Source organism: Corynebacterium sp. UMB0012 (genome assembly GCF_030216265.1).
Taxonomy (GTDB): domain Bacteria; phylum Actinomycetota; class Actinomycetes; order Mycobacteriales; family Mycobacteriaceae; genus Corynebacterium.
In genome coordinates this window covers 1-57,185 of record NZ_JASOKQ010000016.1, presented here as the reverse complement: position 1 = coordinate 57,185, position 57,185 = coordinate 1, and the positions used below count along the sequence as shown (strand labels likewise).

Genomic DNA, 57,185 nt, shown 5'->3' with positions numbered 1-57,185 from the left:
GATGCAATATCGAAATCAGACCCTTGAAGCCCTAACCGCCTAGAATTAAACCAGTCCAACTTTCGGGGGCCAGTTCAAAGAGGTCCGGGAGGGGGCGGCGTGGCCCGCTAGAGCCCAAGAGTCCGAAGGCCCTAGCTTGTGAAAACTTTAGCGGCCGTAGTTCTGGACAGCGTAGAGCTTGCCTTCAGGGTTGATGGCAACGCCAACGCCGATGGTCTTGGCGCGTGGGTCGAGCATGATCTTGCGGTGACCCGGGGATTCGTACCAAAGCTTGACTAGGAGGGCATCGGAGTAGTCGCTCCATGCCTGTAGTACGTTCTCGCCGCCGGCCGGGATGTTGGAAGGGTAGTAGTTCCAGTGCTGCGGGCGGTGGCTGAGCTTATCGGCGCGAACCAGCTGGTTGGCCCAATCTTGAGCCAGTGCATTGAGTGCACCGTTGGCGCGAACCGGGCGCAGGCCGTGTGCCTGGCGGTAGGTGTTGGTGTGGTTGATGATGCTCTGGACCCGGTTGGAAGCTGGGGCAACTGGCTTCGCAGCGGCAGCTGGGGCGACAGGCTGGCTGGCGGACGGTACCGGAAGCTTTACACCACCGAGGCTACTCAAGGAGCTGGAGGCCTCTGCTGGAGCTGCGCCAACGCTGAGGGCGACGGCTGCTGCAAGTGCAGGAGCGAAGAACTTCTTGGCGGAGAAGTGAATTTTGGGGGTAAACATGAGCGGCACCTTTCTGCTGGGACCTAGCGGAAATCAAGAGGGCGGGAATCCCGGAGTGTTAACCGCTAACTTCCGTTCTCCTTCACTTAAAAGTTAATCAATTCCGCTCGGGTAAAATCCAGCTGACCAGCAAATATTAGGATTTATGAAGTTGATGTCGCGTAAAACTAATTGCCTCTTAGTTATTTCTCGATTTGAGCTAGGAAACCCCTAAATTTCCTCAGTGATGCCGCTCAGTCCCCGCCCTCACGGGGGTAGATTTCAACCAGTATCTCAGGTTCCCCGAGAAGTGAGGTTCTTTTTAGATATGCAGCCTTAGTTTTAAGTCCGCCTCTGGTAAAGCTGGCCATTTTCTTGAAAGAGCCTATGAGAAACCTTGTGTATTTCTGGCTGTCTAAGGAGTGTAAGAGAGTATCAGGGTGATGCCGGGTCTCGTTTGAACCCGCCGCGCTACCGCTGCTCCTCCCGCGAAACCGCCCCATTCCTGCGCGGTGTTGGCATAAGAAAAGCGCCCAGCGGGGATAACCGCTGAGCGCTAGTAGCTGCAAGACAATTTAGGCCTGGGAGGTTGCGGCTGCGTTGTCAGTCGATGGTGCAGGGGAGAGCACCTGTGAAATGATGTCGGCGGCTTCCTTGCGCGTCTTCGCACCATGGAGCTGGGCTCGGAAGTCCTCTTTCATGATGCTGCGGGCTAGCTTGGAGAGCAGCTTGAGGTGCTGCTTTCCGGCGTTATCCGGAACGGCAATAAGGAAGGCCAAGGTGGTCGGGTCCTCACCCGCGGCCCACGTGACGCCCTGGGGCAGGCGCGCGAAGGCGAGAGTTGGTACCTTCACCCCCGCAGATCGAGCGTGCGGAATGGCCACTCCGTGGCCCACTCCAGTGGAACGGGTGGATTCGCGCTTCAACGCGGCGCTGGCGACCGCTTCTGCATCGGACATTCGCGAAGAGGTGAGCTTTACCATGGAGCGAATGACCTCTTCGCTGGAAGAACCCAGGTCTTTATCGAGGCTAATCGTATCGACAGCAACAAGCGGCTTATCCTTGCGCTGCGTCAATCCCACTAGCAGGAGAATAAGGCCAGCACAGACAGCGATGCCGGCAAGCATGGCGATAAAGAAACCAACGACGTTATCTACCGCGCCGAGCACCGCGACGATCGGGCCGCCGTGCATGACGTGGTCTTGTACACCAAATAGACCGGCGAGCGCACCAGCTACGGCGCCACCGGCAACGTTGGCAGGGATAACCTGTAGCGGGCGTGCGGCCGCGAGCGGGATGGCGCCCTCAGTAATGCCGAAGAATCCCATGAACAATGCGGCGATGCCCGCATCATTTTCAGCCTTGGTAAACCACCGGCGGCGCAGGAGCGTAGCTACACCAACGGCGAGAGGCGGTACGGCAATCGCGCATGCTGCCATGCCCATGGGTGCCGCATTGCCGGCCGCGATCATGCCGCCGCCAAAGAGGAAGGCTGTTTTATTAAAGGGACCACCCATATCGAAGGCGATCATGGCGCCCAGGATAAGGCCCAGCACGATGACGGAGGAGCCCTGCATGCCAGCGAGATAGTCGGTCATTGCCTCGAACGCGGCCGAAACTGGTGCGCCAATGAGCAAGATGAAGATGAGCCCCACGATCAGCGTGGTGAAAATCGGGATGACGATGATGGGCCAAATCGGTGCAATGAACTTGTGTACCGGAATCTTCTTAATGGCAAGAGCCACATAACCGGACAAAATACCGGTGACAATGCCGCCCAAGAAACCGGCGCCCGCCTCAGAACCGTAAAGCGAGCCGGTGGTGGCGATGAGGCCAGTAATAAGGCCAGGGGCAAGGCCCGGCCGGTCCGCGATGCCCACCGCAATATAGCCAGAGAGCACCGGGACCATCAGCGAAAACGCCAGCGCGCCAAGCTCATTGACCGTATTCCAGAAGCTATCTTCCGGAATCGCCATGCCCTCCGGTGTGGGCGTGCCGCCGATGGAGAGGGCGACCGCGATGAGCAGACCACCGGTCACTACGAACGGGATCATGTGCGAGACGCCGTTCATCAGTGCCTTGTACAAGGTTTGACCAACGCTATTTTTGCGAGGCGTCTCTTCCTCTGTCTTCTCGGAAGAGCCCTCCCAGCGCGAGGCGCTCAAGGCTCTGCTGAGCAGTTCCTTCGGGTGTTTGATGGCCTCGTCCACACCGGTGGCCTCGAGGCGTTTGCCATGGAAGCGGTCTTTGGAAATTACAGTATCGGCACCGATGACAATGGCATCAGCGTCTTCGATATCTTGCTTGCTAAAGGTTCCTTCGACGCCGATGGAACCGTGAGTTTCAATCTTGATGCGGTAGCCCAATTCTTGGGCTGCGGCCTCGAGGTTTTCGGCCGCCATGTAGGTATGTGCGATGCCCGTCGGACACGCCGTGATGGCGAGGATGAGGGGCGATGACTCTGAAGTGCTCATGACTCTCATTAAACGGCAAACGTTTGCGCTGGCACAAGAGGCAGTGATCCACTTCTTGGACTGTACGCTGGAAGCACTCCACTACAGAAAGGGAACGCTCGCCTGTGAGTAAAGCATCGCCGGATAATATCTTGCTCTACCTGCCGCAAAAGCAGGAGGAACAGGTGCGCGAAATCTTTGCCGGCCTTGCAGAGCGCGGCTTTCCCGTCCAGCAGCAACGCCCGCACATTACTGTGACCTTTTCGCCGCATATGCAGCCGGAGGTCGTGGATTTAGCAGCGCAGCTGTTGCCGGCCGTCATACCGGCAGATTTCCGGCGGGTAGGAAACGTCATTTTCGGCACCAAGCGCAAGCAGACGGTGGCTTGGCTCCTTGAAACGACCAACGAGTTAGAAATTGCCGCGCGAAAAATTAGTGCCGCTAATCCGGATGGGCGCGGGCCGCGGTGGACCCCGCATTTGACCATGGGGTTGCGCCTGCCGCGTGAGGAGGTTCCTGGCTATATCCAAGCAATGGATGAGCTCACCTCATCGCACTTCAAGGAGCTTAGCGCCGTAGAAGCCGCCTATTGGCGGCCGCGCACGCAGGAAAAGACAGTGCTGGCCGAGGCCTAGAGCAGGGCCTGCAGAGCGCGGGCGACGCGCAGCACGGTCAGGTCCTCGCCCGGCTTGCCGACGACCTGCACCGCATCACCCACACCTTCTTCCTCTTCGCCGCGCAGCGGCACCGTAATCGCCGGCCATCCGAGCACGTTGAAAGGCTCGGTCCAGCGCCGCAGGCTCGCGGCCGATTCCGCAGTATTTTCCGCGGTGATATCGGACCACTTGAGGGGGCCGGAATCGAGGGTAGGGGTGAGGATAATGGGGGCGTCGCCAAGCAGGGCAAGCGCTTTCTCGCGCAGCTCTTTCACGCCCTGTGCGGCCGCGTCATAATTTTCTTGGCTGATATTTTCCCCGCCCAGTACACGCTGCAGGATCACGTCCTGGTACTTATCGCGTTGGTCCAGCAACGGCCGGTGGACGTCATAGACCTCCTTCAAGCGCATCGGCTCGTAGAGCTCGGCCGTGGCGGCGATGGTGTCTTCCAAATCCACGCTCTCGGTGAGCTCAAAGTCCGAGTGCTCCAGCGCCGCCAAAAGATCCGCGAAGCGCTCTCCCTTGGCCTTAAGGGCCGTGACATCGACAGCAGAAACGTCTTGCGCTGCGGCCGGTTCCTCATCTGCAGTGGCGATAAAAGCCTGCTCAATCAGGTCGATTGAGCTGGCAAAGAATCCAACGCAGTCAAAGCTCGGGGCGAAGGGAAAGACGCCTTCTACCGGAATGAGACCGAAGGTGGGTTTGAAACCCAGCACGCCCTGGCATGCGGCAGGCACACGCACCGAGCCGGCGCTATCGGAACCCACCGTAAGCTGCAGCGCGCCGCAAGCTACCAGTGCCGCCGAACCGGAACTCGATCCACCGCCGCACACTTCGGGATCCCGCGGATTGATAACTCGTCCATACGCGGAGGCATCGCCCAAAATGCCATAGGAAAATTCCTGCAGGTTCGCCTTCGCCACCGGCAGCGCACCCTTCGCCGTCAAGCGCTGCACCACTGGCGCATCCTTGACCGGTGCGCGGCCAACATTGACCTTGGTGCCGCAGGTAGTAGCCACACACGCCACATCAACGATGTCCTTGAATGCCACCGGTTGTCCCATGAGCGTGGGCGATTCATCCACCGCGTGCTCATCAAACGGGATGATGGTGATCACCGCGTTAAAATCCTGCTGGGCTCGGTGCAGGCGATCAGAAACTGTAGGCATAACGGAAGCTAAGTCCTTTCAACGTCGGCGTCCTTTGCTGCTGACGATGTAGTAGAAGGGTGCAGATGTTACTACCGTACATCAGGAATCGGTGAACAATTTCCCGTTTCCAGGCAAAGCACCGCCTGCGCGGTGTTACTTAGCAAAGATTCCCAGCGCATCCCATGCAAGCCAGCCGCCTTCGCGCAGGGTGAAGACCAGCTGGTTCTCTCCTTCCTTCAGGGTATCTTCGGCGAGATCAAACTCGATTGCTGCGGGGCGCAGCGGGGTCGGGTCCCCGCTGGCATCGCCTTGGCGCGAACCTTGCGTTGCGCCCTGTGGGAGCTCTATTTGTTTATGAAAATCATTAATCGTGATATCGAGAACACCGCCGAGCTTGGTGGTATCAATGAGCCACAATGCCAGCGCCGCTTTTGAAGCAGGCTTATCCAATTTCACCGTCCACTTCAGCGTGTAGGACTTGCTGCCCGCCCACTTGTCGCCGGGGCCGGGGAGGAGATAGGGGACCTCGGCAGGCGTAGCATCCGGTCCAACAGTGATTGTCTGGTCTGGGTGCGCGGTGACGATCTTCTTATAGTCCTTTGGTGAGTACTGAAATTCCGTGCCCTTTCGGTCAAAGGAACCAATCGTGGCTAGCGCTTTGCCGGCAGTGACCGAAGGCAGGGAGGTAGACGTCGCTTTGCCAGAAGGAGAGGACTCAGCACCGGCAGCATCAACCACCTTGACATAATATGACCATTTTTCACCGGCAACATCGCGCCGTGAGTGGTGGAAGAAAGGGAAGATGGTCTTGCCCAGCAGCACGTCTACACCATTAGGATCGGTGCCGATGACTCGGTAGTGATCCAAAACGACGTTCCAAGAAACATGTTCCCAGGTGATGTAGTTTTCCATGAGCTGCGGCTCTGCCTGAATGCCGGTTACGACCGGCGGAGCAGCACTCGCGGTAGGAGCTGGAGCAGAGGAACCCTGGTCAGAGGAATGTTTGCGGGAAGAACCGTGGCGAGAGGAAGAAGAGGAAAGCGAGCTAAAAAGTCCCATGATGAATTGTCCTTTCGGGGCTTAGAGGGAGCGCAGCGTGTGCTCGCCGGCATTGGTACGGAAGGAGAAAGCAGTCTCACGCGGGGCGGTATCATCGCGCTCGATCCAGGGCACGACAACGAATTCGGAATCGAGGTGCTCGCGGGTAGCGCGCACTTTGATGTAGCCACGGCGCTTATCCATGGCCTTCACATACGGCTTTTCCAGCCACTCGGTGCTCTTGGAACCAGCGAAGCCATCGCCATCGGAAGCAATGGAGGTAGCGACCAATTCCACGCCGACGGGCTGGCCGGATTCGGATTGGATTTCGGCAGCGCAGTGTTGGTGAATATCGCCGGTGAAGACAACGGGATCGCTGACCTTGGAGAGGGACTCGATAAGGCGGCGGCGGGCTGCTGGGAAGCCGTCCCACTGGTCGGTGCTATCGGCGATCGGTACGACGACCACGCTATTGACCACCACGTTCCACTGTGCCGGGGAGGTGGTGAGTTTATCGTTGAGCCACTGCTCTTGCTCCGCGCCCAAGATGCTGGCATCCTCCGCGGATTCTTCGCGGTATTGGCGGGTATCGACTAGATTGAAACGCATTAGCGTGCCCACGTCGAAAGAATCATAGATGCGGTTATTGGGGCCTTCGGGAAGCGCCGGCGGGGCCACCGGAAGATTCTCATAAAAGGCACGGTAGGCAGCCGCGCGCTGGTACAGGAAGTGCTCGGCCGTGGTGCCAATCTCGGACCAACTACCGGCGTAGTTATTTTCTACTTCGTGGTCATCCCACACAATCGCCATCGCGGCGCGTGCGTGCGCGGCCTGCAGGTGCTTATCAGATTTGAAGAGCGAGTAGCGCAGGCGATACTGCTCCAGAGTCTCCACCTTTGCCTTGAAAACGTCGGGCACGCTTGCGCCTTGGCGCCAGAGATTATCGCCTTCCAAAATGCCGTACTCGTAGATGTAGTCGCCCACGAAAATCGTCATATCCAGGTCCGGTTCCTGCGCAATGTGTTTCCACGGGGTGAAATAGCCGTGGTACCACGCCTGGCAGGAAGCCACGGTGAAGGTGAAATTATCCACCTTTGCGTCGGGCGTGGGCAGAGTCTTAAACCGACCTACCGGGCTCACCTTGCCATCCGCGCGGAAGCGGTAAAAATACTCAGTGGCGGGCTCCAGCCCAGTCACCTGCGGGTGCACCGAGTGCGCCAGCTCGCGTTGGGCTAGTGCTTCGCCTTGCTTGACGACGTCCCCAAAACCCTCATCCTTCGCAACTTCCCAACCCACGCGAACATCGCCGCCGGTCATGCCACCGTGGCCATCCTCGGCCAGCGGTTCAGGGGCCAGGCGCGTCCACAAGATCATCGAATCGTGCCGCGGCGTGCCCGCCGCTACACCTAGGCCAAAAAGATCAGAATCCTGCGGAGGATCCCCACCTTGCGACGATCCCCATGAACTCAGACTCGACTGTGCACTCGCCTTGGTCGGTGCATTAATTCCCGCGGCCACTGCTGCTGCAGAAACACCAGCAATCTGCAGGAAATTACGACGATTAAAAGAAGGACGACTATTTGAATCAGACATACAAAGCTCCGTTAAAAGGTCTATAAGGAACTTTTCCAGCCTAAGTAGCCGCAGTGAATCGCTGGTTAATTCTGCGGCAATAGTAAGAGAACGTCAGTAACCACCTCGCTGCCATGGATCGTTCTCTCGGCAGTACTCCGGGGAGTTTGCGTTCACGCAATCCGCCCACCATTTATGTGCTCGCATGTGCTCTTCTTCCACCTCGCCGGTTCGTGTCATCGCTGCGGGCAAATCCGAATCTGAACCCCCGTTCCCGCTGCCCGCCGGGGAGGAACACTGAGATGGATCGGAGACGTAGTGATCCGTTTGCGGGCACCGGTAGGGGTACTTTGACATCTGCTCGTCGTGGAGGTTCTGACATTCTTGCGCCCAACGGATAGTTCCATCGCTGTACCAACCATTGGTGGTCCAGCTACCGCCGCCATAGACGCACTCGGTAAGGGTGGGTTCTGCGGTGGATTCGGCGGTGTTCGTTAGGGGAGCGTCGGCAAGCGAAGGCTCAGTTTCCGATGTCGGCTGTGGCTCCGAAGAGGTCGTTTCCGGGGCAGAGCTTGTGGAACTAGAGCTGATAGTAGAACTATCGGCCGTGCTTGAGGTGCTAGGCGTCGTCGTTTCTTCCGGCTGTGACTCCGGAGAGGAACAGGAAGCTAAAGAAAGTATCACCGTTGCGACAGCGGCGATGTAGGAGAGAATCTTCATAATCTATGGATAGTAGACAATGAGAAAATAGCTGGTGGCGCTAAGTGGGGTGTCCTGCGCAACACCAAGGAAGTTGAGGCATGCTTCCCACTATGGAGCGGAGGATTCATCAACTACATTTAAAGCCATGACTTCCACCACCTCCGAGCCGCCAAAGCTCCAGCCCAGCTCCTATATTCCATTGATGTTCGCACTGCTTACGGCAGTGTTTGCCTTCCAGCTCAATGCGTCGATGCTCTCGCCTGCCTTGGCAACGATGGAGGATGAGCTGAGTGCCACCACCGCACAGATTGGCCTAACACAGACAGCCTTCTTTACGGCCGCGGCATTGTTCTCGCTCTTCCTACCGCGCTGGGGCGATCTTATCGGCCGCAGGAAGGTCCTCGTCGGCATGATGGCGGTTGCTGCGCTGGGCTGCGTGGCTTCCGCCGTTGCGCCAAACGTCGCAGTGCTGCTTATCGGCCGCATCATCCAGGGCGTGGCTGGGCCGACCGTCCCTCTCTGCCTCATCATGCTGCGCCAGCAGGTACTCAATGAGAAGCAGTATGCGCTGCTGTTGGGCATTGTGACCTCGGTAAACGGTGGTATCGCAGGTGTGGATGCCCTGGCCGGCGGCTGGCTGGCGGGTAACTTCGGCTACCGCTCGGTCTTTTGGACCATGGCAGTACTGTGCGCCATCGCGGTTGTAGCGGTCCAGGTATTTACCAAGGAGTCCACGGCCACCGAAACCCCGCGCATGGACTGGGCGGGAGTTGTGCCCCTGGCCGTGGCGCTGGGTTGCGTTCTCACCGCGTTCAACGAGGCCGGCAAGCTTGCCCAGGCCAATTGGTTCCTCGTCATTATCCTTCTCCTTATCGGTGCCGCTGGCTTCTGGGCCTTCTGGAACGTGGAGAAGAAGGTCGCTGACCCGCTTGTGCCGGTGGCTTATCTCAAGCAGCGCCGCACGTGGGCACTGCTTTCCACCACGCTTCTCACCATGACTGGTGTCTTCGCCGTGATGAATGGCCTCATCCCTAACCTTGGCCAGGATGCGGAAGCCGGCGCCGGTATTTCTGCCAGCACCATTTCTTGGGTCACCCTTACCCCGTATGCCCTCGCTGGCCTAGTCTTCGGCCCGATTGCCGGTTGGATGGCCTCCAAGCTGGGCTATAAGTACGTCCTGCAAACCGGCCTCATTGGCACCGTCGTTGGCCTGATTATTGCCATCTTCGTGGTCGGCGTCCCGAACGCATGGACCCTGCTCTTCGTTTCCATTTTCTTAGGCGTGACCTATGCCGGCATTGCCAATATCATGCTCAATGGCTTAGGGATCGTGCTCTCGCCGGCCGATAACCAGGGCTACCTACCCGGCATGAACGCCGGCGCCTTCAACCTCGGCGCGGGCCTGTCTTTCGCCGTGCTGTTTGCGGTTTCCGGTTCCTTCGAGCACGGCTACCGCGCGGGCATGATCGCCGGCGTCATTATTCTGCTCGCGGCCCTTGCCCTGTCCTTCCTCATTCCTCGCCCCGAGTCCATCGATGACACCGTGGCGGCCGTCAACGCCCGAAAGTAGGCTCGTGGCATGACGCGAAAACTCATTCTGGACTGCGACCCCGGCCACGATGACGCGGTGGCCCTGCTCCTAGCTTTGGGCAACCCCACCATTGATTTGCTGGGCATTACCACCGTCGGCGGCAATCAGACCTTGGATAAGGTCTCTCACAATGCCCTGGTGGTCAAGGAAATCGCCGGGCACCCGGACGTTCCGGTCTTTGCCGGCTGCGATCGCCCACTCGTGCACCCCGTCGAGGTTGCCGAGGCCATCCACGGCTCCACCGGCATGGACGTCGAGGGCGTCCAACTTCCGGAGCCAAGCACCGCGCTTGCCGACGCCCACGCCGTCGACTTCATCATCGACACCGTCATGTCCCATGAGCCCGGCACCATCACCCTGGTGCCCACTGGCCCGCTGACCAATATCGCGATGGCCGCGCGAAAGGAGCCGCGCATCGTCGAGCGTGTCAAGGAAGTCGTCCTCATGGGCGGTGGCTACCACGAGGGTAATTGGTCCCCGGTTGCCGAGTTCAATATCAAGATCGATCCCGAGGCCGCCCATATCGTCTTCGAAGAGCCTTGGCCCGTGACCATGGTGGGTCTCGATCTCACCCACCAAGCGCTTGCTACCCCAGAGGTCGAAGCCGAGATTAAGGCTCTGGGTACCCCAGTCTCAGAATTCGTCGTCGGTCTCTTCGGTTTCTTCCGCAAGGCATACCAGGCCAACCAGGGCTTTGATAACCCACCGGTCCACGACCCGTGCACCATCGCCTACCTCATCGATCCGGACATCGTCCAGACCCGCAAGGCCCCCGTCCACGTCGAGCTTGCCGGTGCACTGACCACCGGCATGACCGTCACCGACCTGCGCGAGCCTGCCGACGCCTCCTGCCACACCCAAGTCGCCACCACTCTCGACCACGCTGGCTTCTGGCGGCTCGTCACCGATGCCCTCAAAAACCTCGCCTAAGACACCCGCCGCGAGCCGCCCAACTTTCAGCCACGTTCTAGCCTTCCAATGCTCGGATTGATGCCAGAACGTGGCTGCTTTATAACCTATCGGAGTAAGAACCCCTAGCTCTCCTTACCGTTTAATTGGACTGCGTTACTACCAAGAAGTTCATTTGCTGCCTTTTGGTAGTCCGCCTCAGTGGGCTTGTTAGCTTTTATGACTTTATCTTCATCAAGAGACTTGAGGTTCTTCAAGGTGAGTGAAGAATTTTGACCACTGAGTTGGTAAACGCTTTTCTTCAAATCCGATACGCCATCTCCTCCCGCTTTCAATACGGCTTGCCTAAACATGGCGGTTTTTGCTGCGGAGCCTCGTGCTATGACCACCGTCCGTTCAGAGGCCTTGGAGTTTATTTCGGAGCGTACCTGGGATAGTACCGTTACGAGATAGTCGAATATAGGAATTTGGGAAGGGATCAGGTGGTCTTCGGGATTAGTCCAAGGAGTTGGATCCTCTTCCAACTGTTCCAGTGCTTCTGGAGCCAATTTCTTAACATCACTGCCCTTCGGGGATTGATAAGGAAACAGCTCCACCTGTGCGATTCCATCGGAACGATTACTTCCAGAATCTGATTGAACGTAATTTCTTAGGTGGTTTGCATTGTCAGCTGACTTAGCAAAATAGTCGCAGTGCCAATTTCCTCGCACCCAAGGTAATGCGTTGGCACCGTGGAGATTCAGCGGAGACGGGAGTATGAAATCACCTTCCCAAGGAACGAATGGGGCTTGGCTGTCTTTTGTGTCCGTGATATCGGAGGGCACTTTCAATTCCGTGATAGCGGAGAGTAGCTTTTCTTGTTCGGCAATCCATGAGCGTTTGGCTCGTTCGCACTGGGCATTGATTGCTTCGAGATCGAAATCGTTGTCAGTGGTATACCCCATGCGTGAGAAGAACATCATTAGTTTTTCTTTGGCCGATTTTTCATTTTTGGCTGTTTTTCCATTTTTGACTTCTTTTTCAACAGTGCTCCACAAAGCGTCTACGCTCTTGTAGGGACCGCCCAGAACCCAGTCGACGAATTCGTGAAAGCCTGGATTGAACGTAACTACTACGACCTTGGGATTGCTGAGATCACCCATAAAGGGTTGTGGAACGTTGGGGAAAAGGCGCGACTTTTCTTTCAGGGCTTTAGTATGGCCATTCGCATATCGAGCAGCAATTTTCCTTTGTTTGTCGCTCCAATGGGCCCAGTCCTCACTGTGAATGAGCGCTCGTTTAAGTTTTTCTCTTAAAGACTTTTTCGTTTTTTCTTCTCTTGAAGGATTGCCCGTTTTATCTACTTTTGAAGGATCCTCCGTTTCAGGGTCAAGGCTTTCGATTAGAGCTTGATAGCTTGAGATTCCCCCTGGAAAGACAAGGTTTTCATTCCAATCCTTATAGATGCTTCTTGCTGCATCCTCGGTAGGAGAGCTGTTGCTATTAGAACTGTTGGTCATCGGAGGTCCTCAGGATAGAAGGGAATAAGATGGGGCATTCACCATCAATGGTTTGCATGAATGATGGTAAGTGATTTTTCTGTACTTCACAGGGCGCTAAATGAAGAACAGTCAAGGGCCGAGGAGCTCGGCGAACGGAATAGTATTGAACTTGGTAGTTCGTGCTTGAAATCAACTATGAGAACCCAACCCAAGGAGCCACCATGAACCAGCACAGTTTTCGCCACGTCGTTGTCATGGGAGTATCCGGCTCAGGCAAGACGACGGTAGGGGAGGCCCTGTCTCCACTGGTGGGGCTGGAGTATCGCGATGGCGATGATATGCACCCGCAGGCCAATATCGACAAGATGGCGGCGGGAACGCCGCTCAATGATGCGGACCGGGAACCGTGGCTAAAACAGATTGGTCAGTGGCTGGCGAATAGGCCAGACGGCGCGATGGTGGGGTGCAGTGCGCTGAAGCGGAAGTACCGGGATCTGATTCGCCAGTACTGCCCGGCCGTGGTGTTCATTCACGTGCACGGGGACTTTGATGTTCTGTATGAGCGCATGCAGCATCGGCCGGGGCACTTCATGCCGGCGTCGCTATTGCAATCCCAGTTCGATACTTTGGAACCGCTGGAAGAAGACGAAACTGGCCGCGTCTTTGATGTGACGCGGCCAGTCGAGGAGATTGCCCAAAAGGCTGCTGCTTGGATTAAGACTGGGGCCTAAAAGAGCGCTGCTACTGCGTAGAGCACCAAGACTAGGGCAAAGCCGATGACGGAAATCAGAATTTGGTTGACCGTCCAGGTCTTCAGTGTGGTGACCGTATCCATGCCCATCAGGCGGCCGACGAGCCAGAAACCGGAGTCGTTGACGTGGGAGCCGAAGACAGAACCGGCGGCGGTGGCCACCACGATAAGCGCGAGCTGTAGCTCATTGAATCCGCCGGCTTCCACGGCGGGAACCATGAGGGCGGCGGCCGTTGTTAGTGCCACGGTGGCGGATCCTTGGGCTAAGCGCAGCGCCACGGCGATGAGGTAGCAGGCCAGGATAACGGGGATGCCGAGACCGGAGAGGGAATCGGCCAGGGCGTCGCCAATGCCAGAAGTGCGCAGTACTCCGCCGAACATGCCGCCGGCACCGGTAATGAGCACGACGGAACAGATGGGGCCAAGCGAGGAATCGACGAGCTTTTCCAGCGCGGTCTTTTCCACGCCGCGGCGCAGGCCCAAGACCACGAGTGCAATGAGGACGGTAATCAGCAGGGCAATGGGGGTTTGGCCCAGCATGACAAAGAACCGTACCCACGCGGCGTCGGCGTCAATGGTGCCATAGGAGACCAAAGCATTGAGGCCGGTGTTGAAGAAGATGAGCACCATGGGAATCAGCAGGATGGAGATCACCGTGGCGGCAGAGGCAGGTTTATGGGGCTGCTCGTTTTCGGCAAGGAGGGGACCCGCGATGGCATCAGTAACCTTCAGTGGGAATTTCTTACCGGAAAGCAGACCGAAGCGGTAGCCGGAGATATACCAGGTAGGCAGTGCCAGCAGCAGGCCGACGAGCAGGACGAGACCGAGGTCGGCCCCGTAGAATTCGCTCGCCGCGACGGGGCCCGGGTGCGGCGGCAGGTAGACGTGCATGACCGAAAACGCGCCGGCTGCCGGCAGGCCAAAGGCCAGGACCGGACCGTCCAAGCGGCGAGCAACGGCGAATATAACCGGCAGCATCACAATCAGGCCGGCGTCGAAGAAGATAGGAAAGCCCATGATCAGCGAAGCCAGGCCGAGCGCAAGGGGCGCTTTGGATTCGCCGAAGCGGCGGACCATGGCGTCGGCAAGCGACTTAGCGCCACCGGAAGCTTCCACCAACCGGCCAATCATGGCACCCAGCCCCACCAACAATGCCACCGAACCAAGGGTGGAGCTAAAGCTTTCAGTCATGGTGGGCACGATTCCCTCGAGGGGAATGCCCGCAGCTAGCGCCGTGAGCGCCGAGACCACCAGCAGCGTGAGGAAGGCGTGAAGCTTGAAGTAGATGATCAGCACCAAGATTACGGCGATGGCGGCCACCGCAATGCCCAGCAGCGGGCCGGTGGATAGTGTAGGTTCCCACGTTTCCATAGAGAGTTCCTTTTCCTTTGCAAACCTTTGAATAAAGGAAACGTTAGCAGTGGTCCTGTGCGCTGCCTAAAGTAATCGGCTAAATGCGACCTACCCAACACGTAGCCAGGTGAAGACAGAAAAATCCCCTAGGCACCGTACTGGGCCTAGGGGAAAGGAGGCGTCAGGCGATTTAGTCGAACTGGCCCTGGATGATAGCCGCCGCATCCAGCGGGGTCACGTGGTAGGAGATGGGATTCTGGTTGGCGCCGGCCATGAGCGCGCCGGCGCAAGAGTGACCTGCGCCCATCATGTGGCCCAGCTCGTGGGCGATGGTGCCCTGGACTGCCTCTGGGTACTGGGCATTAGGAATCTTGATGAAGACCATCTTGTGATCTGGGTAGGCAGCGCCCTGGACGTAGCCGTTTGGGTCGGGCTTGAAGATGATGGTGATGGTGTCATCATCAGCCTCGGAAGGCTTAACCTCCTTCAGGGAAGCCTTGCCCTTGAGGGCCTTGTTCCACTCGGCAACCGCGGCATCCAGCTGCTTGCGGTACGGGAAGTTTTCGACCACCTTGTACTCCAAAACGCCATCTTTGAAGTACGGCTTTACGGAGTCCTCATCGTGGAGGATGGAAGGATCCGGAACCGGCTTGCCATCGTTAGCCAGTTTGGTGATGGTTTTGCATGTGCCCGGGGAGATGAGGGAGCGAACCGGATCGCTCTTGGCGCTAGCGGCCGGTGCGGCGACGGTGCCGAGGATGGCGGAAGCGGCTAGGGTGGCGGCAGAAAGCTTCTTGAAAGAAGGCATAGGCAGTGAGTTACCTTTCGGTTGATTTTAAGGTTCGCAGGGTGCGTATTTCCCAGCAATATTCGTGGTAAACGGCATTGTATGGGTGTCTTATGCGTGCGAGCATATATCAGTTTCTTATTGTCTGCAAAGGGAAAAATAAGAAACTGAGGAACTTACTGCCTCTTTACCGCCTTCTAGTTCAATCGCTCCCCAGTGGTGGTGCTAAACAAATGCACGCGGTCTGGGTCGGGAGAAACGTAGAAAGTATCGCCCACCGCATAACGACCGCGGGCATCGACCAGGATGCCGGTCTGGCCGCCCATCCGGGTCGAGGACTTGAGGACGCCGTCGGCGGAGCTGTTGCCGGTGGCGTCGTCAAGCTCACCATAGACATAGGTCTGGTTGCCCAGCTCTTCGACGTGCGCGACGGTGAACTTTGCCCCGCCGTTGCCGGTATCGCTTAGCTGCCAGTCCTCCGGGCGGATGCCCACCGTGACGGTCTCAACGCCCTCAAAGTTGTAGTTGGCCAGATTGATGCGGGTAGAGCCGATGGTGAGCCCAGAGGAGTTATGGGTGAGGTCGTAGATATTCATCGCCGGGGAGCCAATGAAACCGGCGACGAAGACGTTCTGCGGGCGGTCATAAATGGTGCGGGTGGTATCCACCTGCTGCAAGACGCCGGCATTGAGAACGGCGACGCGGTCCCCCATGGTCATCGCCTCGGTCTGGTCGTGGGTGACATATACGGTGGTGGTACCAAGACGGCGCTGCAGGTTAGAGATCTGCGCGCGGGTGGAAACGCGCAACTTGGCATCCAGGTTGGACAGCGGCTCGTCCATGCAGAATACGGCTGGTTCGCGAACGATGGCGCGGCCCATGGCCACGCGCTGGCGCTGGCCGCCGGAGAGATTTGCTGGCTTGCGGTCCAGAAGGTCTTCCATCTGCAGGATTTCCGCGGCCTCGTGCACGCGGGATTTAATCTCGTTCTTGGGGACCTTGCGGTTTTCTAACGCGAAGGACATATTCTGCGCCACGGACATGTTGGGGTAGAGGGCATAGTTCTGAAAGACCATGGCCACGTCGCGGTCCGATGGGCTGACCCCGGTGACATCCTTGCCGCCGATGCGAATGGAGCCGCGGTCGGTGGGCTCGAGGCCTGCCAGCATGCGCAGGCTGGTGGACTTGCCGCAGCCGGATGGGCCGACGAGAACCAAGAATTCGCCATCGGCAATATCCAGGTTGAGGCGGTCAACGGCGGGGCGTTTCGCGTCCTTAGAGTAGATGCGGCTTGCGCCATCGAAGGTGACAGTAGCCATGGTTACCTTTCAGAAACTAGTGGGGGAAGGGGAGGGGCTGCGAGAGCCTACTTATTGATGACGGTCTTGACCTGGTTGTCATAGATGGACTGCAGGGTCTTTTGCAGATCGGTCAGCACCTTGGTGACGTCATCACGGTTGGTGACGATCTTTTCAAAGGCGCCGCCGATTTCCTGGTCCGCGCCGGGCAGGAAGACGCGGGCATTATCCTGTGGGCGTGTCTCAGGCAACTGCTTGATAGCGGTTTCGAAGTTCGGGTTGTCCTTCATGAACTTCTTCTGGCCCTCGTTGTCCACCGCGGTGGAGCGCACCGGCATGTAGCCCACGTTCTGGGACCAGTAGCAGGTGTTTTCCTCATTGGTGATGAAATCAATGAGCTTGATAGCAGCCAGCTGGCGGTTCTTGCTGATGCCAGCCGGGATGGCCAGACCGGCACCACCGGTGGGGCAGGCGCCGTCGCCAGTCGGGTTAGGCAAGAAGGCGGTGCCGAGTTCGAACTTGGCGGTATCGGTCAGACCCGCCAGGTCGCCGGTGGACAGGACGGTGGCGGCGGCGCGGCCGGTGCCGAACTCCATGGCCATGTCATTGCCCACGTAGGAGTAACCGTTCTTCTCATCCGTGATGTCCTTGAGCCACTCGACGGCCTTGATGGTCTTGTCATCGGTGAACTTCAAGTCCCACTCATCGGAGTAGGCACCACCCTTGGACCACAGCGGGCCCTGGAAGATCCAGCCCAGGTAGTCCACGGCATCGCCCCAGCCGAAAGGCTTCATCTTGGAGTCCGCCTCGGCCAGCTTCTTGGACCACTCATCCATCTCGTCCCAGGACTTCGGGCCGCGGTCCGGCAGGCCGGCCTTCTTCCAAGCGTCCTTGTTGTAGTAGAACAGCGGCGTGGAGCGGGCGAAGGGGAGAGCAAAGTGGCCGCCATCGTAGTTGTAGTCCTCATAGAGCGGCTGCACATAGGTAGACAGGTCGATGCCTGCTTCCTTGGCAAGGTCGTCTACATTGGCGATCTGGCCGTTGATAGCAAAGTTGTACCACCAGACGTCAGACAGCACCACGATGTCCGGCAGGTCCTGGCCGGTGAGAGCGGCGTTGAACTTCTGTGCCGCTTCTTCGTAGTTCTTGCCGGCATCAACGAGGTTGACCTTGATGTCCGGGTTCTCCTTTTCAAAGCGGGAGATGATCTCCTTCTCAATATCCTTGGAGGTGCCCGGGTGGTTGGACCACCAGGTCAGTTCGGTGACTTCACCGTCGCCGCCCTTGTCGTTGCCACCCTGCGGGTTGGTGGACGAGGTGCCGGCACAAGCTGCGAGTGCGGTTGCAGAAGCGGCCGTGGAGGCCAGGGCGAGGAATTTGCGGCGTAGCATGTAGTTCTCCTTAAAAAGCGTGGTTAAGGGGTGGAAAATAAAGCAAGCAGAAACGGCGAGCGTGGGTGGGGAAGAAGCCTTCTAACCCTTCACGGCGCCAGTGGTAAGGCCTTGAATCATGTACTTTTGCAAGGCCAGGAAGATGATGATCATTGGGATGATGGTGAGAATGGTGGCGGCCATTACCGGGCCCCAGTTGGTCACGCCATCGTTGTTTTGCAGCATGGTCAAACCCACCTGCAGCGGGGCAACGTCCTCTGTATCCGCCATGAGGAAGGGCCACAGGTAGGTATTCCATTCATTGACCATGGTGATGACGGAAAATGCGGTCAGCGTGGGCCATGAGACCGGTAGTAACACCTTGGTGAGCAGGCGGATAGGGCCGGCGCCGTCCATGCGGGCGGCTTCCACCAGCTCATAGGGCAGGGACAAAAAGTGGTTGCGCATCAAGAAGGTACCGAAAGCCACGCCGGCCAGCGGCACGATGATGCCCACGAAGGTATTGCGCCAGCCCAAGGAATTGACCAGGGCGTAGTTGGAAATGACGGTGATTTCGCTGGGCACCATGAGCGAGGAAATGACCAGCAGGAATACCAGGTGGCGGCCCGGGAAGCGCAGGATGGCCAGCGCATAGGCGGAGATAACTCCCAACACGATCTTGATGATGGATAGCACTGCGGTAATAAGCACCGAGTTGCGCAGGTAGGTCCAGAAAGGCACGCGGGTGGTGGCGTCGGAGTAATTCTCAGTCTCCCATACCGGCGGAAGCCAATTGACCGGGTCGGTATAAATATCGCCCTTGGCCTTAAACGAGGTCATGAGGATCCAAAACAGCGGCAGGCCAATGAGCAGCAAGACCGCCAGGATGCCCAGGTAGCCGCCGATGAGTTTGGCGCGGCGGGCGGTGGGGGATTCATCCGTGACCATGTGAAGGGTAGAAGTAGCCATGTTGGGGTTAACCTCGCTTATCCATGATGCGGACCTGGATCAGGGTGATGATGAGCAGGATGAGGAACAAGATGGTGGCGGCAGTCGCACCGTAGCCGGCGCGGAAGTTGACGAAGGTCTCGTTGTAGATCTGGAAGACCAGCGTCTGCGTGCCATTGCCCTGCGGGCCGCCACGGGTCATGACGTTGATGATGTCGAAGACCTGCACGGAGTTGAGCAGCACCGTAATGGATAGGAAGAAGGTGGTATTGCGCAGCTGCGGCATGGTCACGCGCCAGAACTTGCGCCAGCGTCCGGTGCCGTCGATAGCGGCAGCTTCATCTAATTCCTTATCCAGGCCCTGTAGTGCTGCCAAATAGATGACAAAGGTATAGCCCAGGTTCTTCCACACAAAGGTAAAGGTCACCATGAACATGGCCCAGCCCGGTACTGCGTAGAAGTTGGGGGAGTCCACACCGAACCAGCCCAGTATTTCCTGGATGAGGCCAAAGTTGGGGTCGAAGACGAATTGGAAGGCAATGCCAATGGCCGCGCCGGAGATGGCATAGGGGGCAAAGACCACCGAGCGCGCAAAGTTGCGGCCCTTAATGTTTTGGTTCAGCAGCAAGGCCAGCGCTAGGCCGATGACCATGGAGCCAATCACTGCGAAGAAGGTAAAGACCAGGGTGTTGAGCACGATGGTCTTCGTGTCATCGCGGCTAAACCACTCCACATAGTTATCCAAGCCCACGAAGGTGGAGGTGGGGCTGGAGATATTCCAATTGAAAAAGGAGAGGCGGATATTGTCCAGCAGCGGCCGGTAGGTAAAGACGGCCAGCAAGATAAGGTTCGGCGCTAAGAGCGCCGCGGCCAGTAACCATTCCTTGTGGCGGTTGCGCTTGGCTTTGCGGACAAGCGCCGCGGAATCACCGGAGTTTTCCGCGCGTGCGGGAGATGCGGTTGTAGTGCCGACGACACCGGCACCGAGAGAGTCTTCCTGAAAAGTCACTCGGTCAATCTAGGGCGGGCAGGTGACACCCAGCTACACAGAAAACAAACATCTGATGAATAATAAGAAGCCGATGAGTTAAAGGTGGACACGTCATCAAAGATTCTATAAAGTCGCAGCGCAACCACCTATGATGCTGGTCGCTCCACTGCTTAACTATGCTCGACGTTACAAAGATGCCCCGCTTGCCGGCACCACTTTCCTCCCGCCCCACTACACTGGCTCCATAGTCCACCACGTGCCTACCAGGAGGAAGCAATGTCTGTCCGTACCGTTTGCAGCAACTATGACTCCGTCAAGGAATGGCAGGAGCCGCTGTATAAGGATCTGCACCGGCACCCGGAGCTATCCATGCAGGAAGAGCGCACGCTGGGCATCATTAAGGACAAGCTTTCTGAGCTTGGCTTTCACCAAATTGAAGTAGGCGGCGGCGTGGTCGGTGTCTTAGAAAACGGTGCTGGGCCTACCGTCATGCTGCGCGCGGATTTCGATGGCCTACCGGTTAAGGAGGACACCGGCCTGGATTATGCCTCCACCGATACCGCCGTTGACCAGGAAGGAAACACGGTCCCCGTCATGCACGCCTGCGGCCATGATTCCCACGTCGCCAGCTTGCTGGGCATGGGCGCGCTCATGGCGCAGGCTACCGACCAGTGGTCCGGCACGCTGCAGCTCATTTTTCAACCGGGCGAGGAGATCGCCGCCGGTGCTCAGTCCATGGTGGATGACGGGCTTGTGGATAAGGTCGCCACGCCGGACGTAGTACTTGGCCAACATGTCTTTGCCAGCAACTTTCCCGCCGGCACCGTGGCGCTGGCCTCCGGTCCTTTCATGTCCACCGCGGTGAGTATGGACGTCAAGGTTTATGGCCAAGGTTCGCATGGCTCTATGCCGCACCTCAGCGTTGACCCCGTGGTACTGGCCAGCTCCATTGTCATGCGCTTGCAGACGGTCATCTCCCGCGAACTCAACCCCTCCGAATTCGGCGTGTTGACCGTGGGCGCCATCAACGCCGGCTCGAAAGCAAATATCATCCCCTTCGAGGCCAACCTGAAAATCAATGTGCGCGCCTATAGCGAGCAGGTACGCGATAAAATCACCGGCGCCATCGAGCGCATCGTCAATGCCGAGTGTCAGGCTGCCGGCAGCCCGCAGCCTGCCGAGTTCAGCTACCACGATTCCTACCCGCTTACCAGCAACGATGAGGACACCACGGAACGCCTTAAGGAAGCCTTTGTGTCCTACTTCGGCACCGACCGCGTCCTTGATGCCGAGCCCCTCACCGCCTCGGAAGATTTTTCCACCATCGCCCGCGCCTTCGGTGTTCCCTACTGCTTCTGGGTATTTTCCGGCCGCGATGAAGGAAAGGATGTCCCCAACCACAGTCCGCACTTCGCCCCGCTGCTCCAGCCTACTCTGCGCACCGGCACCGAAGCCCTTATCGCCGCTGCGATGAGTTACCTAGGAAACAGCTAGCCGAAGCGCAGCATTCGGCCGCACGGCTCCAATAGGGGGTGCGGCCATTCCTTTTGGCATGCGCGCTGTATGAGGTGGCGGGGGAGTAGTCCGCAGGCTCCATAACCGCGAATTTGGTCCATGCATCGCTTTCCGACGCCCACTTCTTCCTCCACGCCCCAACCTACAGACCCCTAAAACAGCTCCAACGCCCGGGCCTCGCTTGGGGCCACAGGGCGCTGGAACTGGTTCTCTCTATCTCTCTTGCGTTCTCTCGAACACACAAATTCAAGATAATGCGCTAGGCTGCCATGGGTCTGTCATTTGCCTGTGAATATAGTGGCAGTCATTTGGTGGAGGATAAAAAATAGCTCAATCAGGTTACGGGTATCAAGGTGGAGGCTCTTGGATCGATGAGCCTGATTCACAAGAGGCTTCTTTTGCGTAAGATTCTAGGGAAACTACAAGCGCGCTATCGGGTTGGGGTCGACAAGTCTTTAATTGTGCGCCAAGAGCAGTGTCAGAGGAGGAGAGATGGCACAACAATTTGATCCAGAGATGCATCGGCAAATGGGTGTCGAGGCGGACGTTGTATTGCGGGTGGGAATGCTCCTAATGGGTGCCGGCACCTCTGGTTATCGCGTACTTAGAGGGATGAAACGGAGTGCACGAGCATTGGGGTTTGACCATCTAGATGCCACAGTGGGTCTGACGCAGATTACCTGTACGTTTCACCGCGGCGAATACTTCCGGACGGTCATTGCTCGGCAACATTCGCCTGCAGTTGATGCCTCTCGGATTGAAGCCTTGGAAGATTTGACCCACAATCGCCTCTACGCTGGGATCACTGCTCAGGAATTAGCGGCGATGCTGGATACTATTGAGCATAATGTCAAAAAGCGCTGGGGCGGTCTAATTCTTTCTTTCGCTGCCGCGATCGCATGTGCGGCGTTTGCGTATCTTAATTTTTTCCCGCTGGAAGCAGTGGGGTTGGTTGCTTTGGCGGCGTTTGCAGGCCAGTTTGTTCGTTATACAGTTCTCCACCGTCACGTTCATCAAATCGGGGGAGTGATTGCTGGTGGTGCGACGGCAAGCATAGTTTTCTTTTTATTGACGGAGATCTTCGGAGCTTTAGGTTCGGTGGAGCCCAGTGAATTGTCCTCGGGTTTTGTGGCGGCCGTTTTATTCCTGATTCCCGGGTTTCCACTTTTCTCTGCTTTGATCGACATAGCCCGCTTTGATCTTGATGCGGGGATTGTCAGGCTGGGGTATGCTTTCACCGTTATATTTACGGCCGCTTTCACGGTCTCTATGGTTAGCTGGCTGACTAAACTTAGTCCTGACCCACCTGCACCTGCACAGGATATGCAGTGGTTTTTGTTGGCGCCGGTTGCAAGTTTTTTAGGAATTGCAGGGTTTGCCTTCCTTTTTAACTCTTCCCGCCGCATGGTCTTAGTAGCGGCGTGCGTTGGAACCGTGGCAAATGAGCTTCGTTTGATTCTAATTCACGCGGGAACAACCATCTTCTTTGCGGCCTTCATGGGTGGATTGCTCATAGGGCTGCTGGGTGCAGTTGCTTCTAAAATGGCGCGTCTTCCCCGTATTACAACGACTGTTCCGGCCGCAGTGATTATGATTCCGGGAGTCACAATGTTTCGAGCGGTGTATTATTTGAATGATGGTCAAATGGATCAAGCATTGGCCAATGTCGCGACCGGAATGATGGTAGTTGGATCTATTGGTGCCGGTTTGGTCTTTTCTCGCCTGCTTACTGATAAGGATTGGGCCTTGGGCCGCCTAATTGATTTTGATAAAAAGCTTCCGCAGAGACCTTCTGCCACATAATGCCAAGGCTCTAGCTAGGGCAGTAAAACGCCTGCGGCCCTCGGAACCTAAAAGGAACCGAGGGCCGCAGGCGTCTCTCTCTACAAGGTGTTTCCATGTATCGGCTTAAAGCCGCCCTCTGGAAACTGAGGGTTCTCTCTATCTCTCTCATATGCGCTCTCTCAAACGCACGATTTCAGTATGGGGCATTGGGCTGTAGTGCCCATGGGGTCTGGTTGTTGGGTTGCTGTTAGTGGCTGGGAATTGGGTGGGGAGGGCGTCGGAAAGCGGGGCAGAGGTGGATGTGTGCAACATTGGCGCGTGAAAGTGACATAGAGCATAGTTGGTTTCTGTAGGGTGGAAGATATGCGCGCAGTCAGGCTGCGCCGTTTCACATGCTTGTAGAGCTACAGAATTGAGGTGAGGAGCATGTCTCCTCTCACAGCCCAACCCCCAGCCAAGGACGCCCTGCCGGCGCAGGTGGAAGAGGCAAAAGATACACAACGCCAGCATCGCTCGGCCATTAAGGCGGCGTTTATTGGCACCTTCATCGAGTGGTTCGACTATGCGGCCTATATCTATATGTCGGCGATTATCTCCCGGGTGTTCTTTCCGGAGATGGAAGGCCGCCGCGCGCTGATTATGACGTTTGCGCTCTTCGCGCTGTCGTTCCTGGTACGGCCGTTGGGCGGCATTGTGTGGGGTCACTTTGGTGATAAATACGGGCGCATCCACACGCTGACGGTGTCTATTGTGATGATGTCGGTGGCAACCGCGTGCATCGGATTCCTGCCGGGCTATGCCACCATTGGCTTTGCCGCCTCTATCTTGCTGTTGCTGTGCCGCATGGTGCAGGGCTTTTCCGCAGCCGGCGAGTATGCGGGCGCGGCCACGCACCTGGCTGAGATTGCCCCGGCCGGCAAGCGTGGCATCTATTCGGCGGTGGTGCCGTCCGCGACGGCCTCGGGCTTGCTCTTGGGCTCGCTCATTGCGGCGCTGCTGACTGGAGTCCTTGATGATGCCGCCCTGGATTCCTGGGGTTGGCGTGTGCCATTCCTGATTGCGCTGCCTTTGGGTCTGTACGGCCTGTGGATTCGCCGCAACACGGAAGAGTCCTCCCACTTTGAGGACCAGGATGAGCCGGAGGAGTCCCCGCTGCGCGAGGTTCTGAAGTACCCCAAGGCCCTGGCCATTGCCTTTGCGGGAGCGGTGCTCAACGCCATTGGCTTCTACGTCATTTTGACCTACCTGCCCACTTACCTGTCGGAGGAGTTGGGCATGGCCGCGACGCCGGCGTTTATCGCATCCTCGGTGGCGTCCGCATTCTATGTGGGCTTTGCCTTGCTCACCGGCATGCTTTCGGATCGTCTTGGTCGCCGCACGACGATGCTGTGCGCGGCCGCGTTCATGGGCGTGACCATCATTCCGGCTTTCATGCTTCTCGATGGCGCCGGACTCTTCCTCGTCATTATCATTCAGGTCTGCCTGGGTGGCGTACTGGCGCTTAACGACGGCGTCCTGCCCTCCTTCCTTTCCGAACAATTCCCCACGCACGTGCGCCTGTCCGGCTTCGCATTGACGTTTAATACGGCCAACGCTGTATTCGGTGGTACCGCACCGATGATTGCCACTTGGCTTATTGACGTCACTGGTCTGCAGCTTGCCCCCGCCTTCTACTTGGTGGCCGCGGCGCTGGTGACCGGCATCGCGGTTCTCTTCGCGTCGAAGAAGAATAAATTGCACGAGTAGTACCTTGGAGCCGTGTAAAACGCCTGCGGCCCTCGGAACCTGAAAGGAACCGAGGGCCGCAGGCGTCTCTCTCTACAAGGTGTTTCCATGTATCGGCTTTAGCCGCCCTCTGGAAACTGAGGGGTTCTCTCTATCTCTCTCGTATGCGCTCTCTCAAACGCATGATTTAAGTATGGGGTACGGGGCTGCTACTGCAATGGATTGCGCCTGATAGGTCGCTGCCAGTTGCTGAAAGTTTACTGTTAGCCCCGTCTGCCCATTGCGCCTAGTAGTCGTAACTTTCGGCGGTATTGGCATCTGCCCCAATGCGCTGCAGGTGCGTGCGGCGCTTCAGGCGGATGGCCGGGCGGGCTGCCATGCCTAGGCTGCCGAGAATATAGAAGACGGTGGCGACCATTGACATGCCGGCCAGCGTCAGCACCGAGCCAAGGATGAAGACCACGGAGATGGCGATGTCATTGGCAATGGAAAACGTCTCGTACTTGTTTTTAATTTTGATTTCGTTGTTCTGCCCGAGCTTGATTTCTAGGTCGGGATCTTTTTCCTGTTCTGACATGATGTCTCCCACCTTGCCAGACAGGAAAAGTCCTTGTCGAGCCACGTTTTTGTGCGATTATTGGAACATTCCCCAGATGGTGGCAAAGAGCACGATTAAGCCCATGACTGCCACAAAGTAGTTGGTCTTTTTACCGCGGAAGCGGGCTAGTGCCTCCACGCGGTAGATGACCCAAATAGGCAGCAGGTAGGTCATGAAGGCGAAGAAGACGCCGCCTACGACAGAAATCATATCCAGGATGGAGGGGTTGAAAATTCCTACTAGAGACGTGGTGATGAAGATGAAGAGGTAGGTCCACAGGTCAAGCGTGCGCGTAGACATCTTCTTTGTGGCCTTCGGTGCAGCCAGGTTGAAGAGGTACTGGGTCCCCTCGATGGTGCCAAGGGCGTGGCCAAAGTAAGAGGAGGCCACCGCGAAGATTACAACAATGGGCGCCATGTAGGCCATAAACGGGGTGCCGGTTTCATTGGCGAAGTAGGAGAGTACCGGAAGGTTCTTGTCATTAGCCTCCTGCATGCCGTCCGCGCCCATGGCCAGGGCGCAGGACCAGACGAAGAACATGGTGAAAAGGGTCAGCAGGATGGCGGAGTTGCGGATGACCTTATCGGACTGCGCGTGGTGGTCCGCGCCGTATTCCTTTTCCATGCCCAGGGAGAATTGGGAGATGGCGGCAACAAAGGAAAAGGAGAAGACCAAGACGGGAAGGATAAGGATGATGGCCTTGAGCACACCGCCGGCGCTGTGATCGCCGGCTTCCATGAAGGAACCCAAGTCCCATTGCGGGATGAGGTAGAGCGATACTGCTGCGAGCGCCACGATGAGCGGGTAAACCACGAACTGGGCAATCTTCAGCATGATGGCATTGCCAAAGGCAAGTGCCAGCGTCATAAGTCCCACGCATAGCGGTGCCAAGATGTAGCGGGAAATTTCCGGTCCGCCTAGTTGGTTGACGATGAAACTATCGACTGTATTAGTAATCGATACGCCGTAAATGAGCACCACCGGGAAGATAGTGAACCAGTAGATGATGGCGAGGATGATGCCGTTGCCGCGGCCGAAGAAGTGGGTGAGTACCGCGAGGACGTCCTCGCCATGCAGCGGCGAGTAGCTAATGATCCAGGAGAAGGCACGGTGGGCTAAGTAGGTCATCGGGAAGATGAGCAGAGTGGCTACCAGTAGCGGGATGAAGCCGAAGCTGCCGGCAGAAATCGGCAAGAAGAGGATACCTGCGCCCACGGCAGTGCCGAAGAGCGTGATTGTCCATTGGCTATTGACGGCCTTATTGGCGGTCACCTGGCTGTTGTTGGGGGTGTCTGCGCCGCCGGTAGTGGGTGAACTGGCCAGTGAAGCGGGCGCATTCGCAGTAGTGTGAGGCATAGAATTCATCCTTCAGTACTTGTGAATGAGCTAACATAAACAATCTATCTGAAGGTGTTAGCGAACGAAAGCAAATTTGTGATCTACGTTAAATAAATGTTAAAGACCGCCGCACCGAGGGTGGTGCAGCGGTCTTTGAGAATCTTGTTAAGGTGCCGCAGCTAGTCCGCGATCAGGTCTTCTTCCTTCAAGAAATCCAGCGCTATGGTGGTGCAGTCCTCGCCATCGACGTCGACGCGGACGTTGAGTTCCTGCATCTTTTCGTCGGTAAGCAGCTGCGAAAGAGGAGCGAAGAGCTCTGCAATTTCTGGGTGCTCGTCCAGGGCCTCGGTGGGGGCATCTGGAGCGGAGTGATGACATGTATGGGGAGGGGGACATGAAGGAAGGCCGCCGCACCATTTGATGGTGCAGCGGCCTTCTGGAAGTGACTGGCTAGGAAACTGTGTCCCTAGGGCAGAAGTAGGGTGTTCTTAGAACAGGCCCTCAGCCTTCTTGCCGGTGTCCTTCATGGTGTGCTCGCGGGAGTCAACGTTCTGGTCGTTGTGCTTGGAGTCATCACCCTTGATGCGGGAGGTCTGGGTTACCTCGATGTTGTTGATGAGGCGGCCTTCCTTGGTCTTGCCGTCGCCGAAGTCCAGGTTAGCGATGCGAGCTTCTTCGCCAGCGTTAATCGGGTTAGCCAGGGTTACCTCGAAGGAGCGGGTGGAGGTCTTCTCATTGAAGCCCAAGTCACGGATGTGAGCGCCGTTGGAGGAACGCGGGGTGATGAGGCGGTCAACGCCCTTCGGGCCCTTAACGGTCTTCACGTCAACGCGGAACTGGGTAGCTGGGAACTCGCCGTAGTAACGCTCGGAGCCAACGTTCTTAGCGCGCAGAGCAACGGTGCCTGCGAAGCCAGCGTGCTTAGCGCCGGACACGGTCAGGTAAGGCTCGAGGTCGAGCTTGTGCTTGGAGTCCTTCTTGTCCTCCTTGGCATCGACCTCTTCCTGCTTCTTCTTGTCGGCAGCCTCTTCGTTCTTGCCCTCTGCCTCAGAGACCTTCTCGGTTGCTTCCTTGGCGTTGCCCTCGGAGTCCTTGATTACCTCTGCGTCAGCCTCGAGGTTCTTGTCCTCTTCAACAACCTTCGGGTCATTGACGTCGGTGGTGTTCTGAGCGTCCTTGTTAGGAGCGTAGGAGTCGGACAGCTTGTCGTACAGCTTGACGCGAACCTCGTTTTTTACCGGCTGCATTGCATTCCATGCGGTCGGGGTGGACCAGGTGCCGTTAGGCTTGCAGTACTGCTGGGTGCCGGTCATGTTCAGCACGCGGAAGCCGTAGGTAGCTTCACCGGTGTGGTTTGGCGGAACGTCGTATGGTCCGATGGACTGGCCAGCTTCCCAGGACAGGGAGTAGGAAGCGCTAGCGCCGATCTTGGTGGCGATCTCGTGGGAGATGCCGAAGGAGCCCTCACCCTTCTTGCCGGAGCCCTTGCCGCCCAGGTTCATGGACGTGGTCTCGGTGCGGTCACCGTTGACGGAAAGGGAGATGGACTGAGACTTGGACAGATCCTGCTGCAGCGGGATGTCCTTCTTGGTCTGGTTGGTGGTGGAGATGGTGCCGGCCGGCAGGAAGCGATCGGAGACCTTGTAGACCACGGTGCGGTGGTCCTCCCACGGGTTGCATACCGGGCGAGGGTTCAGGACGTTCGCCTTCTTGTGGTCGGAACCGTGGGTGGTGTGGATGATTGGCAGATCCGGGTTCAGAGCCGGGGTCTCCGGGTAGGACTCGGTCTGGGTAGCTGCGCCAGCCAGCGGTGCCGCGAAAGCGGTGCCGGCGACGATGAGGCCGGCGGTCAGGCCGGTCATGCGACGACGAATCGACATATAGAACTTCTCCTGGGCAGGTAGAAAATGAATGAACTTATGAATGAAATCCAGCAACTCACAGTGTTGCGCTAAGAAAACGCTAAAACAGGCTCATAACTAATTCATCTCTTAGATGTCTATATATTTACTGGAGCGGAAGGTGGGTATTTTTTATATAGACCAACCTGTTTATTGGGATTTATTCCCGCTAGATGGCTGGCAGTGTGTGAAAAATTATTGATGGATAGATGTATATACAATGGCCGATCGACTTAAATTTGTAACACCCCTAGGTGGGGGTGTTCCTGTGGCTGCGAGAAAGGTATTGGCACCCTGTTGAAAAGTTGTGGACATGTCACAATATGCGCCGTACGCTGCATTTAGGCGGGTGGAAAGAGGTTATAAAATGCCTAAGCGTGAATGTTACGTGACATAAGTTAAAGGCGTTTACATTGCAGAGGTTGACGTGTTCCGCAACTGGAACCTGCCGGGGCCTTCCGCTGAGGGGTAGCGGGTAGGGCTAGAAAAGGGCGGCTTCGGCAATAAGCATGAGCGCCGCGCAGATGGCCACGATGATGACGATGCGGTTGAGGAGGCGCCTATCTATAAAACGGTTGAGGTAGTTGGCGGCAACGAGACCCACGACAACGAGGGGGAAGTAGGCCGCCGCTGCGGTCACCTGAGTGCTGGTGATCTGCCCATTAAACGCCAGAATTATAAGAGAAATTAAGGTTCCGAGGACAAAGGTGCCCGCCAAGGTGCCGCGGGTGCGGTTTGGGTCGAAGCGCTTCATGATCAGCGCCATGGGCGGGCCGCCGATGGAGGTCGAGGTGCCCAGGATGCCGGAGGCTACGCCGGCGATGAGCGTATTGGCGGTGGTGGGGCGAGGGCTCCAGCCCAAGCTGGATAGCGTCATAGCAAGGAGTACGGCGCAACCGATGAAGATGGACAGCCCATCGGGAGAGAGGCTGGCGATTGCCCACGCGCCCACCAGGGAACCGGGAATGCGGGCGAGGGAGGAAATGCCCACCACGCGCCAGGATGTCTCGCGGAAGGTGCGCGCGAGCGTATAGCTGGAAATGCACAGTGCCAGCAGCAGAATGAGCGTGGGCACGAGCTCAGGTCGAATGAGCGCGATAATGGGCGTGGCAATGGTGCCTAAACCAAAGCCGATGGTGCCCTGAGTAATGGTGCCAGCGAGGATGAGGACGCCGATGAAGATAGAGGACCATGCGTCCACAGAGATTCCCAGAAACATAACGAGGGCTAAGTATATCTGGGTCTAGCCTGCATACAGAAACAATTAGAGGCGTGCGGTGGCCTTCTCATTGGCGGCGATTTCCTCTAAGCGCTCGGCCGGGCACATGCCGGCAACGATGACCGCGGAACCGCCAGCGGCTAGGGGCTCGAGCACGGCGCGGGAGAAAGACTCATTATCGGACCAGCCGGTAGAAAGTAGGCGCTCGGCGGTAGCGGGGGCATCGACAAGCTGGGGCAGTGGTTGGGTTTCTCCGAAGTACTGATCGCCGTAGAAGCGCACGGTGGGGCCAAAATCGATGGCGCCGGTGGGAAGCTCCCCGCCGGACTCGACCACGCCGCGGCCAAAGGGGTTCTCGCTAATGAGCACGATGTCGGCCTGGGGCTGGCGCTCGTGGGCGGCCGCGTAGCGGGAAGGGGAGGTAAAGACGACGTCGGCAAGCGCGGCAGACTCGCCAAAGCTATAGGAAGGGCCAGAAGCAAGGGCGCCCAAGGCCACAACGGCCGCCTGCCACGAGGAAGGAAGATCGATAGCGATGGTGGAATCCGCCTCTAGGTCGAGCTCTTCTTCCAGCATATTGGCGATCTTGGCCACCCAATTGTCGAGCGTTTGTGCGGAAAAATCCATGCGCGCGCCGGTGGACTCGTTGTATACGGTAAGCCGCGGGGAGGCGGCATCGGCACGCAAAAGATGGGCGAGTAGTTCCATACCCGCCCATCGTAGGGGAGAAGTGCTAGTTCACGCAGCGCGGGCCGTCGCCACCAGCATCGATCTCTGGGGAAACCTTGGCGGTACCGAAGTCGTTGCCTGGGGTGCCAACCGGCTGGCTGGACTTATCTTCCTCCGGCTGCTGGTCGCTGGCTTCCTTATCGGAAGGTCCCTGGTAATCATCGGTAGCAACCACGATGAGGGTGTCGTCATCGAGCTGCGGATTCTCTGCCACCGGCAGCCCGCCCAGCTTCTTGGCCAGGGCCTTAGCTTCCTTGCTCGTCGGATCGGCGGCGACCACCTGCGACTCGCTGTAGATGCCCGGCTGCGCATTGGCGGAACGCTCCACCGTGTAGCCCTTGCCTTCCAGCCAAGAGCCGATGCCGGAGGCCAAGCCATCAATATTGCCGGCGTTGAGGACGTGAATATTGATATTCGGATCGACGTCCTTGTCCTTGTCCGCCTTTTCTTGCTTGTCCTTATCTTCGGCCTTGGACTCATCGGTGGCTTCATCGTGGGTCTTGGCCAGGTCATCCATGAAGCGGTGGACCTCGGCGGAATCGATGGTGACGATGGATTCGCCATAATCGCCCTGGCCGTCGATGGAGGTCACCGGGATAGTGGTGAAGGTGACATTGCCGCCGGCCAGACCGGCCAGCTGGGTAACAAAGCCCATGATGTCCCAGCCCTCATCGATGACTACGGAGCGCTCTACCGCCTTGGCAATCTTAGACAGCTTGGAAGGATTAGCCAGGGTGTCATTGTCCAGGATCTTATTGACCAGGGACGCCATGAAGGCTTGCTGGCGCACGATGCGGTCGAGGTCGCCGCGCGGGAGGTTATAGCGCTGGCGCACGAAGGCTAGGGCCTTGGCGCCGTCGAGGGTCTGCTTGCCCTTGCTGAACTTAGCGCCAGACATGTCATCATCAACATCATCGTTGAGGCAGACATCTACGCCATCGACGGCGTCAGTGAGCAAAGTAAAGCCCAACAGGCCCACCTCGGCGTAGTGATCAATAGACACACCGGTCAGGGTGCGCACCATGGCCAGCAATCCTTCGCGGCCGGCTTCGACGCCCTGCTTTTCGATGTCCTTATCCGAATGCGGCTTCTTTTTGCCCTTGGCCTCCGCCTCGGCATTTTCCTGCTCGAGTTCTTCCACCTTGGCGTTCTTGTGGGAGGCGAAGACGGCATTCATCTTCATATTGCCGTAGTCCGGATCCTTGACATAGGTATCGCGCGGAATGGATACGGCGGTGGCGCGGGAACCGTCCTCCGGAACGCGGATGAGCATCATGGTGTCGGTATTTTCCTCACCATCGGCCACGCCGGCGTGCAGGTCCGCCAGTTCCTTCTCGGAGAGGGGATTGCCCTTGGCATCGGTGCGCGAATCCTTGCCCACCAGCAAGATATCTACTGCGCCATCGAGCGAGTTACCGGACAAGCCCTGGCCGTCTAGGGACAAGTCAGTGGCCGAAGACATGCCACTATCCAACCGGCCTACGGTGGCATAACCCACGCCAGATACCACCAGGATCAAGGCAGACAGGAGTGCCACGATCGCCTTGATGGCCGTGGAACCTTTTTGCTTTACCGCACTAGCGGCAGAGGGCGCCGGCTGGATGGTGCGCGCCCGGCGAGTGTTCTCAGAAGTCACAAGTGGAGGCTTTCTAGATTGGTGGGGATCTGGAGACAGTTTAGGGCAGAAAAGCCAAAAATTAGTGATCCGTGTCCGATTTCGCGTGTTCGGGCAGTGTCCCTGCCCAGTGCGAGGAGCGCCTGTGACTAAGCTCGGGGCCATTGTGACTACACCAAATCAATCCCCGCTGGCCGTGATTACCGTGACCTATAGTCCCGGTGAATACCTCGGTAGTTTTTTGGACTCCCTGCCGAGCGCCTGCGCTCGCGGCACCAATGTTGTGCTTGCGGATAATGGCTCCACCGACGGCGTGCCCGAGGCCGCCGCCCGCGAACGTGCCGGGGTGGACTTTCTCGATACTGGCGGAAATATCGGCTACGGCGCTGGCATGAATGCGGGTGCCCGCTTCGCCCGCGAGCACGGTGGAGTGGATGAGGAATTTTTCCTTATTTCCAATCCCGATGTCACCTTTACCCCGGGATCTATTGATCAACTCATTGAGTGCGCCCGCCAGTGGCCGGATGCTGCGGCCGTGGGCCCGCGCATCGTGGAGCCGGATGGTAGCAACTATCCCTCGGCCCGCGCCGTGCCCACCGTGGCTACCGGCATTGGGCACGCACTCTTTTCTTCGATCTGGCCGTCCAATCCATGGTCGCGCGCCTACCGCGATGAAGCCGATATGACCTCCCAGCGCCCAGCCGGATGGTTATCCGGTTCCTGCCTTCTTGTGCGCTGGGATGCCTTCGACGCCATTGGCGGATTTGATGAGCGCTACTTCATGTATCTCGAAGACGTAGATCTAGGAGATCGCTTCACGCGCGCCGGCTACCAAAACATCTTTTGCCCAGAGGCCGTCATCAGCCACGCTAAGGGGCATTCCACCCAAGCGCACGCCGGAGCGATGCTGCGCGCCCACCACAACTCCGCCTATCGCTTTCAGGCAGACCGCCACCCCGCATGGTGGCAGGCCCCACTGCGCGGCGCGTTGTGGTTGGGCCTGCGAGTCCGCGGGCTTATTGCCTCAGCCTCGGCACGTTCTTAAGGCTCGGTGCGCGTGCCGTTGAACTGGATTGCGCGCCATACGCTCTACACTGTCCCTCAGAAAATCACAGAATAAAACTGTCCGCATACATAAGGAAGACTATGACTGAAGCAGCCACCACCCACGGTGCCAGCACGGATGCAGTGATTCTCGTCGGCGGCCGCGGCACCCGCCTGCGCCCACTAACCATCGGTACGCCGAAGCCGATGCTGCCGACGGCAAACTACCCGTTCCTGCAGCACCTGCTCGCCCGCATCAAGGCCGCCGGCATCGAGCACGTCGTCATGTCTACTTCCTATAAGGCCGAGGTCTTTGAGGAGTACTTCGGTGATGGCTCCGAGCTGGGCCTAGAAATCGAGTACGTGGTGGAAGAGACCGCGCTCGGCACCGGCGGCGGCATCCGCAACGTCTACGACAAGCTGCGCAATGACACGGTCATGGTCTTCAATGGTGACGTGCTCTCCGGCATGGATCTGGAAGGCATCCTCACCACGCACCATGACAAAGACGCCGATGTCACCATGCACCTGCTCAACGTGGCTGACCCGCGTGCGTTTGGTTGCGTGCCGACCGACTCCAACGGCCGAGTTACTGCGTTCCTAGAAAAGACCGAGGATCCGCCAACCAACCAGATCAACGCCGGTTGCTATGTATTCAAGCGCTCCGTCATCGAGTCCATCCCGGCCAACCGCGTTGTTTCCGTGGAACGCGAAACCTTCCCAGGGCTCTTGGCTGAAGGCCGGCTGGTTGTAGGCCACGTAGACAACTCCTACTGGCGCGATATGGGCCGCCCGGATGACTTCACCCGTGGTTCCTCCGACCTAGTACGCGGCATCGCGCCTTCCCCGCTGATTGAGGGCAAGACTGGTGAATCCCTGGTAGATCCTTCCGCCGGAATCGCCGGTGGCGTGCTGCTGCTATCCGGTACCGCCGTGGGCCGTGGCTCCGAGGTGGGCGCGGGCTCCCGCCTGGAGGGCACCGTTGTCTTCGACGGCGTGCGCATTGAGCCCGGCGCCATCATCCACAACTCGATCATTGCCTCCGGCGCCCACATTGGCGCCAACGCGGTCATTGAGAACTGTGTCATTGGTGAAGGTGCCCACGTCGGCGCACGCTGCGAGCTTCTCGACGGCATGCGTGTCTTCCCCGGCGTTTCCATCCCCGATGCCGGCGTGCGTTTTAGCTCCGATGCTTAACGCTTTCGCCGTGGTCTGGGCACTGCACTAGGTCCAGCTGACATAGGTCGAACTGAGGACAATGGAGCCTCGGTTCGGCCTCTCTTTTTATGGGCCACCGAGCCCGCCTGTCCGCAACGGCCGACATGGTGCGGAATCAGTGCGGGCGCGGAGGGGGTGGATCCCTTCTTTGCGGCGTTGTGCGCGCGACACGCCGGAATTTCCTGAAAATTGTTGACAGAAAAACGGGGTACCACTACATGTAGTACCCCCTACCTACACCCCCATAGGGGATCAGTTGTTACAGATGTGACGGATGGGGATCGTGTGCTGCGTTTTTGCCGGAAAGCGCGAAGAAGCCGCCAATTCGGGTTGACGATATTTAGTGATCCGGTGTGAAATTACATCAGTGAAAGAAACAGCGGCCGGCGCCGTTACTTCCACACCATCCCGGCGGGGTTGCCCAAGGGGAATGTGGTGTACAGTCGGTCGCACTGATGAGAATTACCCAACCTCGGAGAAAGGAAAAGGCGTGGACAAAATGGCTAATAACAACGCCATTCTCCGTGGCGGTGCTGCTGCAGAGATGTCGCTCGATGAACTCTTCGGTGCCGTCGAGCAGGAGTGGCAGGACCAGGCGCTGTGCGCACAGACCGACCCTGAAGCATTCTTCCCTGAAAAGGGAGGCTCTACCCGTGAGGCCAAGCGCATCTGCCAGGCCTGCGCGGTACGCGATGAATGCTTGGAGTACGCGCTGGAGCACGATGAGCGCTTCGGTATTTGGGGCGGGCTATCGGACCGCGAGCGCCGCCGCCTCAAGCGCGAGATTGGATAATTAAGGTGTCCAGTGAGGCCCCTGGCTAGCACGCAATGTGCGGCCAGGGGCTTTTCTGCTGCCGCGAAACCTACTGGGGCTACCAGCTATAGCGCGGGTCCACTTCTTCGGGGTCCAAGTTGAGGTAGTTGGCCACCAGCGCGGTAATAACGGTGCCCAGGAGTTCGGAACGCTCGGACGGGGTAGAGGCACGTTGCTCAATAGGCATGCGGAAGATGACCAGGCGCGCGCGGGTGGGCTGGCCCTCGGAATCTACACCGGCGGGAACCACGCGGCCGAGGGGAACTGGGCCATCGGCGATAATCTCATCCGGTAGTACGGTCATATCGGGAGAAAGCCGCATGCGCGGGATGGTGTCTACGGCCAAGTCGAGGCCACGCAATTGTGGCGCGAAGGCGTTTTGGATGGGGGCATAGGCCTCCAATACGGCCATGTCGAAGTGCTCGCGCGCGCTGCGGTAGCGCGGGGTCTGCTGGGGGAGGAGAGGTCCGCGCATGCCGTGGCCGTGGCGGTCGCGGGCGGGGCGGATATGCGGGCGAGCGGCGGTCATGACCCTGATTCTAAGGTGCTGGCGGGCCGGATTTAGCGGAGCCACGCCGGGGCGAAGACTATCTAAATCTCAACCAAGGGTTTAGACTTATGCGCTGTGACTATTTCTCGCCATTGCTCCCGCCCAGGCTGCGGCCGCCCCGCCGTGGCGACATTGACCTACGCTTACGCGGACCAGACGGCCGTCGTTGGACCGCTGGCGGAAGAGGAGAACCCACACAGCTGGGATCTGTGCGCCACCCACCGCGACCGCATCTCCGCCCCAGTGGGCTGGGAACTGGTGCGTGTGGATCGCATTGAGCTGGATGAGGAAGATGACCTGATGGCTTTGGCAGAGGCCGTCAAGGAAGATGGCCGCGTGACTACCGGCTTGGTCGATGACCGCAGCGCCGGCTCCGGTGCCGACCCCATCGACTACTCCGCGACCTTTGATGGGGCAGACCCCGCCAATTCGAATCACCCGGTCTTTCGCACCCGTCGCGTGGCTTATGCCAAAAAGGCGCGCCGCGCGCATCTTTCCGTCGTGCCCGATGAATCGGCGCCCGCGGAACCGGACGGGGACTGACACGAACCCCGTGGTGCGGTAGTTTCCCAGCGGGCGGGAGTACTATTGCAGGTTATGCGAACTCGTGAGCATCTTGATGCAGTAATTAAGGCCTATGACGTCCGTGGCGTGGTGGGCGAAGATATCGATGAGAACTTCGTGCGCGATACGGGCGCCGCGTTTGCCGCCATCCTGCGGGAAGAAGGCGAAAATACCGTGGCAGTCGGCCACGATATGCGCCCGTCCTCGCCGTCTCTGGCGCGCGCTTTTGCTGAGGGCGTGACCTCGCAGGGCCTCAACGTGACCCTGCTGGGGCTAACCTCTACCGACGAGCTCTACTACGCCGCCGGTTCCCTGGAGTGTGCGGGCGCTATGTTTACCGCGTCCCATAACCCAGCCAAGTACAACGGCATTAAACTCTGCCGCGCCGGCGCGGTACCGGTGGGCCAGGAGACCGGCTTGGAGCAGATTAAGCAGATGCTTATCGACGGCACCCCGGAGTTCACCGGCACCGAGGGCGCAATTGCCGAGCAGGAGATTCTGGCCGGCTACGCCGACTTCCTGCGCAAGCTGGTACCGCTGGAGGATTCCAAGCCGCTCGTCGTAGCTGTCGATGCCGCCAACGGCATGGGCGGCCACACCGTGCCGGCCGTCTTCGATGGCTTGCCTTTCGACGTCCGCGATTTGTACTTCGAGCTCGATGGCACTTTCCCGAACCACGAGGCTAACCCCTTGGACCCGAAGAACCTTGTAGACCTGCAGAAGTTCACCGTGGATCAGAAGGCCGATATTGGCTTGGCTTTCGACGGGGATGCGGACCGCTGCTTCGTGGTGGATGAAAAGGGCCAGCCGGTTTCTCCGTCTGCCATCTGTGCTCTGGTGGCTGAGCGCTACCTGGAGAAGTTCCCCGGCGCTACCATCATCCACAACCTGATTACCTCCAAGACCGTGCCGGAGCTCATTAAGGAAAAGGGCGGCACCCCGGTGCGCACCCGCGTGGGCCACTCCTTCATCAAGGCGCAGATGGCCGAGCACAAGGCCGCCTTCGGTGGCGAGCACTCCGCGCACTACTACTTCCAGGAGTTCTGGAACGCCGATTCCGGCATGCTTGCTGCAATGCACGTATTGGCCGCTCTGGGCCAGTCCGATAAGCCGCTGAGCGAGCTCATGGCGGAATACTCCCGCTACGAGGCTTCCGGCGAGATCAACTCCACCGTGGAGGACCAGAAGGCCGCTACCCAAGCGGTGCTGGATGAGCTGGCGGATAAGATTGAGTCCGTCGATGAGCTCGATGGCGTGACCGTCGAGCTCAAGGGAACCGAGGCATGGTTCAACGTGCGCGCGTCTAATACGGAGCCGCTGCTGCGCCTCAACGTAGAGGCAAAGACCGCCGACGAGGTGCAGTCCATCGTCGACGAGGTCCTTGCCATCATTCGCCGCTAAACTTCGGCGCGCGAGTGGGAGACCATGTCCTCCCACTCCACGAACTTCTTACGCTCGCGGCCCTCGCGCTCACCCAGAGCGCGCTCGGCCGCGTCCAAGCGCTGCCAATCCTGCCACGTCAGGTAATCGATACCGCGCTCAGCAAAGACTTCGGTGATATCCTCGGCGCTGGAGGGGGAGGGGAGGGTGCCAGAGGCGGCGTCGGCAAGCAGCATGTCAATCGTCTCCGTGGCATCGGACTTGGTATTGCCAATCAGGCCCACCGGGCCGCGCTTAATCCACCCGGTGGTGTAGAGGCCCGGCACCACCGCGCCGGCCGCATCGATGACATGGCCGCCATCGTTATTGATGACGTTCTTGTCCTGGTTAAAAGGCACGCCATCGACCGCATCGGAGCGGTAACCGGTGGCGAAGTAGACCGCCTGCACCGGCCATTCGGTGAATTTGCCGGTGCCGTGCACGCTGCCATCGCCATTGAGAGAGGTGCGCTCGGTTTTGATGCCGCTGACCTTGCCGTCCTCGCCCAAAATCTCTACCGGCTGCTCAAAGAGGTGGATCTGCAGGGTGTGTGGCGCCTCCTTAGGATCGCGGATGGCATACTGCTCGAGCACCTGGCACACCAAGTCGGTGGACTTGCTCTCCTGGCGCGCGGCCAGCGAGGCCTCGTCATAGTCGATGTCCTCGGGGGAGACCACCACGTTGATGGACTCGGAATGGTCCAGCTCCTTGAGCTCCTGTGGGGTGAACTTGGCCTGTGCCGGGCCGCGGCGGCCGAAGACGCGCACGGTCTCAGCCTGGTTCTTGGCCAGGGACTCGTAGACATTATCGGGGATCTCGGTGACCTTGAGCTCATCGCCGGTTTTGGCCAAGATGCGGGAGACGTCCAGGCCCACATTGCCCACGCCAATGACCGCCACCTCCTTGGCGGACAAATCCCAGTCGCGTTCGAAGCGCGGGTTGCCATCGTAGAAGCCCACGAATTCGCCGGCGCCATGCACGCCGTCCAAGTCCGCGCCAGGGATATTGCGGTGGCGGTCGCCCACGGCGCCGGTGGCAAAGACTACGGCATCGTAGTGCTGCTGTAGCTCGTCGACGGTGATGTCACGGCCGATGTGCACGTTGGTCAACAGGCGAATCTGCTCGGTGTCGAGCACCCGGTGTAAGGATTTGATGATGCCCTTAATGCGTGGATGGTCCGGCGCCACGCCATAGCGGATAAGGCCGAAGGGTGCGGGCATCTGCTCGATGAGGTCAATCTGCACCTCGCCGCCGGTCTTTTTCACCAGTATATCGGAGGCGTAAATGCCGGCTGGGCCTGCGCCGATGACGGCTACCTTCAAGGGCTGATTCATGCTGCGTGAATGCCTTTCTCTCAATCGCGGGGTCTAGACCGCTAGGTTCATTTTTGTGGCTTATCTTTCTGGCAATTGAACCGTTTAGTCTAGGTTGCGGCAAGGAGTTGAATTAGATTCTAAAAACATACTGCCGTTCATGCAGGTCATGGCGATTCTTTAATTGAAAATAAAAAAGACCGCTTTGTCTGCCCATTTTAGACGGGTAGGTTGTCTTTCAATACTTTGGAAAGGCAGGTTGAGATCTACACCATGACCACCGCGACTAATACCAAGCGCACGCCCCGCGCTAAAAAGCCCGAAGGCCAATGGAAGATTGACGGCACCGAGCCCCTCAATAACGATGAGGTAATTAAGCAGGAAGACGGCGGACTTTCTGCTAAGCAGCGCGTCATCGATATCTATTCCAAGCAGGGATTTTCCTCTATTCCAGCCGATGACCTAGCCCCTCGCTTTAAGTGGCTGGGCCTTTATACACAGCGTAATCAGAACTTGGGCGGTGAGATGACCTCCAAGCTATCTAACGCGGAACTGCAGGACGAGTACTTCATGATGCGTGTGCGCTTCGACGGTGGCCGTGCCGATCCTGCCAAGCTGCGCGCCGTCGGTGAGATCTCGCGCGATTATGCCCGCTCCACGGCGGACTTTACGGACCGCCAGAATATCCAGTTGCACTGGATTCAAATCGAGGATGTGCCCACCATTTGGGACAAGCTCGAGTCTGTGGGGCTGAGCACGCTCATGGGCTGCGGCGATGTACCGCGCGTCATTTTAGGCTCTCCAGTTGCCGGCGTGGCCGAGGACGAGATTATCGATGCCACCCCAGCCATCGAAGAAATCAAGAATAATTACCTGCCGCGCGAGGAATTCCATAACCTGCCGCGCAAATTCAAGACCGCTATCTCCGGCAACTCCCGCCAGGACGTCACGCACGAGATTCAGGACGTCGCCTTCGTGGGCGTGAACCACCCCGAGTACGGTCCGGGATTCGACTGCTTCGTTGGCGGCGGCCTGTCCACCAACCCGATGCTCTCGCAGTCCCTCGGCGCCTGGGTTCCCCTAGAGCGCGTGCCGGAGGTGTGGGCCGGCGTGGTCGGCATCTTCCGCGACTATGGCTTCCGCCGCAATCGCAACCGTGCCCGCCTGAAGTTCTTGGTAGCCAAGTGGGGCATCGAAAAGTTCCGCCAAGTGCTGGAGGAGGAATACCTGGACAAGCCGCTGTTGGATGGCATCCCACTGGAGGTCGAGCCCGGCTCCCGCGATCACTTGGGCGTGCACCGCCAGAAAGACGGCAAGTTCTACGTTGGCGTAAAGCCTACCGTGGGACACGCCACCGGCGAGCAGCTCATCGCTATTGCGGACGTGGCCGAAAAGTTCGGCATCAGCCGCATTCGCACCACCCCGATGAAGGAATTGCTCTTCCTTGATGTGGAGGAAGAAGACATTCCGGCGCTCTCCCGCGCGCTCGATGAGACCGGCCTGTACTCCCAGCCGTCCGAATTCCGCCGCGGCGTCATCTCCTGCACCGGCCTGGAATTTTGCAAGCTCGCGCACGTGACCACGAAGGCCCGCGCCATCGAGTTGGTCGACATCCTGGAAGACACCTTGGGTGATCTAGACGTGCCGATTTCCATCGCGCTCAACGGCTGCCCTAATGCCTGCGCGCGTTCGCAGGTATCGGACATTGGCCTGAAGGGGCAGGTCGTCACCGATTCCGAGGGCAACCGTGTCGAGGGCTTCCAGGTCCACCTGGGCGGCGCCCTTGGCCTGTCCCCGGACTGGGGCCGCAAGCTGCGCGGCCATAAGGTCGTGGCCGATGAGGTGCCCGAGTACGTCATTCGCCTGGTCAATAAATACAAAGAGCAGCGCGAGGAAGGCGAACAATTCCGCCACTGGGTTCTGCGCGCCAAGGAGGAGGACTTGCAGTGAATTTTCGCCGCCAGCCGAACCCGAACCGCAACCATCCCAGCTTCTGCCCGTATTGCGCAGGCACCGACCTCTTCCCGGATGAGGAAGATGACTTTGCCTGGAAGTGCCAGGAGTGCCTGCGGATTTTCTCCGTGCGCTTTCACGGCCAAGATGATGCCCCGGTAGCCCCCGCACCGGCAGTGTCCTCTAACGAAGCACTGAAGCGCTCGCTTGCCCGCCGCGGCCACACCACGGCGCCAGAGGCTTAAGGATGTCCCCATGCCCGCACTTATTACCCTGTCCCACGGTTCGCGACACCCGAGCGCCGCGGCCGGCATTGAGCGCCTGACCCAGGCCGCGGGTCTGCGCCCAGCTCGCGCGGCGCACCTAGAATTCAACGAGCCCGACCTCACCACGGCCGCGCTCGAGCTCGCCCAGCTAGGGGAGACCGAGGCCGTTGTAGTTCCGCTGCTTTTTACCCAGGGCTACCACCAGCGTGTGGATGTCCCGCGCGCGCTTGCCGACGCCTCCCGTGCCTCTCACTTGTCCCTCCACCTTGCCCCAGGGCTCGGCACCGGCGAGGACCTCGCCCGCGTGCTCGCCTCCCGTACCCGGCCTGGCGACGCCCACGTGGTCATCTACTCCGTCGGTTCCTCCGATACCGCGGCTAACAATGCCATCCGTGATCTCGCCCACCGCACCTTCGCGCTCACCGGCGTGCCCGTCTCGGTGGAATTTGCCACCCGCGGTGGCCGCGAAGGGATTGTGTCCCTGTGCCGCAAGCATCAAGATCCCGCCCAGGTACGCGTGATCCCGCTCTTCGTGACCGAAGGCCTGCTCCTGGACCGGTTGGCGGGCGTACCCGCGACCGTCGACCGCCCTCTTGGCACTGACCTCGCGGGCCTCGTCGCAGATCGCTTTCACCACGCCCGCCGCGCCCCACAGGAGGTGTTCGCGCCATGCTAACCCTCATCCTCATCGCGCTCGCCGGTGCAGCCGCCAACCTCGTGGACGGTGGCATCGGCATGGGCTTTGGCGTCACCTCCACCACGATGTTGTTGCTGGCCGGCCTCGGTCCCGCGCAGGCCTCGGCCGTCGTCCATACCGCTGAGCTTGGCACTACTGCCATCTCTGGATTGAGCCACGCGCGCTTCGGCAACGTGGATTGGAAAACCGTGGTCCGTCTCGGCGTGCCGGGCGGGATCGCCGCCTTTTTGGGCGCTACGTTGCTGTCGAATATCTCCACCGCGGCGGCCGCGCCGGTGACCGCACTCATCTTGGTCGGCATCGGCGCCAACCTCATTTGGCGTTTCTCCCAACCGCGCCGCCGTGGCTCCGCCTATAAGCGCACCCACTCCACGCCGTTTCTCGCCGGCCTCGGTCTTGTGGGCGGATTCGTCGATTCCACCGGTGGCGGCGGCTGGGGCCCGGTGTCGACTTCAACGCTCATGGCTATCGGCCGCGAGCAGCCGCGCCGTATTGTGGGTACGGTCAATGCCGCTGAGTTCCTAGTGACCTTTGGCGCTACCGCAGGCTTTATTGTCGGGCTTTGGCACGATATCGTCGCCAACTTGGCCGCAGTCATTGCCCTACTCATCGGTGGCGCTATCACCGCGCCCATCGCCGCGTGGCTTATCTCCCGCATCAACCCGGTCCTGCTCGGCGGACTCGTCGGCACGGCCATCGTGGGCCTGAATATCAGCAAAGTCATCGGCGGTGCCGAGACGTACTTTGGCTGGGTAGTGCCTGCAGCAGATACCTCCGTTGTCATCGCAGTCGTGGTCGCGGCTGGTGTGGCCGCCACCATCCGTGGCGCGCTGCGCACTAGGCGTGCGCGTGCGGCGGAATTGGAAGCCGAAAACGCTGAGGAGGCTGCCCATGCTGATTTCCATGCCCCGGATTATCCGGAGCGCGTCGCCGCCGCCCACCGCGTCCACGGTTCGCGCAAGTCTGGCGTAACCATCGTGCAAGACAAAGCCCCCGAAAGCCCCGCCGCTGACCGCGCGTAGCCCTTCCGTCGCGCCCTTTGGCCACGTTATCGGGCAGAACTCGCCTCCGATGGGCTAGAACGCGGCCATAAGTTGGCCCCGGCCACCCAAGTCTCGAGAACCCGCTACCTGCTGCCTGCTACAGCCCGGCCACCTCGCCGATGACGTAGACCGCCGGCGCGGAAATCTCGTGCTCGGCCATCGTCTGCGCCAAGGTACCCAAGGTGCAGCGATAGGCGCGCTCGGTAGAAAGCGTGCCCTCTTGGATGATGGCGCAGGGAGTGGAGGGGGAGAGGGAGGCTCCGATAAGCGCACTGGCAATCGCCGGGGCATTTTTCACGCCCATGATGACAGCCAGCGTGGCGCCAGAGCGGGCGAGCGCTGCCCAGTCCACCAAGGACTTCTCATGGCCGGGCGGAAGGTGGCCGGAGACCACCGTGAACCCGTGGACGATGCCGCGCTGGGTTACCGGGATTCCTACGGCCGCAGGAACGGAAATGGCGGAGGTTACGCCCGGAATGACCGTGGTGGGTATAGACGCATCCGCCAGCGCTTGCACCTCTTCAAAGCCGCGCCCAAAGACGAAAGGATCGCCCCCCTTAAGACGGGCCACCTTGCGGCCGGCACGGGCGTGTTCGATGAGCAGCTCGTTGATCTTTTCCTGCGAGATTGACTTCTTATAGGGGAGCTTAGAGACGTCAATAAGCTCTTTGGAAGAAATATCACACAGCTTATCGAGCTGCGCCGTAGGTCCCAGGTGATCGGCAAGAATAACCTCTGCATCCTGCAGGGCGCGCATGCCGCGCACGGTAATGAGGTCCCACGCGCCGGGGCCGCCGCCAATCAGGGTTACGGGATGAATCTGTGCGGAAGTCATAGGACTTCATCTTAGTGGGCGCCCGACTATGCTTGGGCCACATGGATACCGGTAATTATGACGCCGAAACCGTGCGCTTTTTTGATGTGGCGCACGAAGGCGCCCAAATCCGCCTGGTGGCCGGAGAAGTGGAGCGCTGGGGCGAGGCGCTCAGTGGGCTCAATCCCCGCTCGCTTGTCATTATCCCCACCGACGCGATTGCCCGCCAGGCCGCCCACCTGGGCGTTGGCCTCGCCGAGCCGCTGCGGATCCCGATTGTGGTCACTGAATCACTCCCGCGCTACGTGGGGGCGCTGGACCTGGTCGTGGTCGTCGGCGAGCCCGGCGAGTGCGACTGGGCGTCGCGCGCCCTCATTACTGCCAGCCAGCGCGGAGCTACCACGGTTCTCATCGGTCCGGCCAAGGGCCCGCTGGTGGAGGACTGCCCGGAGGATACGCTCGTCGCACCTTGCTTGCCGACGGCCGAGGGGAGCTCGCCCGCGCGCAGCATTGCCGCCCTGCATGCGCTGTGCTGCCTGCTCTATCAGGGGCCGACCGCGGTGAAGGAGACCCTCGAGGACCTCGCTGCGGCTGTGGACCGCGAGCTTGCACAGCTTTCTCCTGAGCGCGATGCCACTACCAATCCGGGCCGCCAATTGCGCGAGTTTATTGACGGCGCCCGCGTCATCCATTCCTGCGTGTTCGACCCGTATTCCTATTCCGAGCGTCGCGAGCACGTGCAGCTCGACGCCCTCGTGGCCCGCATGGCCGCGACCATCTGGGCCGTACACGGCCTGCCGAGCGCATATGTGGACCCAGCCGAATTGCGCCGCGCGCTCGACCGCGACTCCGATAGTTCCCCGGCCACTGATCTCTTCTATGACCCCTTCATTGATGGCGATGGTGCTGAGGGCGCTTTGGTACCCTTGAAGGTGATTTTCTGGGGGCAGGAAGAGGCGAACCTGCCCAACTCGCTTGCAGTCCGCAGCATCGACCCGGAACCGGGCATGGGGCATCTTGCCCGCTCACTGCAGCTTATTACGCGGAGTTTTGCCGCGACCGCCTACGAGATTTCTAAAGGATAGAAACACATGCAGCTGTTGCACAGCGCCACTCGCAATTATTCCTGGGGCTCGCGTACCCTTATCCCGCACCTGCAGGGCCAGCCCGATTCCGACAAGCCCGTCGCAGAGCTGTGGTTCGGCGCCCACCCCGGCGACCCTTCCACGGTGGATGGCCGCCTGCTCAATGAGGTCATTGCAGAGGATCCGGCAGGGCAGCTAGGCAGCCGCGTATCTGCCGAGTACGGCGAGCGCCTGCCCTTCCTGCTCAAGGTGCTTGCGGCCGAGGAGCCGCTGTCCTTGCAGGCTCACCCGTCAAAGACGCAGGCGGAAGAGGGCTTTGCCCGCGAAAACGCCGCCGGTATCGAGCTCACCGCGTCCAATCGCAATTACAAGGACGATAACCACAAGCCCGAGCTCATCGTCGCGCTCACGGATTTCTATGCCATGGCCGGCTTCCGCCCCTTGGCGCGCACCCGCGAGCTTTTTGCCGCCCTCGAGTGCCCTGAGCTGGATCACTACGTTGCCATGCTTGACGACGACCCCTCGGCAACCACCGAGTCCGCCAACCTGCGCGTCCTTTTCACCACGTGGATTACCATTCCGTCTGCCAAGCGCAAGGAGCTCATTTCCGCCATTGTTGCCGCCGGCGAGCGCCTGATCGCCGCGGACTCGGCCGATTGGAAGTCCCGTGTCATGTCTACGGTGCTGGATCTCAATCAGCGCTACCCAGGCGATATTGGCGTGCTGGGCGCATTGCTGCTCAACCACATCGAGCTCTCGCCCGGCGAGGCCGTCTACCTAGACGCAGGCCAGCTCCATGCCTATGTCTCCGGCCTCGGCGTGGAGATCATGGCGAACTCCGATAACGTGTTGCGCGGTGGCCTGACGCCAAAGTTCGTTGACGTTCCAGAGCTGGTCAAGGTCTTGACTTACGCCGCTGCCGACGAGCCGCGTGTGCAACAACAAGATAAGTCCGCCCAGGACAATGTCCACGATGCCGCCGCCTGGTCCTACCCGGTACCCATCGAGGAATTCCTGCTGGACCGCGTGGAGCTCACCGGTTCGTCTTCTGTGGATCTTGATTACGATGGCCCGACCATCGCCCTGTGCACCGCAGGTTCCGTAACCTTTACCGATGCTGCGGGCAAGACCCTCACCGCGACCCCAGGCCAAGCCGTCTGGCTGCCAGCTGCCGAGGGCCTCGTTACTGCTACTGCGGAATCCGACACCGCGGACCTCTTCGTCGCCCGCGCCTAGTCCGCGTTTAGCCCACACCAGCACGCTTCGCCGCCGCCCTCCGGTTTCAAGCGAAGCGTGCTTTTCAGTCTTCATTACAGCCGCGTTGCGGCCTGCTCTGCTCAATTCTTGGCGCATATTGTGGCTGCGTCGTAATGACCGCATTCCAGCGCATACAAAACAAGCACGTTTCCCGGAATTCTGACTTCAGAATCGAGGAAACGTGCTTGTTTTGTTCGTCTACGTCGAGAACCGACTCCGAATTAGCGCGAAGGCGCCGCTTCGCTCGGAGCCTGCTTGGCCGTGGCCGGTGCCTGCTTGGTTGGCACCAGGTCGGTTGGCTCCTGGTTCTGATCGGCGGAAGGTCGCTTCGCAGCGGCATGGCCGGTGAGCTTTTCTTCCTCTGCCTTTTCGACCGTGTGTTGCTCCGTGCCGGCTGGTTCATGGGCCGGGGCGTCGGAATCCTTGCCCGAGTTATCTTGCGAGGCAGGCGCCTCAGGTGAGGGCTGCGGAGTGGACGGGCCAGTGGTGGCCGGCGGGGTGGTGCCGCCCTGGTTGTTCTGCGGGGCACCAGTAGTCTGCGAGCCGTTCTGGTTGCTCGGGTAATCAGGCGTCAGACGCTGATTGCCCTGGCCGGTGCCCTGACCACCCTGGGTGGTGGTATTGCCCTGCGAGGTGGTGCCCTGCGGGGAGATGTTTTCTGGACGGTAGACCTTGGTGGGCTGGGTTGCTGCCTGTGGGCGCACTACCGCATTAGGGGCGAGAAACGGATCGTTGTTGTGCGGCTGCTGATGCTTGGAATCGCCAGACGAGGCGGTGGAACTCGTAGCGTGCGTGGAGTGCTGCTTTGAAGGGGAACGGTCCGTGGAAGAAGTGGTGGTCTCCTCGGCTGCGGTGTGGGTCGGGGAGACGGAGGTGGTCGCGGACTGATCCGCGGCGTTGGAATAGTTAGCGCTCGGCGAGCTCATGCGCCAGACGGCGACTCCGACGACGGCCGCGGCGATCAGTCCGGCCACAATGAACACGTAGACGCGGCGCGAATCTGGCTTCATCGTGGCTGTCCTTTCTATGAGGTGGGCGGTTTCAGCCCAAGGAGGAGGGCGATACAGCGCCCCGGTAACAAGTTGGTAACGAGACTATCATGTTTGGGAAACATTGCGACGGCGTCGCAATTCTGTGATAAGTACACAAAAAGGCAGTTCACGGGCGTAGAAGGCCATGCAAACCTTTTCATCGTCTTCTTTCTTTCACTAAGAAAGCGTGTATAAATGGCGCTGAAAGCACCGAAGGAGTCAAAAAGTGAGTACTTGGGACGAAAATATTTTCAGCACGGACCTCAACGTCGATTTCTTGGACGAGATGGCAAACCTCGATGAAGAAGGGGTAATTCGCGCCGTCGAGGATGCCTGCGAGGTCGCACACAGCAAGCCAAAACTCAGCGAAGAAGAGGAGCAGAATGCTCAAGCGGCGGCCACCATTGCTGCCATTTGGGCTGGTGCGCCCTTTAGCGCAGGCGAAGTAGTCGAAGACTACCCCTATATTAGGGAACTGGTGGGCTCTGGCAGCGAGACCCTGACGGAAAATGCCCTCGAGGTGCTTGAAAACGTCGAGGAAGAATATGACCTCGAGCCATTCATTGAGGCCCTGTCCTAAGCCGAACCTGCTGCCCGCGGCAGCGGCCGCGCGAGAGCGGCCCCGCGGGTGAAATAACAGAAGGGAGGATAGCCCACACCTATGCTGATCAGCATCGAAGGCATCGACGGTGCCGGTAAAAATACGTTGGTCTCCGCACTTAAGGAGTCGTTGGACCGGCCCGTAGAGGTTATTGCCTTTCCGCGCTATGCAGACTCGATTCACGCGCAGCTAGCGCAGAAGGCACTCTATGGAAAGATGGGCGACCTCACGGATTCGGCTTATGCCATGGCGACGCTATTCGCGTTGGATCGCTATGGCGTAAAGGACCAGCTGCAGCGCGCCAAGGAATCCGACACTGTGGTGCTACTGGATCGTTACGTGGCTTCCAATGCCGCGTATTCGGCGGCGCGGCTCGAAGACGATGCGGTGATGGAGTGGGTACACGACCTGGAATTTGGCACCCTCGGCCTGCCGGAGGCGGACCTGCAGGTGTATTTGGATACGGCGGTAGAGGTGGCGTCGGAAAGAGCGCAGGCACGAGCCCAAGCAGACGCCAGCCGGGAACGCGACCGCTACGAACGCGATGGTGGGTTGCAAGAACGCACCGCCGCAGCCTACCGGCGCTTGGCAGATGCGGGCTGGGGTGGACGCTGGATCGCTACCGCCGATGCGGATACTATTATTTCAGCGATAAAAGACCTTGTAGGAGAATAGAACGTGGCGCCCAAGATTTTGGTTGTCGATGACGATCCGGCTATCTCAGAGATGCTGACCATTGTGCTCGAGTCCGAAGGACTCAAGCCCATTCCGGTCATGGACGGCAATGACGCCGTGCCTGCCTTTGAGCAGCACGAGCCGGACCTCATCCTGCTGGACCTCATGCTTCCGGGCATGAACGGCGTAGATATTTGCCGTGCCATCCGCCGTGAATCCTCCGTGCCCATCGTTATGCTGACCGCCAAGACCGATACGGTTGATGTGGTACTCGGCCTTGAATCCGGCGCGGATGATTACATCACCAAGCCATTCAAGCCCAAGGAACTCATCGCCCGCATCCGTGCGCGCCTGCGTCGCACCGATTCTGCGGAATCTGAAATCCTGGAGGTTGCGGACCTTGTCATTGATGTGCCGGAACATACCGTTCGCCGCACCGATGGCACCGAGCTGAACCTGACCCCGCTGGAGTTTGACCTGCTGCTGGAGATGGCGCGCCGCCCCGGCCAAGTACACACGCGTGAATCGCTGTTGGAATCCGTGTGGGGCTATCGCAATGCTTCTGATACCCGCCTGGTAAACGTGCACGTCCAGCGCTTGCGCGCCAAGATCGAGCACGATCCGGAAGACCCGCAGATCGTGCTGACCGTGCGCGGCGTGGGGTATAAGACCGGCAAGGCCGGCGCCGGGGAGTAAGGATCATCGGAATCATTGAGCGTCTAAGGCGCATTCGAGACGCCTTTATTACAACGTGGCGCACCTCTTTGCAGGCGCGCGTCATTGGCATGATTTTGGTCGCCTCCTCGGTGGTCATGATCATCTTGGCCTACGCGCTGGTGTCCGTGCTTACCCAGCGCCTGGTCAGCCAGAAGGAAGACGTGGCCCAACAGGAGCTGGAGCGCGCCCGCACGGCCGTGGAACAGCAAATTGATGCCACCAGTTCTGCTAACTCCGTCCAGGTGCGCATCAACTCTGCGCGTGCTGCGTTGGGCCAGCTCTCCGCCCAACAGGGCGATGCCCAAGCGGTCTATGAACCAGTCATCGTGGTGGAAAACCAGGATGGCTCTGTTACCACTTCGCCCGAGGATTTCCCCGTGCCGGATCAGCTGCGGGAAATGGTGGATCAAGGCCAGATTGCGCAGCAGTATTTCCCAGCTCCGCGCGAAAATGGCGAATACTACAACGCCCTGCTCGTAGGCACGCCTACCGATACCGATATTCCCCGTACGCAGGTCTACCTGGCGTTGTCCATGGAATCGGAAGAATCCACCATGGCGTTGATGCGCGGTCTGCTTTCGGCGGCCGGTGTGGTCGTCGTGGTGCTGCTGGTGGGCATTGCCTGGCTAGCTACCCAGCAGGTAATTACGCCAATTCGCTCGGCCTCGCGCATTGCGCAGCGCTTGGCGGCGGGTCATTTGAAGGAGCGCATGGCCGTCGATAGCGATGATGAGATGGGTCGCTTGGCCGCGTCCTTCAATAACATGGCCGATAAGCTTTCCTCCCAAATTGCACAGCTGGAGGAGTACGGCGATTTGCAGCGGCAGTTTACTTCTGACGTCTCCCATGAGCTGCGCACCCCATTGACCACCGTGCGCATGGCCGCGGACATGATTGAGGCGGAAAGCGATAGCCTGCCGCACGGTGCCCAGCGCGCTTCCCGCCTCATGTCGAGCGAGCTCGACCGCTTCGAGGAATTGCTCGCGGACTTGCTGGAGATTTCTCGCCACGATGCTGGTGTGGCGGATTTGTCTACGGCAGCCATTGATCTGCGCTCGTGTGTGGAGGCGGCCTACGGACAGGTGGAGCATTTAGCCCGCGAGCTCGACGTGGAGGTCCAGCTCAACCTGCCGGAGGAGCGCATCGGAGTCGAGGCCGATTCCCGCCGCCTTGAGCGCATCTTGCGCAACCTACTGGCCAATGCCATTGACCACTCGGAGGGCAATCCAGTGGCGGTAGACATCGCAGCCACGGACACTGCGGTGGGCGTTACCGTTACGGACCATGGCGTGGGCTTAAAACCTGGCCAGGAAGAGCTGGTATTCAACCGCTTCTGGCGTGCGGATTCTTCCCGCAAACGCCATTCTGGCGGCACCGGTTTGGGCTTGGCTATCGCCCGCGAGGATGCCGTCCTGCACGGCGGCACGCTAGATGCCACCGGTTACGAGGGATTTGGTTCTCGCTTCCGCCTCATTATTCCACGTACCCCGAATACCGAGGTGGGCGAGGCTCCCATCGCTGTGGAGATTCCCGGCGCACCCGTCACCAGCACTGCGGATGGTAGTGAGCTGGCAGAATCGCGACCAGAACCCGATGCTGCAGCTGCAGAAGCACCGGGCCCAGGCGCCGCCGAGCCGGATGGCGGGCCCGCTTCTGCAACGCCGGCCATTTCATCCGGCATGAGCTCACCGCACGTCGAGAAGAGTGACAGGGACGCCGATGGTGAGGTAGAAGGCGATGGCATCCTCTGGCCTTCGGAACGTGAGCTTAACCGCGGCGCGGCCGCCCCGGACAGGCGCGCCTATAAGGCCCCGGACTTTGAGGGCAGGAGGAAATAAGCGTGTTGAGAGCGAAGTATCGCAAGACCGCAGTTGTCGGCACCGCAGCGGCCGTGGTTTTTGTCAGCGGTTGTTCCACCCTGCCGAATAACACCGGTCCGCAAGTAGTCGGTACCTACCAGCAGCAACCGGAAGGCCCGGAAGAAGTCATTGCACCGCAACCCGGCGATGACCCGGACTTGACGTTGCGCGATTTCTACCAGGCTTCCGCCGTGCCGGGAAACGATCATGAGGTCGCGCGCGGCTTTCTGACCGATAACGCCCGCGAAGCCTGGGACGCCAGCGGCGATGTGATGGTGGTCGATAGCTTGGACATCGTTACCGCGCCCGCTAGTAAGCAAAGCTCGAGGGATAATGAGCGCGCCTTCACGGTGCGCGGCACCATCATCGGCCGCCTTAAATCCGGCGGTGCGTACGTGCCGGAAAATGAGGGCTACGAGGCCGTCATCTACATGAAGAAGCAAGACGATAGGTGGCGCGTCGATGGCTTGCCGGCAGGGGTAATAATGGAGCGCAATGAAATGCGCAATCACTACACCCCACAATCGCTGTACTTCTTTAAGCAGAGCAACGATGTGTTGGTTCCAGACCGCCGCTGGCTGTATAAGGGCGGCGAACAATCGGAGTCGACGCTCCTTACGCTGCTGATGGAGGGACCTTCATCTAGCATTGCTCCCGCTACCCGCCGGGCAGCGGGGGAGAATGTCACTTTCGCCGGCTATGACCGCGAACAGGGCTACCAATTCGAGGGCCTTGCTGACCTAGACGCCCAAGATCGCACGCTCTTTGCAGCCCAGCTAGTGTGGACGCTCACGGAAGCCGGCCATACCGGCCCCTTCAAGGTCAAGGCCGATGGCGGTGACTTGGTGGAGGGCATGGATAGCCTCAGCGTGGATGACTTCGCGGACTATAACCCGGAGGAAAGCAGCACCTCTTTGTCTAAGCTCTACGCCCTCAATGAGGGCAACCTGCTCGAGGTGGACGATGGTGTGGCCGAGCCCGTGAAATCCACGCTGGGCAGCAGCGGTGACGTGCAATCCGTAGATGTTGCCGATAGCGGCCTCGTTGCGGCAGTGCGCCGCAAATCCAATAATGACTTCTCGCTGCAGATAGGCGAGCTTGACGGCCAACTGCAGGATTCGGTGGAGGGCCCCACACTGGCACGGCCGACCTTCGAGTACAACGGGCAAGCCGCCTGGACCGTGGTTGATGGCGATCGCATCGTGCGCGTGGTGCGTTCCAAGACTACAGGTCGCATCTCCGAATCCGAGGTGGATGCCCGCAGCATCGACGATATCGAGGGCGAAATCTCCGTCATCCGCTTGTCCCATAGCGGTGCGCGCGTGGCCATGATTATTGATGGCCACGTGTACATCGCGGCCGTTGCTCAATCCAGTAGCGGCGATAAGCGCATCGTCAACGCCCGCGAGGTTGGCCCCGAAGTATCCGGTTCGGCACTATCGCTGGACTGGAATGCGGATGGCTCGCTCATCGTGGGTACTTCCTCGAGCCAGTCGCCCGTCTGGCGCATTGAGCAGGATGGTTCTTCGGCGTCGACCATGCCTACCGGTAATATCACCGCCCCCGTGGTGGCCGTGGCAACCTCGCCCACCAAGCTCTTCATTACTGATTCTCACGCCATGCTGGAGCTTCCTTCCACCGTCATGGACGAAACCAATTGGCGCGAGGTCTCCGGCCTGCAGGGTCGGCGTTCTTCCCCTATCGTTTCTAATTAGCCGCGAGAGGTCCTGCGCGGCTGGGGAGAGGCGATTATGGGCTTGGGGGAGCTTATTTTTCCGCGTGCGTGCGCTGGGTGCGGCGCGCCGGGTGAGGTCTTGTGCCCACCGTGCCGCGATCACCTGCGGCAGCCGCCCTATATGGTGGCGCGGCCCCGGCCGCTGGGCGCGCCTGTCTATGCTCTCGGCCCCTATTCCGATATTCGCCGCCGCATCATCATTGGCATGAAGGAGCGTGGCAATCGGCCGGTGCGCGAGTATGTGGGGGCCGTCTTCGCGGCCGGGCTGGCTCATTTGAGCGCCCGCGGCGATATCCCGCGCGAGTTCACCCTCGTTCCCGCGCCTACTCGGCCGCGTTCGGCGCGGGCACGCGGGGGAGATCCGGTGTCCGCTGTGTGTCACACCGCGGCGCAGCACCAGCGCGTGGGCGTGTGCGCGGCGCTTACTATGGGCCAGTCCACCGCGGACCAGTCCGAGCTCAACGCGCAGGATAGGTGGGCCAACCTGCAGGGCCGAGTCCGCGTGCGCGTGCCTATTGCTCGGGCGCCTGCGCTGCTTGCCGACGACGTCATTACCACCGGCGCCACCCTTGCCGCCAGCATCGCCGCCCTGCAGGCCACGGGTGTAGAAGTCTGCGGGGCATTGGTCTTTGCGGATGCCTAGATAGGGGTGGTGCCCACCCTCGAGGTAGGGGAGTCGCCAAAAAATTTCCCGCAAAGGTCATAACCAGTGCTATCATGAGGAGTGTCACAGAGAGATAGTTACTGTGATTGATTCTAGTCCCCACTACTCAAGGGAGGCATCTCAATGTCCCAGCCAAACAAAGCTCAGGTAACGATTACGGGCCGCAACGTCGAGGTTCCCGAACACTTCCAAGAGCGAGTTAATGACAAGCTGGCCAAGATTGAACGCCTTGACCCCACCCTGACCTTCTTCCATGTGGAGCTACAGCACGAACCCAATCCGCGCCGTGACTCCGAAGCGGAGCGCATTCAGATCACCGCTACGGGCAAGGGGCACATTGCCCGCGCTGAAGCCAAGGAAGATTCCTTCTACGCAGCGCTCGAAACCGCCTTGGGCAAGATGGAGCGCTCCCTGCGCAAGGTGAAGGTGCGCCGCGAAAACGTCAAGAGCGGTCACCGCGCGCAGAAGGGCACCGGCGAGATTGCCGCTGAGATGGTGGCCCAGGCTGAAGCGGAGCGCGCAAAGGAAGAGCGCTACGTTGACCCCTATGCTGAGACTGTAGAGGACGTTCGCCCCGGCCAGATCGTTCGTACCAAGGAACACCCGGCTACCCCGATGAGCGTGGATGATGCCCTGAGCGAGATGGAGCTGGTGGGCCACGACTTCTTCCTTTTTATCAACGAGGAGAACAATAAGCCGTCCGTGGTCTATCGCCGCCACGCTTACGACTACGGCATCATTTCCCTATCGGAAGACGCTGAAGCTTAAAGGAGCTCATACTTCTCTTAGTTAACGACCCTGCTGCGAGTATGCAGCGGGGTCGAATTTGTGGTTAGGGGAGGGGCGCCGGCAAGCAGGTTGCGGGGGATATACAGGCTGAACGGAGGCTGTGCGCTTGCCCTATGTGCTAGGTGGGAGATGCTTTGTGAAAGCGAGTGAGTACAATAGCGACGAGTTAACTTTATTGTCGCGACTAGAAGGACTAACTAACCGTGTTTGGACTTTCCAAGCTGCTGCGCGCGGGCGAGGGCCGTACGGTCAAGCGCCTGGGCAAAATGGCAGACGATGTAATTGCACTTGAGGATAAGTACGCGGAGCTTTCGGACGACGAACTTAAGGCAAAGACCGACGAGTTTAAGACTCGCCTGCGAGACGGCGAAGAGATGAATGACATCTTGCTCGAGGCCTTTGCGACCGTCCGTGAGGCTGCCTGGCGCGTCCTTGATCAGAAGCACTACCGCGTGCAGATCATGGGCGGTGCGGCCCTGCACTTCGGCAACGTCGCCGAGATGCGCACCGGTGAGGGTAAGACCCTGACCTCGCTGCTGCCGGCCTACCTCAATGCCCTTGATGGCAAGGGTGTCCACATCGTCACCGTTAACGATTACTTGGCAAAGCGCGACGCCGAGATGATGGGCCGTGTCCACCGCTGGCTTGGCCTGTCCGTGGGCGTCATTCTGTCCGAGATGCGCCCACCAGAGCGCAGGGCTGCCTACGACTGCGACATTACCTACGGCACCAATAATGAGCTCGGCTTTGACTACCTGCGCGATAACATGGTCCGCTCCCTCAACGATGTGGTGCAGCGCGGTCACAACTTCTGCATCGTGGACGAGGTTGACTCGATTCTTATCGATGAAGCCCGTACCCCGCTCATCATCTCCGGCCCGGTAGATGGTTCCTCCCAGTTCTATAGCGTCTTCGCTCAGCTGGCCCCGCGCATGCGCGAGGGTATCCACTACGAGGTGGACCACAAGAAGCGCACCATCGGCGTGCTGGAAGAGGGCGTGGAATACGTCGAGGATCAGCTCGGTATCGATAACCTTTACGCCCCCGAGCACTCCCAGCTGGTGTCCTACCTGAACAACGCCCTGAAGGCCAAGGAGCTGTTCACCCGCGACAAGGACTACATCGTTCGCAATGGCGAAGTCATGATCGTGGACGGTTTCACCGGCCGCGTGTTGGCCGGACGCCGCTACAACGAGGGCATGCACCAGGCCATTGAGGCCAAGGAGCAGGTGGAGATCAAGAACGAGAACCAGACTCTGGCTACCGTTACCCTGCAGAACTACTTCCGTCTGTACGAGAAGATCTCCGGAATGACCGGTACGGCAGAAACCGAGGCTGCCGAGCTGCACTCCATCTATGGCCTGGATGTGGTGCCGATTCCTACCAATAAGCCGAATCAGCGTGCCGATCACTCTGACCGCATCTACAAGACGCAGGAAGCTAAGTTTGCTGCCGTAGTGGACGATATTGCCGAGCACGTCGAGTCCGGCCAGCCAGTTCTGGTCGGTACCACCTCCGTGGAGCGCTCCGAGTACCTGTCCCAGCTGCTGTCTAAGCGCGGCGTTAAGCACAACGTGCTTAACGCTAAGCACCACGAGGAAGAGGGCCAGATCATCGCCCGTGCGGGCCGCCCCGGCACCGTCACCGTGGCTACCAATATGGCCGGCCGTGGTACCGATATCGTGCTCGGTGGCAACCCTGAGGTCATCCTCGATGAGAAGCTGCGCGAGCGCGGCCTCGATCCATTCGAGGATGAAGAGAAGTACCAGGAGGCCTGGGAAGCAGAAATCGATTCCGAGAGGGAGCGCTCCAAGAAGCTGGGTGACCAGGTACGCGAGGCCGGTGGCCTCTACGTGCTGGGTACTGAGCGTCACGAGTCCCGCCGCATTGATAACCAGCTGCGTGGTCGTACCGGCCGCCAGGGTGACCCGGGTGAGACCCGCTTCTACCTGTCTATGCGCGATGAGCTGATGGTGCGCTTCGTGGGCCAGTCCATGGAAAACATGATGAACCGCCTCAATGTTCCGGACGATGTCCCCATCGAGGCCAAGATGGTCTCCAACTCCATCAAGGGCGCCCAGGCGCAGGTGGAGAACCAGAACTTTGAGATGCGTAAAAACGTCCTTAAGTACGACGAGGTGCTCAACGAGCAGCGCAAGGTGGTCTACGCTACCCGTCACGACATCCTTGATGCCGGCGATATTCAGGATAATATTCGCGGCATGATTGATGACACCGTGTCCGCTTATGTCGCCGGTGCTACTTCCACCGGCTACGTCGAGGACTGGGATCTAGACGCACTGTGGAATGCGCTGGATTCCCTCTACGGCCCCACCATTTCCCATGAGGAGCTGGTGGAAGGCTCCGAGTATGGTTCCCCAGGCGAGCTTTCTGCCGAGCAGCTTCGCGACGCCCTGGTGCAGGACGCCAATAATGAGTACGACAAGCTCGAAGAATCTGTGACCGCTATTGGCGGCGAGCAGCAGATGCGCAATACCGAGCGCATGGTCATTCTGCCGATTATTGACCAGAAGTGGCGCGAGCACCTCTATGAGATGGACTACCTCAAGGAGGGCATTGGCCTGCGTGCGATGGCGCAGCGTGATCCGCTGGTGGAATACCAGAAGGAGGGCGGCGAGATGTTCAACGCCATGAACGATGGCGTGAAGGAAGAGACCGTCCGCCAGCTGTTTATGCTGCGCAAGCAGTTCAAGCAGCAGGAAGAGGAGCAGGCCGGCGAATCCGCTGCTACCGCTTCCGGCACCGGTGAGGGCACCGTAGAAGCCTAGGCTTCGGCGTCCTTCTTCCCAACCCCGCCCCGCCCCCGCTTGTGATGAACTGGCCCCCGAAAGTTGGACTGGTTTAATTCTAGGCGGTTAGGGCTTCAAGGGTCTGATTTCGATATTGCATC

At 59.2% G+C, this 57,185-nt stretch carries 50 protein-coding genes; 27 read left to right on the top strand and 23 right to left on the bottom strand.

The features are described from left to right. Window positions 1-147 precede the first annotated feature (147 nt). Both QP324_RS08635 and QP324_RS08630 read right to left on the bottom strand, forming a co-directional pair. A complete protein-coding gene (locus QP324_RS08635; protein ID WP_269954370.1) occupies window positions 148-711 on the bottom strand; it encodes a CAP domain-containing protein in 564 nt (187 codons plus the stop codon). A gap of 554 nt (window positions 712-1,265) precedes the next feature. Then, window positions 1,266-3,164 (bottom strand): fructose-specific PTS transporter subunit EIIC, encoded by a 1,899-nt coding sequence (locus tag QP324_RS08630; RefSeq protein ID WP_284815627.1) that lies wholly within the window; start codon window positions 3,162-3,164, stop codon window positions 1,266-1,268. Window positions 3,165-3,268: 104 nt separating this feature from the next. Between QP324_RS08630 and QP324_RS08625 the strand changes: the two genes are divergently transcribed. Then, window positions 3,269-3,778, top strand: a complete 510-nt coding sequence (locus tag QP324_RS08625) for a 2'-5' RNA ligase family protein (RefSeq protein WP_284815626.1) — start codon at window positions 3,269-3,271, stop codon at window positions 3,776-3,778. Here QP324_RS08625 and QP324_RS08620 read toward each other — a convergent pair. From QP324_RS08620 to QP324_RS08610, 3 genes are all read right to left on the bottom strand, one after another. Further along, a complete protein-coding gene (locus QP324_RS08620; RefSeq protein WP_284815625.1) occupies window positions 3,775-4,968 on the bottom strand; it encodes an amidase in 1,194 nt (397 codons plus the stop codon). The genes QP324_RS08625 and QP324_RS08620 overlap by 4 nt on opposite strands. A 135-nt stretch (window positions 4,969-5,103) precedes the next feature. Beyond that, window positions 5,104-6,009 (bottom strand): polysaccharide lyase family protein, encoded by a 906-nt coding sequence (locus QP324_RS08615; RefSeq protein ID WP_284792363.1) that lies wholly within the window; start codon window positions 6,007-6,009, stop codon window positions 5,104-5,106. A 21-nt stretch (window positions 6,010-6,030) separates the two neighbouring features. Then, window positions 6,031-7,581: an alkaline phosphatase gene (locus QP324_RS08610; RefSeq protein ID WP_284815623.1), complete on the bottom strand. Its 1,551-nt coding sequence runs from the start codon at window positions 7,579-7,581 to the stop codon at window positions 6,031-6,033. Window positions 7,582-8,047: 466 nt separating this feature from the next. Between QP324_RS08610 and QP324_RS08605 the strand changes: the two genes are divergently transcribed. The 3 genes from QP324_RS08605 (at window position 8,048) to QP324_RS08595 (ending at window position 10,783) form a co-directional block, all read left to right on the top strand. After that, a complete protein-coding gene (locus tag QP324_RS08605; protein WP_225745844.1) occupies window positions 8,048-8,266 on the top strand; it encodes a hypothetical protein in 219 nt (72 codons plus the stop codon). 141 nt (window positions 8,267-8,407) lie between these two features. Further along, window positions 8,408-9,832 carry an MFS transporter gene (locus QP324_RS08600; protein ID WP_284815622.1) on the top strand — a complete coding sequence of 475 codons (1,425 nt, stop codon included), beginning with the start codon at window positions 8,408-8,410 and terminating at the stop codon, window positions 9,830-9,832. Between the two features lie 9 nt (window positions 9,833-9,841). Then, complete coding sequence (locus tag QP324_RS08595; protein ID WP_284815620.1) at window positions 9,842-10,783, top strand: nucleoside hydrolase; 942 nt, start codon at window positions 9,842-9,844, stop codon at window positions 10,781-10,783. A gap of 104 nt (window positions 10,784-10,887) precedes the next feature. Here the strand turns inward: QP324_RS08595 and QP324_RS08590 are convergent, their stop codons facing one another. Beyond that, window positions 10,888-12,261 carry a hypothetical protein gene (locus QP324_RS08590; protein WP_284815619.1) on the bottom strand — a complete coding sequence of 458 codons (1,374 nt, stop codon included), beginning with the start codon at window positions 12,259-12,261 and terminating at the stop codon, window positions 10,888-10,890. A gap of 203 nt (window positions 12,262-12,464) precedes the next feature. On the opposite strand from QP324_RS08590, the gene QP324_RS08585 reads away from it, so the two are divergent. Beyond that, window positions 12,465-12,974, top strand: a complete 510-nt coding sequence (locus QP324_RS08585; protein ID WP_284815617.1) for a gluconokinase — start codon at window positions 12,465-12,467, stop codon at window positions 12,972-12,974. Here QP324_RS08585 and QP324_RS08580 read toward each other — a convergent pair. From QP324_RS08580 to QP324_RS08555, 6 genes are all read right to left on the bottom strand, one after another. After that, window positions 12,971-14,365, bottom strand: coding sequence for a GntP family permease (locus tag QP324_RS08580; protein ID WP_284815615.1), 1,395 nt, complete (start codon window positions 14,363-14,365; stop codon window positions 12,971-12,973). The genes QP324_RS08585 and QP324_RS08580 overlap by 4 nt on opposite strands. Window positions 14,366-14,537: 172 nt before the next feature. Further along, window positions 14,538-15,155 (bottom strand): hypothetical protein, encoded by a 618-nt coding sequence (locus QP324_RS08575; RefSeq protein WP_284815613.1) that lies wholly within the window; start codon window positions 15,153-15,155, stop codon window positions 14,538-14,540. Window positions 15,156-15,331: 176 nt separating this feature from the next. Then, window positions 15,332-16,453 carry an ABC transporter ATP-binding protein gene (locus tag QP324_RS08570; protein WP_284815611.1) on the bottom strand — a complete coding sequence of 374 codons (1,122 nt, stop codon included), beginning with the start codon at window positions 16,451-16,453 and terminating at the stop codon, window positions 15,332-15,334. Between the two features lie 47 nt (window positions 16,454-16,500). Beyond that, entirely contained in the window at window positions 16,501-17,823 is a 1,323-nt protein-coding gene (locus tag QP324_RS08565) for an ABC transporter substrate-binding protein (protein ID WP_284815609.1), read from the bottom strand. Between the two features lie 81 nt (window positions 17,824-17,904). After that, window positions 17,905-18,750, bottom strand: a complete 846-nt coding sequence (locus tag QP324_RS08560) for a carbohydrate ABC transporter permease (RefSeq protein ID WP_269954385.1) — start codon at window positions 18,748-18,750, stop codon at window positions 17,905-17,907. A gap of 28 nt (window positions 18,751-18,778) precedes the next feature. Then, window positions 18,779-19,759 carry a carbohydrate ABC transporter permease gene (locus QP324_RS08555; RefSeq protein ID WP_269954383.1) on the bottom strand — a complete coding sequence of 327 codons (981 nt, stop codon included), beginning with the start codon at window positions 19,757-19,759 and terminating at the stop codon, window positions 18,779-18,781. 258 nt (window positions 19,760-20,017) lie between these two features. Between QP324_RS08555 and QP324_RS08550 the strand changes: the two genes are divergently transcribed. The 3 genes from QP324_RS08550 to QP324_RS08540 all read left to right on the top strand — a co-directional run bounded on the left by QP324_RS08550 (window position 20,018) and on the right by QP324_RS08540 (window position 24,787). Further along, window positions 20,018-21,235: an amidohydrolase gene (locus tag QP324_RS08550; RefSeq protein WP_284815605.1), complete on the top strand. Its 1,218-nt coding sequence runs from the start codon at window positions 20,018-20,020 to the stop codon at window positions 21,233-21,235. A 513-nt stretch (window positions 21,236-21,748) separates the two neighbouring features. Then, window positions 21,749-23,059 (top strand): threonine/serine exporter ThrE family protein, encoded by a 1,311-nt coding sequence (locus QP324_RS08545; protein ID WP_284766752.1) that lies wholly within the window; start codon window positions 21,749-21,751, stop codon window positions 23,057-23,059. A 408-nt stretch (window positions 23,060-23,467) separates the two neighbouring features. Then, a complete protein-coding gene (locus tag QP324_RS08540; RefSeq protein WP_284815604.1) occupies window positions 23,468-24,787 on the top strand; it encodes an MFS transporter in 1,320 nt (439 codons plus the stop codon). A 265-nt stretch (window positions 24,788-25,052) separates the two neighbouring features. Here the strand turns inward: QP324_RS08540 and QP324_RS08535 are convergent, their stop codons facing one another. The 7 genes from QP324_RS08535 to QP324_RS08505 all read right to left on the bottom strand — a co-directional run bounded on the left by QP324_RS08535 (window position 25,053) and on the right by QP324_RS08505 (window position 32,187). Further along, on the bottom strand, window positions 25,053-25,388 hold the full coding sequence (locus QP324_RS08535) for a YrhK family protein (RefSeq protein WP_284815602.1): 336 nt from the start codon (window positions 25,386-25,388) through the stop codon (window positions 25,053-25,055). Window positions 25,389-25,400: 12 nt separating this feature from the next. Beyond that, window positions 25,401-26,720 (bottom strand): amino acid permease, encoded by a 1,320-nt coding sequence (locus QP324_RS08530; RefSeq protein ID WP_284815600.1) that lies wholly within the window; start codon window positions 26,718-26,720, stop codon window positions 25,401-25,403. A 161-nt stretch (window positions 26,721-26,881) separates the two neighbouring features. After that, window positions 26,882-27,043, bottom strand: coding sequence for a glycine betaine ABC transporter substrate-binding protein (locus QP324_RS08525; RefSeq protein ID WP_284766814.1), 162 nt, complete (start codon window positions 27,041-27,043; stop codon window positions 26,882-26,884). 147 nt (window positions 27,044-27,190) lie between these two features. Continuing rightward, a complete protein-coding gene (locus tag QP324_RS08520) occupies window positions 27,191-28,582 on the bottom strand; it encodes a hypothetical protein (RefSeq protein WP_284766748.1) in 1,392 nt (463 codons plus the stop codon). Window positions 28,583-29,084: 502 nt separating this feature from the next. Continuing rightward, complete coding sequence (locus QP324_RS08515) at window positions 29,085-29,822, bottom strand: sulfite exporter TauE/SafE family protein (RefSeq protein ID WP_239278727.1); 738 nt, start codon at window positions 29,820-29,822, stop codon at window positions 29,085-29,087. 45 nt (window positions 29,823-29,867) lie between these two features. Continuing rightward, entirely contained in the window at window positions 29,868-30,530 is a 663-nt protein-coding gene (locus QP324_RS08510) for a TIGR03089 family protein (protein ID WP_239278728.1), read from the bottom strand. 25 nt (window positions 30,531-30,555) lie between these two features. Further along, window positions 30,556-32,187 carry an LCP family protein gene (locus QP324_RS08505; RefSeq protein WP_284815598.1) on the bottom strand — a complete coding sequence of 544 codons (1,632 nt, stop codon included), beginning with the start codon at window positions 32,185-32,187 and terminating at the stop codon, window positions 30,556-30,558. Window positions 32,188-32,311: 124 nt separating this feature from the next. Between QP324_RS08505 and QP324_RS08500 the strand changes: the two genes are divergently transcribed. The 3 genes from QP324_RS08500 to QP324_RS08490 all read left to right on the top strand — a co-directional run bounded on the left by QP324_RS08500 (window position 32,312) and on the right by QP324_RS08490 (window position 35,221). Beyond that, window positions 32,312-33,211, top strand: coding sequence for a glycosyltransferase family 2 protein (locus QP324_RS08500; protein WP_284815597.1), 900 nt, complete (start codon window positions 32,312-32,314; stop codon window positions 33,209-33,211). Window positions 33,212-33,312: 101 nt separating this feature from the next. Beyond that, window positions 33,313-34,407: a sugar phosphate nucleotidyltransferase gene (locus QP324_RS08495; RefSeq protein ID WP_239278732.1), complete on the top strand. Its 1,095-nt coding sequence runs from the start codon at window positions 33,313-33,315 to the stop codon at window positions 34,405-34,407. Between the two features lie 565 nt (window positions 34,408-34,972). After that, entirely contained in the window at window positions 34,973-35,221 is a 249-nt protein-coding gene (locus QP324_RS08490; protein WP_005528147.1) for a WhiB family transcriptional regulator, read from the top strand. Between the two features lie 79 nt (window positions 35,222-35,300). Here QP324_RS08490 and QP324_RS08485 read toward each other — a convergent pair whose 3' ends face one another. After that, the gene (locus QP324_RS08485; RefSeq protein ID WP_005322429.1) at window positions 35,301-35,771 is read right to left on the bottom strand and encodes a metallopeptidase family protein; all 471 of its coding nucleotides are present in this window, start codon (window positions 35,769-35,771) and stop codon (window positions 35,301-35,303) included. A gap of 96 nt (window positions 35,772-35,867) precedes the next feature. On the opposite strand from QP324_RS08485, the gene QP324_RS08480 reads away from it, so the two are divergent. Both QP324_RS08480 and QP324_RS08475 read left to right on the top strand, forming a co-directional pair. Then, entirely contained in the window at window positions 35,868-36,335 is a 468-nt protein-coding gene (locus QP324_RS08480) for a DUF3499 domain-containing protein (protein ID WP_284815595.1), read from the top strand. 54 nt (window positions 36,336-36,389) lie between these two features. Continuing rightward, entirely contained in the window at window positions 36,390-37,757 is a 1,368-nt protein-coding gene (locus QP324_RS08475) for a phosphomannomutase/phosphoglucomutase (RefSeq protein ID WP_284767920.1), read from the top strand. Here QP324_RS08475 and QP324_RS08470 read toward each other — a convergent pair. Continuing rightward, window positions 37,754-39,109, bottom strand: coding sequence for an FAD-dependent oxidoreductase (locus QP324_RS08470; RefSeq protein WP_284815594.1), 1,356 nt, complete (start codon window positions 39,107-39,109; stop codon window positions 37,754-37,756). The two genes, QP324_RS08475 and QP324_RS08470, sit on opposite strands and share 4 nt — an antisense overlap. Window positions 39,110-39,361: 252 nt before the next feature. Between QP324_RS08470 and QP324_RS08465 the strand changes: the two genes are divergently transcribed. Genes QP324_RS08465 through QP324_RS08450 form a run of 4 tightly spaced genes read left to right on the top strand, consistent with a single transcriptional unit; the run spans window position 39,362 to window position 43,026 of the window. Continuing rightward, a complete protein-coding gene (locus QP324_RS08465; protein ID WP_284815592.1) occupies window positions 39,362-41,038 on the top strand; it encodes a nitrite/sulfite reductase in 1,677 nt (558 codons plus the stop codon). Continuing rightward, on the top strand, window positions 41,035-41,286 hold the full coding sequence (locus QP324_RS08460; RefSeq protein ID WP_284815590.1) for a hypothetical protein: 252 nt from the start codon (window positions 41,035-41,037) through the stop codon (window positions 41,284-41,286). Before QP324_RS08465 ends, QP324_RS08460 begins: the two co-directional genes overlap by 4 nt. Window positions 41,287-41,296: 10 nt before the next feature. Next, window positions 41,297-41,983 carry a sirohydrochlorin chelatase gene (locus tag QP324_RS08455; protein WP_284815589.1) on the top strand — a complete coding sequence of 229 codons (687 nt, stop codon included), beginning with the start codon at window positions 41,297-41,299 and terminating at the stop codon, window positions 41,981-41,983. Then, entirely contained in the window at window positions 41,977-43,026 is a 1,050-nt protein-coding gene (locus tag QP324_RS08450) for a sulfite exporter TauE/SafE family protein (RefSeq protein WP_250410736.1), read from the top strand. The genes QP324_RS08455 and QP324_RS08450 overlap by 7 nt, the downstream gene beginning before the upstream one ends. Window positions 43,027-43,144: 118 nt before the next feature. Here the strand turns inward: QP324_RS08450 and cobA are convergent, their stop codons facing one another. Further along, window positions 43,145-43,882, bottom strand: a complete 738-nt coding sequence (cobA, locus tag QP324_RS08445) for a uroporphyrinogen-III C-methyltransferase (RefSeq protein WP_284815586.1) — start codon at window positions 43,880-43,882, stop codon at window positions 43,145-43,147. Between the two features lie 41 nt (window positions 43,883-43,923). Here cobA and QP324_RS08440 point away from each other — a divergent pair, with 41 nt between their 5' ends. Further along, window positions 43,924-44,946 carry an exopolyphosphatase gene (locus tag QP324_RS08440; protein ID WP_284815584.1) on the top strand — a complete coding sequence of 341 codons (1,023 nt, stop codon included), beginning with the start codon at window positions 43,924-43,926 and terminating at the stop codon, window positions 44,944-44,946. A gap of 6 nt (window positions 44,947-44,952) precedes the next feature. Next, window positions 44,953-46,182, top strand: coding sequence for a mannose-6-phosphate isomerase, class I (manA, locus tag QP324_RS08435; protein ID WP_284815582.1), 1,230 nt, complete (start codon window positions 44,953-44,955; stop codon window positions 46,180-46,182). Between the two features lie 242 nt (window positions 46,183-46,424). Here the strand turns inward: manA and QP324_RS08430 are convergent, their stop codons facing one another. Then, on the bottom strand, window positions 46,425-47,213 hold the full coding sequence (locus QP324_RS08430; RefSeq protein WP_284767930.1) for a hypothetical protein: 789 nt from the start codon (window positions 47,211-47,213) through the stop codon (window positions 46,425-46,427). A gap of 247 nt (window positions 47,214-47,460) precedes the next feature. On the opposite strand from QP324_RS08430, the gene QP324_RS08425 reads away from it, so the two are divergent. The 8 genes from QP324_RS08425 to secA all read left to right on the top strand — a co-directional run bounded on the left by QP324_RS08425 (window position 47,461) and on the right by secA (window position 57,063). Then, the gene (locus tag QP324_RS08425) at window positions 47,461-47,814 is read left to right on the top strand and encodes a DUF4259 domain-containing protein (RefSeq protein ID WP_179387511.1); all 354 of its coding nucleotides are present in this window, start codon (window positions 47,461-47,463) and stop codon (window positions 47,812-47,814) included. 81 nt (window positions 47,815-47,895) lie between these two features. Further along, window positions 47,896-48,510 carry a dTMP kinase gene (locus tag QP324_RS08420; RefSeq protein ID WP_284815581.1) on the top strand — a complete coding sequence of 205 codons (615 nt, stop codon included), beginning with the start codon at window positions 47,896-47,898 and terminating at the stop codon, window positions 48,508-48,510. A 3-nt stretch (window positions 48,511-48,513) separates the two neighbouring features. Continuing rightward, on the top strand, window positions 48,514-49,206 hold the full coding sequence (gene mtrA / locus QP324_RS08415) for an MtrAB system response regulator MtrA (protein ID WP_005322406.1): 693 nt from the start codon (window positions 48,514-48,516) through the stop codon (window positions 49,204-49,206). Window positions 49,207-49,274: 68 nt separating this feature from the next. After that, the gene (gene mtrB, locus QP324_RS08410) at window positions 49,275-51,065 is read left to right on the top strand and encodes an MtrAB system histidine kinase MtrB (RefSeq protein WP_336620584.1); all 1,791 of its coding nucleotides are present in this window, start codon (window positions 49,275-49,277) and stop codon (window positions 51,063-51,065) included. A gap of 2 nt (window positions 51,066-51,067) precedes the next feature. Next, window positions 51,068-52,801, top strand: a complete 1,734-nt coding sequence (lpqB, locus tag QP324_RS08405) for an MtrAB system accessory lipoprotein LpqB (protein ID WP_284815578.1) — start codon at window positions 51,068-51,070, stop codon at window positions 52,799-52,801. A 36-nt stretch (window positions 52,802-52,837) separates the two neighbouring features. After that, window positions 52,838-53,464, top strand: coding sequence for a ComF family protein (locus tag QP324_RS08400; protein WP_225745818.1), 627 nt, complete (start codon window positions 52,838-52,840; stop codon window positions 53,462-53,464). Window positions 53,465-53,608: 144 nt separating this feature from the next. Further along, window positions 53,609-54,253, top strand: coding sequence for a ribosome-associated translation inhibitor RaiA (raiA, locus tag QP324_RS08395; protein WP_049378762.1), 645 nt, complete (start codon window positions 53,609-53,611; stop codon window positions 54,251-54,253). 224 nt (window positions 54,254-54,477) lie between these two features. Next, entirely contained in the window at window positions 54,478-57,063 is a 2,586-nt protein-coding gene (gene secA / locus QP324_RS08390) for a preprotein translocase subunit SecA (protein WP_284815576.1), read from the top strand. Window positions 57,064-57,185: the final 122 nt, after the last annotated feature.

Coding starts and splice junctions, on each gene's coding strand:
- QP324_RS08635 (WP_269954370.1), bottom strand. CDS start 711: ATGTTTACCCCCAAAATTCACTTCTCCGCCAAGAAGTTCTTCGCTCCT.
- QP324_RS08630 (WP_284815627.1), bottom strand. CDS start 3,164: ATGAGCACTTCAGAGTCATCGCCCCTCATCCTCGCCATCACGGCGTGT.
- QP324_RS08620 (WP_284815625.1), bottom strand. CDS start 4,968: ATGCCTACAGTTTCTGATCGCCTGCACCGAGCCCAGCAGGATTTTAAC.
- QP324_RS08615 (WP_284792363.1), bottom strand. CDS start 6,009: ATGGGACTTTTTAGCTCGCTTTCCTCTTCTTCCTCTCGCCACGGTTCT.
- QP324_RS08610 (WP_284815623.1), bottom strand. CDS start 7,581: ATGTCTGATTCAAATAGTCGTCCTTCTTTTAATCGTCGTAATTTCCTG.
- QP324_RS08600 (WP_284815622.1), top strand. CDS start 8,408: ATGACTTCCACCACCTCCGAGCCGCCAAAGCTCCAGCCCAGCTCCTAT.
- QP324_RS08595 (WP_284815620.1), top strand. CDS start 9,842: ATGACGCGAAAACTCATTCTGGACTGCGACCCCGGCCACGATGACGCG.
- QP324_RS08590 (WP_284815619.1), bottom strand. CDS start 12,261: ATGACCAACAGTTCTAATAGCAACAGCTCTCCTACCGAGGATGCAGCA.
- QP324_RS08585 (WP_284815617.1), top strand. CDS start 12,465: ATGAACCAGCACAGTTTTCGCCACGTCGTTGTCATGGGAGTATCCGGC.
- QP324_RS08580 (WP_284815615.1), bottom strand. CDS start 14,365: ATGGAAACGTGGGAACCTACACTATCCACCGGCCCGCTGCTGGGCATT.
- QP324_RS08575 (WP_284815613.1), bottom strand. CDS start 15,155: ATGCCTTCTTTCAAGAAGCTTTCTGCCGCCACCCTAGCCGCTTCCGCC.
- QP324_RS08570 (WP_284815611.1), bottom strand. CDS start 16,453: ATGGCTACTGTCACCTTCGATGGCGCAAGCCGCATCTACTCTAAGGAC.
- QP324_RS08565 (WP_284815609.1), bottom strand. CDS start 17,823: ATGCTACGCCGCAAATTCCTCGCCCTGGCCTCCACGGCCGCTTCTGCA.
- QP324_RS08560 (WP_269954385.1), bottom strand. CDS start 18,750: ATGGTCACGGATGAATCCCCCACCGCCCGCCGCGCCAAACTCATCGGC.
- QP324_RS08550 (WP_284815605.1), top strand. CDS start 20,018: ATGTCTGTCCGTACCGTTTGCAGCAACTATGACTCCGTCAAGGAATGG.
- QP324_RS08545 (WP_284766752.1), top strand. CDS start 21,749: ATGGCACAACAATTTGATCCAGAGATGCATCGGCAAATGGGTGTCGAG.
- QP324_RS08540 (WP_284815604.1), top strand. CDS start 23,468: ATGTCTCCTCTCACAGCCCAACCCCCAGCCAAGGACGCCCTGCCGGCG.
- QP324_RS08530 (WP_284815600.1), bottom strand. CDS start 26,720: ATGCCTCACACTACTGCGAATGCGCCCGCTTCACTGGCCAGTTCACCC.
- QP324_RS08520 (WP_284766748.1), bottom strand. CDS start 28,582: ATGTCGATTCGTCGTCGCATGACCGGCCTGACCGCCGGCCTCATCGTC.
- QP324_RS08515 (WP_239278727.1), bottom strand. CDS start 29,822: ATGTTTCTGGGAATCTCTGTGGACGCATGGTCCTCTATCTTCATCGGC.
- QP324_RS08510 (WP_239278728.1), bottom strand. CDS start 30,530: ATGGAACTACTCGCCCATCTTTTGCGTGCCGATGCCGCCTCCCCGCGG.
- QP324_RS08495 (WP_239278732.1), top strand. CDS start 33,313: ATGACTGAAGCAGCCACCACCCACGGTGCCAGCACGGATGCAGTGATT.
- QP324_RS08490 (WP_005528147.1), top strand. CDS start 34,973: ATGTCGCTCGATGAACTCTTCGGTGCCGTCGAGCAGGAGTGGCAGGAC.
- QP324_RS08485 (WP_005322429.1), bottom strand. CDS start 35,771: ATGACCGCCGCTCGCCCGCATATCCGCCCCGCCCGCGACCGCCACGGC.
- QP324_RS08475 (WP_284767920.1), top strand. CDS start 36,390: ATGCGAACTCGTGAGCATCTTGATGCAGTAATTAAGGCCTATGACGTC.
- QP324_RS08470 (WP_284815594.1), bottom strand. CDS start 39,109: ATGAATCAGCCCTTGAAGGTAGCCGTCATCGGCGCAGGCCCAGCCGGC.
- QP324_RS08465 (WP_284815592.1), top strand. CDS start 39,362: ATGACCACCGCGACTAATACCAAGCGCACGCCCCGCGCTAAAAAGCCC.
- QP324_RS08455 (WP_284815589.1), top strand. CDS start 41,297: ATGCCCGCACTTATTACCCTGTCCCACGGTTCGCGACACCCGAGCGCC.
- QP324_RS08450 (WP_250410736.1), top strand. CDS start 41,977: ATGCTAACCCTCATCCTCATCGCGCTCGCCGGTGCAGCCGCCAACCTC.
- cobA (WP_284815586.1), bottom strand. CDS start 43,882: ATGACTTCCGCACAGATTCATCCCGTAACCCTGATTGGCGGCGGCCCC.
- QP324_RS08440 (WP_284815584.1), top strand. CDS start 43,924: ATGGATACCGGTAATTATGACGCCGAAACCGTGCGCTTTTTTGATGTG.
- manA (WP_284815582.1), top strand. CDS start 44,953: ATGCAGCTGTTGCACAGCGCCACTCGCAATTATTCCTGGGGCTCGCGT.
- QP324_RS08430 (WP_284767930.1), bottom strand. CDS start 47,213: ATGAAGCCAGATTCGCGCCGCGTCTACGTGTTCATTGTGGCCGGACTG.
- QP324_RS08420 (WP_284815581.1), top strand. CDS start 47,896: ATGCTGATCAGCATCGAAGGCATCGACGGTGCCGGTAAAAATACGTTG.
- QP324_RS08400 (WP_225745818.1), top strand. CDS start 52,838: ATGGGCTTGGGGGAGCTTATTTTTCCGCGTGCGTGCGCTGGGTGCGGC.
- raiA (WP_049378762.1), top strand. CDS start 53,609: ATGTCCCAGCCAAACAAAGCTCAGGTAACGATTACGGGCCGCAACGTC.